This is a genomic window from Pseudomonas sp. BN411 (genome assembly GCF_029871235.1).
In the GTDB taxonomy this organism is placed as follows: Bacteria; Pseudomonadota; Gammaproteobacteria; order Pseudomonadales; family Pseudomonadaceae; genus Metapseudomonas.
The window spans coordinates 63998-119321 of sequence record NZ_SSOM01000084.1 but is presented as its reverse complement, the minus strand read 5'-3'; the positions used below and the strand labels follow the sequence as shown (position 1 = coordinate 119321).

53 protein-coding genes and 1 tRNA gene (1 of these 54 only partly in view) are annotated in these 55324 nt (G+C 64.6%); 24 read left to right on the top strand and 30 right to left on the bottom strand.

All coding sequences use genetic code 11. The annotated features are described in order from the left end of the window. Positions 1-293, top strand: partial view of an SCO family protein gene (locus E8F06_RS26880; protein ID WP_280372218.1) — the final stretch only. It extends 376 nt beyond the left edge of the window; only the last 293 of its 669 coding nucleotides appear in the window; the start codon falls outside the window, past its left edge; its stop codon occupies positions 291-293. Between the two features lie 156 nt (positions 294-449). Here E8F06_RS26880 and E8F06_RS26875 read toward each other — a convergent pair whose 3' ends face one another. The 8 genes from E8F06_RS26875 to E8F06_RS26840 all read right to left on the bottom strand — a co-directional run bounded on the left by E8F06_RS26875 (position 450) and on the right by E8F06_RS26840 (position 12197). Then, on the bottom strand, positions 450-1199 hold the full coding sequence (locus E8F06_RS26875) for a class I SAM-dependent methyltransferase (protein ID WP_280372217.1): 750 nt from the start codon (positions 1197-1199) through the stop codon (positions 450-452). Between the two features lie 232 nt (positions 1200-1431). Then, on the bottom strand, positions 1432-2589 hold the full coding sequence (locus E8F06_RS26870; RefSeq protein ID WP_280372216.1) for a MalM family protein: 1158 nt from the start codon (positions 2587-2589) through the stop codon (positions 1432-1434). After that, on the bottom strand, positions 2589-4181 hold the full coding sequence (locus E8F06_RS26865) for an outer membrane protein transport protein (RefSeq protein ID WP_280372215.1): 1593 nt from the start codon (positions 4179-4181) through the stop codon (positions 2589-2591). The genes E8F06_RS26870 and E8F06_RS26865 overlap by 1 nt, the downstream gene beginning before the upstream one ends. Positions 4182-4199: 18 nt before the next feature. Beyond that, positions 4200-5174, bottom strand: coding sequence for a transporter (locus tag E8F06_RS26860; protein ID WP_280372257.1), 975 nt, complete (start codon positions 5172-5174; stop codon positions 4200-4202). A gap of 67 nt (positions 5175-5241) precedes the next feature. Then, positions 5242-6003, bottom strand: coding sequence for a C39 family peptidase (locus tag E8F06_RS26855; protein ID WP_190828061.1), 762 nt, complete (start codon positions 6001-6003; stop codon positions 5242-5244). Between the two features lie 89 nt (positions 6004-6092). Further along, on the bottom strand, positions 6093-6545 hold the full coding sequence (locus tag E8F06_RS26850; RefSeq protein ID WP_280372214.1) for a DUF6160 family protein: 453 nt from the start codon (positions 6543-6545) through the stop codon (positions 6093-6095). A 229-nt stretch (positions 6546-6774) separates the two neighbouring features. Beyond that, positions 6775-9486: a LuxR C-terminal-related transcriptional regulator gene (locus E8F06_RS26845; protein ID WP_280372213.1), complete on the bottom strand. Its 2712-nt coding sequence runs from the start codon at positions 9484-9486 to the stop codon at positions 6775-6777. Next, positions 9483-12197, bottom strand: coding sequence for a LuxR C-terminal-related transcriptional regulator (locus tag E8F06_RS26840; protein ID WP_280372212.1), 2715 nt, complete (start codon positions 12195-12197; stop codon positions 9483-9485). The genes E8F06_RS26845 and E8F06_RS26840 overlap by 4 nt, the downstream gene beginning before the upstream one ends. A 165-nt stretch (positions 12198-12362) precedes the next feature. On the opposite strand from E8F06_RS26840, the gene pabB reads away from it, so the two are divergent. Next, the gene (pabB, locus tag E8F06_RS26835) at positions 12363-13712 is read left to right on the top strand and encodes an aminodeoxychorismate synthase component I (protein WP_280372211.1); all 1350 of its coding nucleotides are present in this window, start codon (positions 12363-12365) and stop codon (positions 13710-13712) included. A 180-nt stretch (positions 13713-13892) separates the two neighbouring features. On the opposite strand, the gene thrH is transcribed toward pabB, so the two are convergent. Further along, on the bottom strand, positions 13893-14510 hold the full coding sequence (thrH, locus tag E8F06_RS26830; protein ID WP_280372210.1) for a bifunctional phosphoserine phosphatase/homoserine phosphotransferase ThrH: 618 nt from the start codon (positions 14508-14510) through the stop codon (positions 13893-13895). A 194-nt stretch (positions 14511-14704) separates the two neighbouring features. Here thrH and E8F06_RS26825 point away from each other — a divergent pair, with 194 nt between their 5' ends. Next, positions 14705-15439: a phosphoadenylyl-sulfate reductase gene (locus E8F06_RS26825; RefSeq protein ID WP_280372209.1), complete on the top strand. Its 735-nt coding sequence runs from the start codon at positions 14705-14707 to the stop codon at positions 15437-15439. A gap of 3 nt (positions 15440-15442) precedes the next feature. Beyond that, a complete protein-coding gene (locus tag E8F06_RS26820) occupies positions 15443-15736 on the top strand; it encodes a hypothetical protein (protein ID WP_280372208.1) in 294 nt (97 codons plus the stop codon). A 146-nt stretch (positions 15737-15882) separates the two neighbouring features. Here E8F06_RS26820 and cysB read toward each other — a convergent pair whose 3' ends face one another. The 5 genes from cysB to E8F06_RS26795 form a co-directional block, all read right to left on the bottom strand. After that, positions 15883-16857: an HTH-type transcriptional regulator CysB gene (gene cysB / locus E8F06_RS26815; RefSeq protein ID WP_280372207.1), complete on the bottom strand. Its 975-nt coding sequence runs from the start codon at positions 16855-16857 to the stop codon at positions 15883-15885. Positions 16858-16976: 119 nt separating this feature from the next. Continuing rightward, positions 16977-17477 carry a universal stress protein gene (locus E8F06_RS26810; RefSeq protein ID WP_151134420.1) on the bottom strand — a complete coding sequence of 167 codons (501 nt, stop codon included), beginning with the start codon at positions 17475-17477 and terminating at the stop codon, positions 16977-16979. Positions 17478-17521: 44 nt separating this feature from the next. Next, complete coding sequence (locus E8F06_RS26805) at positions 17522-18427, bottom strand: 5'-nucleotidase (RefSeq protein ID WP_280372206.1); 906 nt, start codon at positions 18425-18427, stop codon at positions 17522-17524. A gap of 13 nt (positions 18428-18440) precedes the next feature. Then, the gene (locus tag E8F06_RS26800) at positions 18441-19394 is read right to left on the bottom strand and encodes a putative 2-dehydropantoate 2-reductase (protein WP_280372205.1); all 954 of its coding nucleotides are present in this window, start codon (positions 19392-19394) and stop codon (positions 18441-18443) included. Then, positions 19395-19781, bottom strand: a complete 387-nt coding sequence (locus E8F06_RS26795; RefSeq protein ID WP_280372204.1) for a thioredoxin family protein — start codon at positions 19779-19781, stop codon at positions 19395-19397. On the opposite strand from E8F06_RS26795, the gene E8F06_RS26790 reads away from it, so the two are divergent. Next, positions 19780-20190: a PilZ domain-containing protein gene (locus E8F06_RS26790; protein WP_280372203.1), complete on the top strand. Its 411-nt coding sequence runs from the start codon at positions 19780-19782 to the stop codon at positions 20188-20190. The genes E8F06_RS26795 and E8F06_RS26790 overlap by 2 nt on opposite strands. 168 nt (positions 20191-20358) lie before the next feature. Then, entirely contained in the window at positions 20359-21432 is a 1074-nt protein-coding gene (locus E8F06_RS26785; RefSeq protein ID WP_280372202.1) for a 3-deoxy-7-phosphoheptulonate synthase, read from the top strand. Positions 21433-21491: 59 nt separating this feature from the next. Here E8F06_RS26785 and E8F06_RS26780 read toward each other — a convergent pair whose 3' ends face one another. Then, positions 21492-21776: a GNAT family N-acetyltransferase gene (locus E8F06_RS26780; RefSeq protein WP_190828087.1), complete on the bottom strand. Its 285-nt coding sequence runs from the start codon at positions 21774-21776 to the stop codon at positions 21492-21494. Positions 21777-21796: 20 nt separating this feature from the next. Beyond that, positions 21797-23071 carry a hypothetical protein gene (locus tag E8F06_RS26775; RefSeq protein WP_280372201.1) on the bottom strand — a complete coding sequence of 425 codons (1275 nt, stop codon included), beginning with the start codon at positions 23069-23071 and terminating at the stop codon, positions 21797-21799. 453 nt (positions 23072-23524) lie between these two features. Between E8F06_RS26775 and oprI the strand changes: the two genes are divergently transcribed. Further along, positions 23525-23776, top strand: coding sequence for an outer membrane lipoprotei OprI (gene oprI, locus E8F06_RS26770; protein WP_003448337.1), 252 nt, complete (start codon positions 23525-23527; stop codon positions 23774-23776). Positions 23777-23961: 185 nt separating this feature from the next. Here oprI and E8F06_RS26765 read toward each other — a convergent pair whose 3' ends face one another. The 3 genes from E8F06_RS26765 to E8F06_RS26755 all read right to left on the bottom strand — a co-directional run bounded on the left by E8F06_RS26765 (position 23962) and on the right by E8F06_RS26755 (position 25941). After that, the gene (locus E8F06_RS26765; protein WP_280372200.1) at positions 23962-24924 is read right to left on the bottom strand and encodes a L,D-transpeptidase family protein; all 963 of its coding nucleotides are present in this window, start codon (positions 24922-24924) and stop codon (positions 23962-23964) included. A gap of 73 nt (positions 24925-24997) precedes the next feature. After that, positions 24998-25279: a hypothetical protein gene (locus E8F06_RS26760; RefSeq protein ID WP_280372199.1), complete on the bottom strand. Its 282-nt coding sequence runs from the start codon at positions 25277-25279 to the stop codon at positions 24998-25000. Positions 25280-25335: 56 nt separating this feature from the next. Continuing rightward, positions 25336-25941 (bottom strand): arylesterase, encoded by a 606-nt coding sequence (locus E8F06_RS26755; protein WP_280372198.1) that lies wholly within the window; start codon positions 25939-25941, stop codon positions 25336-25338. Positions 25942-25951: 10 nt separating this feature from the next. Between E8F06_RS26755 and E8F06_RS26750 the strand changes: the two genes are divergently transcribed. The 3 genes from E8F06_RS26750 to greB are packed head-to-tail and all read left to right on the top strand — an operon-like array spanning position 25952 to position 29671. After that, positions 25952-26635, top strand: a complete 684-nt coding sequence (locus E8F06_RS26750) for an ABC transporter ATP-binding protein (RefSeq protein WP_280372197.1) — start codon at positions 25952-25954, stop codon at positions 26633-26635. Beyond that, positions 26635-29139, top strand: coding sequence for an ABC transporter permease (locus tag E8F06_RS26745; protein ID WP_280372196.1), 2505 nt, complete (start codon positions 26635-26637; stop codon positions 29137-29139). Before E8F06_RS26750 ends, E8F06_RS26745 begins: the two co-directional genes overlap by 1 nt. 34 nt (positions 29140-29173) lie before the next feature. Continuing rightward, on the top strand, positions 29174-29671 hold the full coding sequence (greB, locus tag E8F06_RS26740; RefSeq protein ID WP_280372195.1) for a transcription elongation factor GreB: 498 nt from the start codon (positions 29174-29176) through the stop codon (positions 29669-29671). Positions 29672-29683: 12 nt separating this feature from the next. On the opposite strand, the gene E8F06_RS26735 is transcribed toward greB, so the two are convergent. Further along, positions 29684-29992, bottom strand: coding sequence for a class I SAM-dependent methyltransferase (locus E8F06_RS26735; protein ID WP_280372194.1), 309 nt, complete (start codon positions 29990-29992; stop codon positions 29684-29686). Between the two features lie 197 nt (positions 29993-30189). Here E8F06_RS26735 and thpR point away from each other — a divergent pair, with 197 nt between their 5' ends. The 3 genes from thpR to E8F06_RS26720 all read left to right on the top strand — a co-directional run bounded on the left by thpR (position 30190) and on the right by E8F06_RS26720 (position 32964). Then, complete coding sequence (gene thpR, locus E8F06_RS26730; protein ID WP_280372193.1) at positions 30190-30720, top strand: RNA 2',3'-cyclic phosphodiesterase; 531 nt, start codon at positions 30190-30192, stop codon at positions 30718-30720. Between the two features lie 210 nt (positions 30721-30930). Next, a complete protein-coding gene (locus E8F06_RS26725; RefSeq protein ID WP_280372192.1) occupies positions 30931-31872 on the top strand; it encodes a triacylglycerol lipase in 942 nt (313 codons plus the stop codon). A gap of 54 nt (positions 31873-31926) precedes the next feature. Beyond that, complete coding sequence (locus E8F06_RS26720) at positions 31927-32964, top strand: lipase secretion chaperone (protein ID WP_280372191.1); 1038 nt, start codon at positions 31927-31929, stop codon at positions 32962-32964. 45 nt (positions 32965-33009) lie between these two features. Here the strand turns inward: E8F06_RS26720 and E8F06_RS26715 are convergent, their stop codons facing one another. Together E8F06_RS26715 and E8F06_RS26710 are read right to left on the bottom strand one after the other, a co-directional pair. Then, the gene (locus E8F06_RS26715; RefSeq protein WP_226284071.1) at positions 33010-33444 is read right to left on the bottom strand and encodes a DoxX family protein; all 435 of its coding nucleotides are present in this window, start codon (positions 33442-33444) and stop codon (positions 33010-33012) included. A 101-nt stretch (positions 33445-33545) separates the two neighbouring features. Further along, complete coding sequence (locus E8F06_RS26710; protein WP_280372190.1) at positions 33546-34967, bottom strand: transglycosylase SLT domain-containing protein; 1422 nt, start codon at positions 34965-34967, stop codon at positions 33546-33548. Positions 34968-35198: 231 nt separating this feature from the next. On the opposite strand from E8F06_RS26710, the gene E8F06_RS26705 reads away from it, so the two are divergent. The 3 genes from E8F06_RS26705 to E8F06_RS26695 all read left to right on the top strand — a co-directional run bounded on the left by E8F06_RS26705 (position 35199) and on the right by E8F06_RS26695 (position 38048). Then, entirely contained in the window at positions 35199-36005 is an 807-nt protein-coding gene (locus tag E8F06_RS26705; RefSeq protein WP_280372189.1) for a TatD family hydrolase, read from the top strand. Between the two features lie 106 nt (positions 36006-36111). Next, the gene (locus E8F06_RS26700) at positions 36112-37593 is read left to right on the top strand and encodes a methyl-accepting chemotaxis protein (RefSeq protein WP_280372188.1); all 1482 of its coding nucleotides are present in this window, start codon (positions 36112-36114) and stop codon (positions 37591-37593) included. Positions 37594-37688: 95 nt separating this feature from the next. Beyond that, entirely contained in the window at positions 37689-38048 is a 360-nt protein-coding gene (locus E8F06_RS26695) for an Mpo1-like protein (protein WP_280372187.1), read from the top strand. Positions 38049-38227: 179 nt separating this feature from the next. On the opposite strand, the gene E8F06_RS26690 is transcribed toward E8F06_RS26695, so the two are convergent. The 6 genes from E8F06_RS26690 to E8F06_RS26665 form a co-directional block, all read right to left on the bottom strand. Further along, positions 38228-39025 carry a thioesterase family protein gene (locus E8F06_RS26690; RefSeq protein WP_280372186.1) on the bottom strand — a complete coding sequence of 266 codons (798 nt, stop codon included), beginning with the start codon at positions 39023-39025 and terminating at the stop codon, positions 38228-38230. A 116-nt stretch (positions 39026-39141) separates the two neighbouring features. Beyond that, on the bottom strand, positions 39142-39903 hold the full coding sequence (locus E8F06_RS26685; RefSeq protein ID WP_280372185.1) for a CHAD domain-containing protein: 762 nt from the start codon (positions 39901-39903) through the stop codon (positions 39142-39144). Between the two features lie 54 nt (positions 39904-39957). Further along, positions 39958-41946 carry a transglutaminaseTgpA domain-containing protein gene (locus E8F06_RS26680; RefSeq protein WP_280372184.1) on the bottom strand — a complete coding sequence of 663 codons (1989 nt, stop codon included), beginning with the start codon at positions 41944-41946 and terminating at the stop codon, positions 39958-39960. Further along, a complete protein-coding gene (locus tag E8F06_RS26675; RefSeq protein ID WP_280372183.1) occupies positions 41943-42890 on the bottom strand; it encodes a DUF58 domain-containing protein in 948 nt (315 codons plus the stop codon). Before E8F06_RS26675 ends, E8F06_RS26680 begins: the two co-directional genes overlap by 4 nt. After that, positions 42890-43807 carry a MoxR family ATPase gene (locus tag E8F06_RS26670; RefSeq protein ID WP_280372182.1) on the bottom strand — a complete coding sequence of 306 codons (918 nt, stop codon included), beginning with the start codon at positions 43805-43807 and terminating at the stop codon, positions 42890-42892. Before E8F06_RS26670 ends, E8F06_RS26675 begins: the two co-directional genes overlap by 1 nt. Positions 43808-43894: 87 nt before the next feature. Continuing rightward, positions 43895-44557 (bottom strand): transglutaminase family protein, encoded by a 663-nt coding sequence (locus tag E8F06_RS26665; protein ID WP_280372181.1) that lies wholly within the window; start codon positions 44555-44557, stop codon positions 43895-43897. A 150-nt stretch (positions 44558-44707) separates the two neighbouring features. On the opposite strand from E8F06_RS26665, the gene E8F06_RS26660 reads away from it, so the two are divergent. The 7 genes from E8F06_RS26660 (at position 44708) to E8F06_RS26630 (ending at position 53238) form a co-directional block, all read left to right on the top strand. Beyond that, positions 44708-47155, top strand: a complete 2448-nt coding sequence (locus tag E8F06_RS26660; RefSeq protein ID WP_280372180.1) for an acyl-CoA dehydrogenase — start codon at positions 44708-44710, stop codon at positions 47153-47155. A 72-nt stretch (positions 47156-47227) separates the two neighbouring features. Then, positions 47228-47638 (top strand): PA2817 family protein, encoded by a 411-nt coding sequence (locus E8F06_RS26655; protein WP_280372179.1) that lies wholly within the window; start codon positions 47228-47230, stop codon positions 47636-47638. Positions 47639-47799: 161 nt separating this feature from the next. Beyond that, entirely contained in the window at positions 47800-48318 is a 519-nt protein-coding gene (locus tag E8F06_RS26650; protein ID WP_280372178.1) for an RNA polymerase sigma factor, read from the top strand. After that, positions 48315-49274 carry a FecR family protein gene (locus E8F06_RS26645; RefSeq protein WP_280372177.1) on the top strand — a complete coding sequence of 320 codons (960 nt, stop codon included), beginning with the start codon at positions 48315-48317 and terminating at the stop codon, positions 49272-49274. The genes E8F06_RS26650 and E8F06_RS26645 overlap by 4 nt, the downstream gene beginning before the upstream one ends. Before the next feature lie 222 nt (positions 49275-49496). Next, positions 49497-51875 carry a TonB-dependent siderophore receptor gene (locus tag E8F06_RS26640; RefSeq protein ID WP_280372176.1) on the top strand — a complete coding sequence of 793 codons (2379 nt, stop codon included), beginning with the start codon at positions 49497-49499 and terminating at the stop codon, positions 51873-51875. Between the two features lie 62 nt (positions 51876-51937). Then, positions 51938-53068 carry a PepSY-associated TM helix domain-containing protein gene (locus tag E8F06_RS26635; RefSeq protein ID WP_280372175.1) on the top strand — a complete coding sequence of 377 codons (1131 nt, stop codon included), beginning with the start codon at positions 51938-51940 and terminating at the stop codon, positions 53066-53068. After that, complete coding sequence (locus E8F06_RS26630; RefSeq protein ID WP_280372174.1) at positions 53065-53238, top strand: hypothetical protein; 174 nt, start codon at positions 53065-53067, stop codon at positions 53236-53238. Before E8F06_RS26635 ends, E8F06_RS26630 begins: the two co-directional genes overlap by 4 nt. A 140-nt stretch (positions 53239-53378) precedes the next feature. Here the strand turns inward: E8F06_RS26630 and E8F06_RS26625 are convergent, their stop codons facing one another. Then, a complete protein-coding gene (locus E8F06_RS26625) occupies positions 53379-53570 on the bottom strand; it encodes a hypothetical protein (RefSeq protein WP_280372173.1) in 192 nt (63 codons plus the stop codon). A gap of 408 nt (positions 53571-53978) precedes the next feature. On the opposite strand from E8F06_RS26625, the gene E8F06_RS26620 reads away from it, so the two are divergent. Then, complete coding sequence (locus tag E8F06_RS26620; protein WP_280372172.1) at positions 53979-55118, top strand: SRPBCC family protein; 1140 nt, start codon at positions 53979-53981, stop codon at positions 55116-55118. Positions 55119-55172: 54 nt separating this feature from the next. Here E8F06_RS26620 and E8F06_RS26615 read toward each other — a convergent pair. After that, positions 55173-55248 (bottom strand) — tRNA-Gly (locus E8F06_RS26615). Positions 55249-55324 lie beyond the last annotated feature (76 nt).

The following is a 55324-nucleotide window of genomic DNA, read 5'->3' as shown; positions in this document are numbered from 1 at the left end:
GGGAATACGCTGAGTCCCACCACGTCGGCCCGGGCTGGCTGTTCCTCACCGGCGACCCCGCCGACCTGGAGAAGCTGCGGCGCAAGCTGGGCTTCTTCGACCCGGACCCGGTGGTCGACGCCGACCGCACCACGCACATCCGCATGGTGCGCATCGGCAATGACCGCTATGACCAGTGGACCATGGCCTCAGCCCGCTCGCAGCCCGAACAGTTGGTGGCTGCGATCAACATGGTGGACCGGTCGGTGGACTTCACCTCGCATAACGGGAGGGATGCGAGCTTGCCGGTTTGAGGATGAAGCTGACGGGGAATCCTTGTAGGGGCGAATTCATTCGCCAAGGGTGGCGAAGCCGCCCCTCTGGGAGTCCCCAGGGCAGACCTTCGGCCTGCTTGGCGAATGAATTCGCCCCTACAGAAGATCATGCCCCCACAAAGGAATGGCCCGACTTCAGGAAACCCTCCCCAGATTCACCGTCAGCGGCCAGCTCACCCGGCGGGTGCTGGCCGGGTCGCCCCAGGCCTGCTGGAAGCGTTCACGCAACGGGTCCAGGGGGTCGGTGCCATGGGCAGATTTGTAGGTCCCCAAGGCCGACCAGCTTTCCAGGTAACCCAGCAGGCGCGCCAGGTCCCAGTCGGCATCCAGGGTGAAGGGCGGCACCTCGATGCGCTCGAAGGGGAACGGCAGGGTGCGATAGCCCTGCTCCACGTGCTTGCGCTCCTCCGCCCAGTAGCTGCCAAGGATGTCGCTATAGAGGTGATCGACCAGCGCATCCACCTCCGGCGCGATGGTCGAGCGGTTGTAGGAGATCACCGCCAGCAATCCACCCGGCCGGCTCACGCGGCGCACTTCGGCATAGAAGCGATCCAGGTCGAACCAGTGCAGCGCCTGGGCCACCAGGGTCAGGGACACGCTGCCAGCGGCCAGCGAGGTCTGTTCCGCCGGCTCACAGCGGTAGTCGATGTTGGGTGCAGGCTCGGCCTGAGCCAGCTGCTGGGCGCTGACATCGGTGCCGACGACTTGCTGGAAGTGCCTGGCAAGATCAGTGGTGGCCTGACCGGTGCCGCAACCGCAATCCCAGGCCAGGGACTGGTCCGGCGCCTGCTGGCTGAGCCAGGCGATCAGGGCGGGATCGTAGGTGGGGCGATTGGCGCGGTAGGCGTCGGATTGGCGGGTGAAAAGCGCGCGGGTATCGGACATGGCAGGAATCCGCTTCGGGTCGCTGGGGCTGCCAGCATAGCGCGCGATCAAGACACCCTGCGAAGGTTTCACCGCCCTCCCTCACCCCCGGCCCCTCTCCCTGAGGGAGAGGGGCCGGGGGTGAGGGCGATTTCAATCGCTGAGCAGGCCGAAGGCCTGCCCGGAAGAGCTGGGGCAGCTGCGCTGCCCTTAGCGAATGAATTCGCCCCCACAAATGAAGGACATTGCATGGTCATTTCACAATGGCCAGTTCGAAGGAGCCCTGGTCGGCATGCTCGTGCACCTGCATCCCCGCCTCGCTCAGGGCGAGGTCCTGCAGGGGGCGCTTGAAGGGTTTGTTGTCCAGGGTCTGCAGGCTGCGGTCCTCATCGGTGGTCAGCAGCAGCACGTAGCGCTCGCCCTGGTTGGCGCGGACCTGCACCGTGCCTTCGATGAAGGCGTAGCGGTACCAGGTTTCGCCATGGAGCTGGTACACGGCGTCGCTCACCAGGCGTGTCGGGCGCTTGGCTTCGTCGAGGAACAGCAGCGACGGGTAGACCACCTGACGATTGGCGAAACTGCGGATGCGCAGGCCGTAGCTGTGTTGCGAGCGCGGCAGTTTGAGCGCGCTGTAGTAACTGCGGCCCATGGGGAAATCGAAACTGGGGGACAGGTTGTTCAGCTCCTCAAAGCGCGGCTCTTCGACCGAAACCTCGGTGAAGGCGTCATCCGGGAGCTGGCCGCAGCAGCGGTCCACCAGGCTCTGGTAGAGCGCCTCGCCCTGCTCTTCGCTGCCTTCCAGCAACGCCTTCATGGCGGCGCTGGGCTGGCCGTCCAGGGATGGCAACAGCGCCGCCTTGCGCTGGAACTCCATTTCACGCGCCTCGGTGTAGGCAATGGGGCCCGGCCGCTCTTCATCGTCGCCGTTGTCCTTGCCGCGCGCGGGCACTGGCGAGTTGTGTGTGCGGCCTTGTTCGTCGACCCAGGTGAAATAGGCCGGGCCCTGCTCCGGGCGCGAATAGCCACGGCCTTCGAGCACGTCGGAGTCGACGTACTCTTCCGAGCGCTGGCCGTTGGGCAGGACGAAATTGCGTTGCCCCGAGTCCACCTGCCCTGCCGCGTAGAAGCTGTTCTGCAGGTTGCCGCTGGCATCCACCCAGGTGAAGTAGCGCCGCTTGCTCTCGCCAGCCTTGGCATTGCCGGGCCAGAGCGTGCCATCGCCATCCTTGAGGCGCGCCTGGTCGCTCTGGACGATGCGCCTGGCGGCCTGGCGCTGCTGCTCGCTGTAGCGGCCATCGACGAAGGTGTTGTGCACCCGGCCCTGGTCGTCGATCCAGGTCAGGTAGCGGCCGCTGCTGGCATGGGCGGCGCCGGCGAGGGTCAGGGCGAGGAGCAGGATGGGTGCTTTCATCAGAAGGTCGTCTGGTAGGTCAGGGCCAGGATGTAAGCCTTTACCGAGGTCTCGACGTTCTGCCCGGCATAGGGGTTGTAGACCAGGTTGTCGATGCCGGTGCAGTTGAGGCTGCAACTGGTGTTGGCCTTGGTGCTCTGCTTGGTGGTGAAGTAGTTGAAGCCGATGTCGATGTTGGTGTCCTTGTCCCAGCGGTAACCCAGGCCAAGTCCGTACAGGTGCGCGTCGCCGATCGGTGCCAGCACGTCGGCCTTGTCGTCGGGGATGGCCGACGGGCGCCACTCGTAGCCGGCGCGCACGGCAAGGCGGTCGGTCCACTGGTACTGCATGCCCAGTGCCCAGCTCCAGGTATCGCGGTAGCCACGGTCGAGGATGATGCTGTTGCTGGTGGCCTTGCCGCCACCGAAGTTCTTGGCGATGCGCAGCAGGTCCAGTTCGCGGTCGAACTCGATCTCGAATTCGTTCCAGTCGCTGTAGCCGCTCCACTTCAGGTCGAGGTTGAACTGCCAGCGCTCGAAGGGCGTGAGCTTGATCCCGGTGGAGAAGTTGTCCGGGTAGGTCATGTCCAGGGACGCGTTGCCGACTTCCTCGTCGACGTTGCCGAGGGGGAACAGCGGGCTCAACACCTGACCGAACAGCGAAGACTGCATGCCGGACCAGAAGCCCTGCCATTGCTTGCTGTAGTCCACCCGGTACTTGCCCTGCAGGTGCATGCGCGCCTCGCTCTGGTAGGTGGCGCCCCAGGCGAACCAGTCGGTGGGTTCCCAGAGCACGCCAATGTTCCAGGTCGGCGACAGCGACTGCTGCAGGTCCAGGTCCATGTTGGCCAGGGTGTCGAAGGGGCCGATCTTGCCGCCGCAGACGTTGATGATCCCGGAGACGACCTCGCCCAGCCCCGGCAGGCAGAGGAACTCGTTGAACAGCCGCGTCAGGCCGGTGAGGAAGCCCGGGTTGCGGAAGTCCTGGTTGAGCGCCATGGCCTGGTGGGAGAAGCCGACGGACAGGCCCACGGCCAACTCATCGTTCACCTGGTAGCCCACCGAGGGCGAGAAGTAGGTGATGCGCTGCAAGGCGACTTCACGCCCCTGGTAGCGTGCCGGATCGCTGTCGGAATCCCGCGAGTAACCCAGGGCCATGGGCGCGTAGACGTTGGTGGCGAAGGTGAACTTGGAACCTGGCGGATTGATCGACAGGCCCGCCAGCGGTGCGAACAGCACCGGCACCTCGGTCATGCCGCCCATGCCGGGCAAGTACATGGCCGGGGTCAGGGTGCGGCTGCTGGAGTTGGCCACGGGGTCGTCGTCGAAGCCGAGGAAGCCGTAGTCCTCGGGAGCTTCGAACTTGGCGCGGATGTCCATCACCCCGGTGAGGAACTTCACCGTGGTCTGGCGGCCCTTGAGTTTGGTCAGGGCGGCCGGGTTGTAGTGCACGGCGTCGATCCCCGAGGAATCGGCGGTGATGGCGTTGGCCATGGCCATGGCCTTGGGGTTGCCGATGGTCAGGTCGTTGGCCAATTGGGCCTGGGCCAGCCCCGCCCAGCACAGACCGACCCCGGCGATCGCCCGCGCAAGCGGCGAAAGATGCATGCTCATGAGGTGTTCGCTCGTCGGTTACTGGGCCTTGAGGCCTTTGATGTCGAGGGGAACGGAAAGCCCCAGGAGTACGTCGGGCGAATCCTCGGTCATGCCGAAGCCGGCGTTGATGTTGACGATGTAGTCCGGCGACGTTCGCAGGCCGAGGGAGAAGTTCATGATCGAACTGGTCTGCTCGGTCCCTTCCAGGTTCACGTCGCCGAACTCGTAGGTCGGCTTGGTCGTGTAGGCCATCTGGTAGGAGGTGGCCAGGGACACGTCGTAGGACAGCGCGTAGGCGAAGCCCATGCTGAAGTTGAGGGTGTCGCCCGGCTCCACGTCCTGCAGGATGCGCCCGCCGCGCATCTGGTGGATGTCGTGCACCGGCATGTTGTAGGTGTAACCCACCGAGCCGAACAGCACGACCGGGTCGATCACGTAGGACATGTTGGCGCCCACGCCGAGGCTGTAATAGCCGTTGCCGGTGGAGAGGTCGTTCTCCGAGTTGATGTCGTAGGGACTCTCGCCGGTGGGCAGGCCGAGGGTGGCGAACAGTGTGGTGACCGGGCGGCCGCGGGTGGACGCCCAGGGTTGCCAGCGCAACGACGCGGAGATATCGCCCAGGCTGTAGACGTTCAGGTCGCGCTCGGTGTCGTACTTGGCCACGAACGGCAGACGCACACTGAAGGTCAGGTTGTCCCACACCCCGTAGTCGAAGGTGAAGGAGTTGGTGAAGGTGTGCTGGGCCTCGCTCTGGCTGAGCACGCTGTAGACGTTCTGGCCAGTACGGAAGGTTTCGATCTGGGTGTCGCGTACCAGCGAATAGTCGAAGCCGTAGGTGAGCGTACGCTCCCCTTTCTTCAGCAGGGTGTAGCTCTTCTCGGAGGCCTGGAACACCTCTTCCAGCGCCTTGGCGCTGTCGGCGTCGTCATCCTTCTTGCTCAGCGCGTCACGCGCGTCGTCCACCGAGGTCTCCTCGGCGTGCAGCGGCAGACTGGTACAAAGCACCAGCATGGCCAGCCATGCGTATTCCCTTGGTCCCATGGTGCAATCCCCAGGTCTTTCTTGTTATGAGCGGGTGTCACTTGCGGCGGATGTAGCGGATGTCGCCCCCCGAACCCAGTTCGTCGATTTCGTTCTGGGTGAATTTGGTGATCTGCGGAAACTCCTGGAACGCCAGCAGGCTGACGATGCGATCGTCCACCAGGCGCAGGTCGCGCTCGGTGAGGGCCATGGCGTTCTGTGGTTCATTGCCCGTGGGGAAGATCACGAAGAGGACGTTCTGGTCCCAGATCTCTTCGAAACGGGCACGGGTGAAACTGATGTTGCCCAGTGCGGGGTCCGCGACGAACACGTGGTCGTTGTAGACGTCGCGCACCACCACGAAATGCTTGAAGCCGCCGTAGTGGATCGGAACGATGGCCGGATGCTCCAGGGCGTCGAGGTCGGAGAATTCGGCACGGAAGCCGCCGCTCTTGTAGCCCAGGGCGCCGACGAAGCGCTTCATGTCCAGCAGCGAAAAGCCACGGCGCTCGACGATCTTGTCGGCTTCGCCATAGCGCAGCAGGCCCTCCATCACCTGGCGTTCTTCCAGGTTGCGGCCCAGGTAATAGTCCAGCAGCGAGGTCAGCGCGGCGGAACCGCAGCTGTAGTCGTAGGCCTGGCGAATGACGTTGCGGAACTGCAACTGGCTCATCGGCTCGACCACAGCCGTTTCGCGATACGGGCCGTTGGGCGAGAGGGGCTGGCTGATGTTCACCGCGCCTTGTGGTTGCGGTTTGGTGTCCACCGCCTGGGTGAAGCCGAACAGACCGAGCAAACTGCCAACCAGGATTTCGATCATTGCCGTTCCGACTACTCGACTCTTTTTCGGGGAAAGGCCCCGTCGACAGAGTCGGCGAGGCTTTCCGGCTTACAGGATGAACGCGTCTATCAGTGGCCCCAGACCTTGATGGTGGAGCCGGACATGTTCATGTTGTTGATGGCCAGGGAACCGATGCTGGCGGCGCTGGAGTCGCCGACGCGGATAGCGCCGACCGACAGCTGTCCGGTGATGGCCGGCAGGCTGATCTGCAGCTTGTCGTTGCCACCAGCGCCACCGTCGATCACGTCGATCTTCAGCGGGTCGCTGTCGAGAATGTCGAAGCCGGTGAAGGAGATGGTTTCCAGACGCAGCGTACCGTTGGTGGTGGTGCCACCGCTGGTTTCGGAGTCGGTGTAGACGACGCTGCCGATGCTGCCGTTGAAGCTACCGGAGATGCTGATGCCGTCCTGACCGGTCACACCGGACAGAGCGGAGTCGTCCATGGCCTTGAGGTCGGCCTGGGCCATGAACGGAGCGGCGAGTACAGCTGCGGCCAGAGCCAGTTGTTTGAAGCTTTTCATTCTTTTTATCTCCAAAGTTCACAGGTGGGTTGCCCCAGGGCCTGCCGTCGACTCCTGTCATCGGCAGTTGGACCGGCTCACGCCGATCTCCTGGCCGGACACTGCTTCCCTAAGTGCATCCGGCGAGGATTCGTGAAGCACCATGCTTCTCGACCTGGGAACAAAACTACTGAGCCCCTCCCCCGCTGCCAGCCCATCCAAGGGATGGAGGGCAGGTGGGCTCCCCACCTCAGGCCTCGCTCAGCAGGCCCATGCTCTTGCCTTTCAGTACCGCCTGGGTACGGCTACGCACCCCGAGCTTGGCGAACAGGTTGTGCAGGTGCCACTTGATGGTGGCCTCCGACAGGTGCACCGCCTGGGCAATATCGCGGTTGGAAAGACCGGCCGCGACGTAGCGCAGGATTTCCCGCTCACGGTGGCTAACATCTTGATTTTCATCGAAAGTTTCGGGATCAACGGAGAGCCGGCGGCACTGTTCGCGCAGGCTCTCGGCCACCCCTTGCCAGGCGCCGGCGCGCTTGGGTTCGGCGGTGCGCCAGGCATCCCAGAGCGGCAATAGCCACAGCGCATCGTCCTGGAACAGCCGGCGATAGCCGCGATTCCAGGCTTCCTCCAGGGTGTTCTGGAACAGGTTGAAGGCCTTCTCGCTGTTACCTTTGCGCCAGTACGCCACAGAAAGTAACAGCGACAGGCGCAGGCGACGGTCACGCTGGTGCTCGTCCTGCTGCCGCGCCAGGCAATTCTCCAGGCTGGCCTGTGCCCGTTCGGGGCGGCGCTCGGTCAGCGCCAGACGCGCTTCGGTGAGGGCCAGCGCAGTGTGAGCGTCGGAGTAACGCGCCAGGGGCAGCACGGACAGGTGCTGCTGCAGCTGCAGGCAGATGCGCTCGGCTTCGTTGGGCCGGCGCAACCAGAGCAGGAACTGCACCTTGCACGCCATGCCGTGGGCGAAGACCCGTTCATAGCCCGCGCCCTGCAGGCCGGCCAACCATTCGTCGAGCTGGACCAGCGCTTGCTCCGGTTCCCCGGCGAAAAAGCGTGCCCGCGCCATCACCAACTGGCCGCGGCTGATCAGTTCCACCGGGGTCGCCACATCACGCCAGGTCGTAGCGAGCGGCAGCTCGGCGAGGATCGCCGCGTGGCGGTCCTGCTCGTACAAGAGGTCGGCATAAGCCAGGGCCAGCGGTCCGCCTACCCGGCTGCGCCGGCCGAACACTCGCTCCACCCGCGCGCGGGCGGTCTCGGCGATGGCGCGGCCGCGTTCCAGCTCGCCGCTTTCCTTGCAGATCAGCGCCTCGATCAGGCTGGTCATGACGTGCAGGTATTCGCTGTCCACCAGTTTGAGGTTGTCGCGGGCAACGGCGATGGCCTTGGCGGCCTCGCCGAATTCGCCCATCAGCGCATAGGCCGCCGCCTGCACGCAGGCCAGGCTGGCGCGGAACACCGGCTGGTTGTCCGGCACCATGGCGAGCCACTGGCGCGCGACCTTCAGGCAGGCTTCGAGCTTGTCCTGGTAAAGCATCACCAGAGCCTTGAGCACCTGGGAGGCCGCCAGCAGTTCGCCGAGGCCGAAGTGGATCACCTTGCCGCGCCCTTGCAGCAGACGCGCGCTGACTTCCTCGATCAGCGCCTCGGACTCGGCGAAACGCTGCTCGAAAGCCAACTGCCAGGCATAGAAGATCTGGAACACCGGATGTTCGCGGATAACCTCGGCAGGCACTTCCTTGAGCATCGAAAGAATGCCGTACACGCGGTTGCCAGCAATCAGGCGCGCGCCCTGGCGCTCCAGCATTTGCGCGGCGAAGGCGAAGTCGCGGCCACGCAGGGCGTACTTGATGGCGCGGTCCGGCATGTCGTGGGCTTCGCACCAGCGGGCGGCGGCGTGCAGCAGGGTCGCCGTGTCGGTCTGGCGCGCCAGCCGACCCTGGAGGAATTCGGCGAACAGGTGGTGATAGCGGAACCACTCGCCCTGCTCGTCCAGGGGAATGATGAAGAGCTGCTCACGCTGCAACCGCATCAGCATGTCGAGGCCGTCGCGGCGCCCGGTCAGGGCGTTGCAGAGGTCGGCGCAGAAATCGTCGAGCACCGAGGTCTGTTCGAGGAATTGCTGCAGCGGCGGCGGCAGGCTGTCGAGCACATCCTCGGTCAGGTAGTCGGCGATATTGCGCTCGGTACCGCTCAGGCTGGCGAGGAAAGCCGCGCGGTCCGGGTGCCGGGCCAGCGCCAGGCTCGCCAGGTGCAGCGCGGTGATCCAGCCCTCGGTACGGGCGTGCAGCAGGCGTACCTCGCTGCCCGATAGCGGCAGCTGGCGTACTTCACGGAAGTACGCCTCGGTCTCTTCGAGGGTCAGGCGCAGGTCTTCCGCCTTCAGCAGCAGGGACTCCGATTCGCTGAACAGCATGCGCGGCGTGAAGCGGGTGCTGCTGACCAGGTGGACGTTGGCCGGCAGGTTCTCGATCAGGTAGCGCGCGCCCTGGTCCAGGGCGACGTGGCGGATGCGATGGAAGTCATCGAGCATCAGGTAGAGGTCGCGGTCGATGCGCTTGAGGTCGCCGACGAAGGCGTCGATCACCGCTTCGATTGGCCAGTTCACCTCGCCTTGCAGCAGCCCGACGGTGTTGCCACCGAAACCGGGCAAGGCGGCATCCACGGCGGCGACCAGGTATTGCAGCAGGCGCAGCGGCTCGCTGTCGGCCTCGTCGCAGGAGAGCCAGGCAACATGCGCGCCATCGGCTTGCAGCTGCTGGCGGAACAAGCTGAGCACGGTGCTTTTGCCGAACCCGGCCGGGGCGCTGAGGACCAGCACACGGCGCTGGCGGGCGAGCTTCAGGCGCTCGATCAGGGCACGACGCGGCAACACCGGACGGCCACCGGCGTCGGCCGGGAACAGCTTGGTGCGCAGCAGGGGAATCTGGTGCGGACGTGACAGGCAGAGGTCGGTCATGGTTCGAGCAGCCCCAGCTCGCGGGCACGCCGGATCGCCTGGGTCCGGTTACGCACCTTGAGCTTTTCGTAGATGTTGTGCAGGTGCCATTTGACGGTCCCCAGCGCCAGGGCCAGCTGCTGACCGATCTCTTCGTTGGAAAGCCCCTTGGCAGCCAGGCAGACGACTTCGCGCTCGCGGTCGGTGAGGCCCTCTTCGAGCACATCCAGGGATTTGCGCGCGTCTTGTCCCGGCCAGGAGGCCAGCAGGTCGCGGATGAATCCTTGCAGCGCGGGCTGGCGTTCGGCCGACTCTAGCAGCTGGAGCAATTGCCGAATCGCCTCGCCCTCCTCGATGAACAGGCTGCGCACACCTTCGCGCTCGGCGCTGAGCAGGCATTGCACCAACAGGCTGTGAGCCCGCTCCTGGTAGCCCAGGCGCTGGTAGCTGAGGGCTGCCAGCAGGTCCAGGCGCAGGCGCTGCAGGCCGTGCCAGTTGGGCTGGAGCTTGCTGCGCAGTTGAGTGATTTCGTGCAGGGCCTCGCTGAAGTGGCCACGGGCTTGCTGAAGTCGCACCCGAATCAGGCCCTGTACCCAGAGTGCCGAGTTGGCGCCTTGGTGGGTGCTACCACTGGCCAGCTTGTTCCAGTCCACGCCCTTGAAGCGCTGCTCGGCCCGCTTGACGCGGTCGGTGCCGGGTTCCTGGAGCATCAGCGAAATCTCGTCGGCCACCGCCCGGGCGTAGAAGCGCCAGGATTGGTTGCGCGCGGCGAGATTCTGCATCAGCACCAGGGTGGCCTGGGCTTCCTTGGGTTTGTCCTGCATGCGCTGGATGCGTGCGAGGAACAGCATGCCCTGGGCATAGATGTCGATCGGTCGGATGACGTCGATATGGGTCAGGGCCGCACCAAGGCGCTCTTCCAGTCCGTCGAGACGCCCTTGCTGATAGGCGATCAGGGCCTCGACTATGACCGGTAGCGCCATGGCGCGGGACTTGTCGGCCAGGTGCGGCATGACCTGGGAGCGCATCTGGTCGAAGAGCATCTGCGCCTGCTTCACCTGGCCCTGCTCCAGGGCGAGGAGGATTTCCACGTTGGCCAGTTGCATGTCCAGGTAGCGGCCTTCGAGGAAGTGGTTGCGCTGCTGCGCCAGGGCCAGCAGGCGCCGCGCCTGATCCGGCTGGGCAAGGGTCACCAGCGCCATGGCACCGATCACCAGGATGGCCACTTCGAGGAAGGCCTGGTTACGCCCGAGCTGGGCCTCGACCCTCCGCGCAATGGTCACGCAGAGTTCGAGGTCGTCCTTTTGCAGGGCAAGGGCGGCCTTCACCGCCAGGGTGGCCAGGTACTTGTCGCTGAGCTGGGTCTCGGCACGGGCGCCGCCCCAGCGCGCCAGCACCTCGTCGAGCATCTGGTTGGCTTCGGGCAAGGCCATCTCGGTGGCACGGTTCCAGACATCGGCCAGGACGAGGGTCGGATAACGCTCGGCGATTTCGTCCGGCACCTTCTGCCGCCAGCGATAGATCTTGTTCAGCTGACCACGGTTGATCAGTTCCAGGCCGCAGCCGTCCACCAGCGCCGCCAGCATCTCGGGGTCCTCGGCGAGGCTGGCGTGCTCGATGGCGAGGTTCTGCATGTGGTGGTTGGTGAACCAGAGGCTGGCGTTGAAGTGCAGCTGCTTCAGGCGCTCCGGATCACGGGCCTTGAGCCGGCTGCGCAGGAAGTCCGCGAACAGATGGTGGAAGCGGTACCACTGGCGCTCGCGATCCAGCGGCACGAGGAACAGTTGCATGGTTTCCAGCCGTTCCAGCAGCGCCTGGCCGTCGTGGCGACCGGTCAGGGCGTTGGCCAGGTCGCCGCTGAGCTGGCTGGCGATGCCCAGGGCCAACAGGGCGTCCTGCAGATCGGCCGGCAGGTGTTCGAAGACGCTGGCCAGCAAGTACTGGCCCACGGTGGCCTGGTCGCTGCCCAGGCATTCCATCTGCTCGCTGGCCTGGGGCTGGTGGCGCAGCCAGAGGCTCGCCAGCTGCACGCCAATCGCCCACCCTTCGGTATGGCTGTGAAGTGCCGTCAGCACGGCATCATCCAGTTGCAGGCCGGTGCGGGCCATATAGTCGCGGGTTTCCTCGACCGACAGGCGCAGCTCGTCGAGGCCGACTTCCAGCAGCCAGCCCTTGGCACGCAGGGTGGCCAGGTTCAGCGGCGGCAGGGAGCGGCTGCCGACCGCCAGGGTGAAGCTGGCCGGAGCCAGGCGCACCAGGCGGCCGAGGGCGGAAAAGAGTTCCGCGTCTTTCAGCAGGTGCAGGTCGTCCAGCACCAGCAGAAGCGGAGCGTTGTGCTGGGCAAGGTCCACCAGCAGGCTTTCCAGCACGGCGTTGACCGGCACCTGCATGGTGTTCTGCAGATAGCCACGGGCGTAATTGCCGAGGCCGGGCACGGCTTCGCCGAGGGTCTTGAGCAGTTGCAGGAAAAAACGCGCGGGGTCGTCGTCCTCGGCCTCCAGGGAGAACCAGGCCACTGCGCTCCCGGTAGTGCGGCGCTGCTCGGCCAGGGCCGCGAGGGCGGTGGTCTTGCCAAACCCGGCGGGGGCCGAGAACAGCAACAGGCGAGCATGGGGATGGGCGGCCAAGGCGGCTTGAACCTGGGACCTGGGCAGGTAATCGGCGGATGCCTGGGGTGTTACGAGCTTGGAGCGCTGGCGGCTACCGGCTGCGGGGTTGAGAACTGCGTCCACTGCCTGAATCCCTGTGTCGTTATCGTTGTGGTTCGGAGGTACATCTCCGTGGGATTGGTACATAAGTATCAGAATGTTTTTCCTACGTAAACGTCAGAAAAGGCTCTAGGATCGCCACTACAGGCAGACTAGAATCCGCTCCTGCATTCAGCCCCTGCCGCCCCCATGCCTGACTGTCATTTACACGCACTTCCCTATCAGGAATCTCCCTGCGAACGCTTCGTCCGCATCCGCCAGGCGCCTGGCGCCGTGCTGCTGGACGCTGGCCGCCCGGTGGCCGAGCGTGGACGCTATGACCTATTCAGCGCCTGGCCATTGGCAGCATTTGCAGCAACACCGGGCGAATCGGCCAACGACTTCGCCCAGCGCCTGCGGAAGGCTCTGGCCAGCCTCGGCGAAGCCGGTCTTCCTGCGGGAATCGAGCTGCCGTTCGTCGGCGGACTGATCGGTTACCTGGCCTATGACTTCGGCCGCCGGGTGGAACAGTTGCCGGAACAGGCCATCGACGACCTGCAACTGCCGGATGCTCGACTGGGCCTCTATGCCTGGGCGCTGGTCAGCGACCACCAATTGCGCACCAGCCAACTGGTGTTCCACCCCAGCCTCGGAGAAGCCGAGCGCGCACGCCTGATCGCCCTGTTCAGCGAGCCGGCGCAGCCTTCGTCCGCCCCCTTCCGCCTGCGGGCACCGTTCAGCGCCAACTTGACGGAAGAGCGCTACCGCAGCGCCATCGAGCGGGTGCAGGCGTACATCCAGGCGGGCGATTGCTACCAGGTGAATTTCACCCAGCGCTTCCAGGCGCCCTGCGAGGGAGACCCCTGGACCGCTTACCAGGCCCTGCGCACGGCCTGCCCGACCCCCTTCGCCGGCTACCAGGCACTGGATGACGGTGGCGCCATTCTCAGTCTGTCGCCGGAACGCTTCATCAAGGTCAGCCAGGGCCAGGTGGAAACCCGCCCGATCAAGGGCACCCGCCCACGCGGCCGCACGCCCGAAGAAGATCGCGCCCAGGCCGATGAGCTGCTGGCCAGCCGCAAGGACCGCGCCGAGAACCTGATGATCGTGGACCTGCTGCGCAATGACCTGGGGCGCAGCTGCGCCATTGGCTCGGTGCGGGTGCCCGAGCTGTTCGCGCTGGAAAGCTACCCCAACGTGCATCACCTGGTGAGCGCCATCACCGGCCGCCTGGCCGACGACAAGGACGCGCTGGACCTGATTACCGGCAGCTTTCCGGGCGGCTCCATTACCGGCGCGCCGAAGATCCGCGCCATGCAGATCATCGACGAACTGGAGCCCAACCGCCGCTCGATCTACTGCGGCTCCCTCCTCTACCTGGACGTGCGTGGTGAGCTCGACAGTTCGATCGCGATCCGCACGGTGCTGGTGAAGGACGGCCAGGCCAGTTGCTGGGGCGGCGGCGGCATAGTCGCCGACTCCGACTGGCAGGAGGAGTACCGGGAGTCCATCACCAAGGTGAAGGTGCTGATGCAGGCGCTGGAGGGGATGGGGAAGTGAACCGTTCACCTGTGGGGGCGATTTCAATCGCTATGCAGGCCGAAGGTCTGCCCCTTTAACAACCTGGGGCAGCTTCGCTGCCCTTAGCGAATGAATTCGCCCCCACAAGGATTCATAGATCCCTTCTGCCAACAAAAATGAAAATGCCCGCTTTCGCGGGCTTTTTCATGGGCGGGAGGCTCAGAGGCTCAGCTGGCGGCTGGAGGCCTTGATGAACTCGCGCTTGAGGTCTTCGTAGGTATGCACCGCCGGGAACTGCGGGAATTCGCGGATCACGTTTTCCGGGGCATGGAACAGGATGCCGGCATGGGCCTCGCTGAGCATGGTGGTGTCGTTGTAGGAGTCGCCAGCGGCGATCACGCGGTAGTAGAGGCTCTTGAAGGCGAGCACGGACTGGCGCTTCGGGTCCTTCTGGCGCAGTTGGTAGTCCACCACACGATCGGTGTCGTCGGTGATCAGACGGTGGCAAAGCAGCGTCGGGAAGCCCAGTTGGCGCATCAGCGGCTGGGAGAATTCGTAGAAGGTGTCGGAAAGGATGACGACCTGGAAGCGCTCACGCAGCCAGTCGACGAACTCGACCGCGCCGTCCAGGGGCTTCAGGGTGGCGATTACTTCCTGGATGTCGGACAGCTTCAGGCCATGCTCGTCGAGGATGCGAAGACGCTGTTTCATCAGCACGTCGTAGTCCGGGATGTCCCGGGTGGTCGCCTTCAGCGCTTCGATTCCGGTTTTTTCCGCGAAGGCGATCCAGATTTCCGGAACCAGTACACCTTCAAGGTCGAGACAGGCGATTTCCACGAGCAAATTCCCCGCATGGCTTTTTTGATTGGAGGCGGCACTCTAGCGGCTCGCCCGGGACCACGCAACGCGAGGCTTATACCCAAACGCAGCAGTGGTACTTCCTCATGGTTATTTAGGGGCATATCCGCCCTTTGTTAAGATGCGCGCCATAGAGCGCGCCCAGCGCCAACTCCTATAAGGAAGCCTGCCTGATGAGCCAACCCTTCGACGTCGCCGAACTGGCGGCGAGCTATGCCAGCAAGTCCCCCCAGGACATCCTCAAGCTCGCCTTCGAGCATTTCGGCGACGAACTGTGGATTTCCTTCAGCGGCGCCGAAGACGTGGTGCTGGTGGACATAGCCTGGAAACTGAACAAGAACGTCAAGGTGTTCAGCCTGGATACCGGCCGCCTGCACCCGGAAACCTACCGCTTCATCGAGCAGGTGCGCGAACACTACGGCATCGCCATCGAGGTGCTGTCGCCGGACCCGCGTCTGCTGGAACCCTTCGTCAAGGAAAAGGGCCTGTTCAGCTTCTTCAAGGACGGTCACGGCGAATGCTGCGGCATCCGCAAGATCGAACCGCTCCGTCGCAAGCTCTCCACCGTGACTGCCTGGGCCACCGGCCAGCGCCGCGACCAGAGCCCGGGCACCCGTTCCCAGGTGGCGGTATTGGAAGTGGACGGCGCCTTCTCCACCCCGGACAAGCCGCTGTACAAGTTCAACCCGCTGGCGCAGATGACCAGCGAGGAAGTCTGGGCCTATATCCGCATGCTGGAGATTCCCTACAACCCGCTGCACGAGCGCGGCTTCATCAGCATCGGCTGCGAACCCTGCACCCGCCCGGTGCTGCCGAACCAGCACGAACGCGAAGGCCGCTGGTGGTGGGAAGAAGCCACCCAGAAGGAATGCGGCCTGCACGCCGGCAACCTGATCAGCAAGGCTTGAGCCATGCGCATCACCCTGGTGAAGAAAGTCCTGGCCGATGGCCAGGACTGCCGCAAATGCCGGGATGTGATGGAACGCCTGGAGCGCGACGGCAACCTGGGGCGGATCGACCGCATCCTCGTGGCCGACGAGCGCAACCCGGGCAGCGCTGGCTGGATGGCAGCACAGCATTACGGCGTGGATACCGCGCCCTTCTTCGTGGTGCGTCACGACGACGGACGCGAGCAGGTCTACACCGTGTTCCTCGCCTTCGTCCGTGATGTGCTGCAAGCCTCCGCCCCCGATCAATCGTCGTAGCTTGCAGCCCAACCTACGAGAGCTCTCGGCGTGCCGGTAGGTTGTGGTAGAGCGCAGCGAAACCCAACAGCGCAAGCCTCATGATTGATTGGCACCGCCCATAAAAAAGCCCGGCATCCGCCGGGCTTTTTTCGTTGCCAAATGAATTAGTAAGTCGGCAGTTCCACGTCATGGAACAGCTCATCCAGCTCGGCCTTGTTGTGGCACTGCACGGCCTTGGCCTGGACGTCGCGGGTCAGGTGCGGGGCAAACTTCTCGATGAAGTCGCACATGAATCCGCGCAGGAAAGTGCCACGGCGGAAACCGATCTTGGTCACGCTGGCTTCGAACAGTTCGCTGGCATCCAGTACCACCAGGTCGCTGTCGAGCTTGGCGTCCACCGCCATCTTGGCCACGATGCCCACGCCCAGCCCCAGGCGAACGTAAGTCTTGATAACGTCGGCGTCGGCCGCGGTGAAGACCACCTTGGGCGTCAGGCCGCGATGGCTGAAGGCCTCGTCCAATTTGGAGCGCCCGGTGAAGCCGAACACGTAGGTCACGATTGGATGTTCAGCCAGCGCTTCGAGGGTCAGCTTGGGCAGCTTGGCCAGCGGGTGGCTCTGGGGAACGATAACGCAGCGGTTCCAGCGATAGCACGGCATCATCACCAGATCGCCGAAGAGCTCCAGCGCTTCGGTAGCGATAGCGAAGTCGACAGTGCCGTCAGCGGCCATTTCCGCGATCTGCATCGGGGTGCCCTGGTGCATGTGCAGAGAGACATCGGGGTATTGCTTGATGAAGCCACCGATCACCGGCGGCAGCGCATAGCGCGCCTGGGTGTGGGTGGTGGCGATGGACAGGGTGCCCTTCTTCTCGTTGGAGAACTCCTGGGCGATCTGCTTGATGCTCTCGACCTTGCGCAGGATTTCGCCAGCGGTGGTGATGATGCGCTCACCAGCCGGTGTGACGCGGGTGAGGTGCTTGCCGCTGCGGGCGAAGACCTCGACGCCCAACTCGTCTTCCAGCAGGCGAATCTGCTTGCTGATGCCCGGCTGCGACGTATAGAGACTTTGCGCAGTGGCGGACACGTTGAGGTCGTGGTGCGCCACTTCCCAGATGTAGCGCAATTGCTGGAGCTTCATAGGCAATCCTCAAAGCGATTACGCCGCAGGATGTCGACGGCGTTTATAACCATATTAATGGTTTGCTGAATAAAACTAGACGTTTTTTTCTGCTTTGCACAACGAGCGACCAGCGGCGGTCAGAAGTCGTTGCGTCCACGATGCTGGAGCATCGGCACCAGATACACCGGCACCTCGGATAACTGGACAAGTCGAGCCGCGGTACGGCCCAGCGGCGTCTCCAGCGGCGTCCCGTGGCTGTGGCTCCCCACCACGAGCAGGTCCACCGAAAGCTTCTGCACTTCTTCGAGGATGACCAGCGGCGGATCGCCCTGGACCACCCGTACGGCGCGGATCATGTCGAGGTCCTGGACGGCTTCACCCATTTCGTCGCGAAAGCCCTCCAGCACCCTTTGCTCGATGCTCGACATGACGGTGCCAAGCCCCTTGGCCCGCAGTTCTTTCAGGGTGTCGTCATCGAGATAGGTCTGCAGCACGGACTCGGCGAACAGACCCAGAGGTTCGACCGCGTGCACTACATAGAGTTGGGCGTTGTAGGCCCTGGCGAGGGACAAAGCGTGTTGTAGAACGTAGGGAGCATAGAGACCGAGGTCCGTGGCATAGAGAATGGAGCGAATCATGAGGCCTCCTACCGCCTTGCTTGGCTGGCCTCACCAGAGCTTAGTCACAACTGCGATTCGTTGCTCACGCCATGGGGCACGTGCCCGGTAGCCACTACGTCGCGGGCTTTTTCGCAGTGCCCGGCCTGATCATCGAAGAACACATCCGCGCCGAAGGTTTCGAGGATAGAGGCCTTTTCAAGCCCACCGAGGAAGAAGGATTCGTCCAGGCGGATATCCCACTCGCGCAGGGTGCGAATGACCCGCTCGTGGGCCGGCGCCGAGCGCGCGGTCACCAGCGCCGTTCGAATCGGACAGGCATCCGGCGGGAACTCCTGTTGCAGCCGGTTCAGCGCCGAGAGGAAGGGTTTGAAGGGGCCGCCATCCAGCGGTTCGCGGGCCGAGTCGCGCTCGTGGGCCTGGAAGGCCTCGAGGCCACCGGCCTGGTAGATGCGCTCGGAATGATCGGAAAAGAGCACCGCATCGCCGTCGAAGGCGATGCGCAACTCATTGCTCGCCGCCCGGCGCGGGCCGCCGGAAAGGATGGTCGCGGAGGCAAAGCCGCTCTGCAGTGCCCGGCGAACGTCGTCGGCGTGGGTGGACAGGAACAGGTGGCAACCGAACGCGCGCAGGTATGGCTCCGGGCTGCGCCCGCCAACGAAGGCCGCGCGGGAGATGCCAAGACCATAATGCTGGATGGAATTGAACGCGCGCAGGCCGGTGTCGGCACTGTTGCGCGACACCAGGATGACCTCCACCCGCTGCTGGCCGAGCTGTTCGTTCAGCCCGAGCAGTTTTTCCACCAGCGGATAGGCATCACCGGGTTCCAGCACCTCGTCCTCGTGCTCGATCTGGTACTGACGGTAGGCTTCTATGCCTTCCGCCTCGTAGACCCGGTGGCTTTCGTCGAGGTCGAACAGTGCCCGCGACGAAATCGCCAGTACCAGCTTGTCACCCAGTCCCTTGCCCATGGAGGTCCGCCTCTCAGCCCTGGTTGCGTGCGTCGATGAAGCGTAGCGCCTGGTACAGCGCGCGGATGCGTGGCATCTCGAAGCCTGCCGCAGCGGCGGCGGCCAGCGGGGCTTCGTAGATGGCACCGAGCTCCAGCGGGCGCTTCTGTACGAAGTCGTGGTACATGCTCGGCAGGTAATCAGGCATGCGGTCGGTGGAAGCCAGCAGCTTGGCGGCGAAGTTGTCGGGAATGCGGTGGCCGACGGCGGTGGCGGCATCCACCACTTCCTGCATGATCGCCTGGATCAACTCGCGGATGTCGGCGTTCCCCATAAGCGCGGTGGTGCCGGCATTCAGCAGCACCGACAGGCCGTTATAAGGCACGTTCCACACCAGCTTCTGCCAGCGCGCCTGATCCAGGTTGGCGACAGCGGCTGAATCGATGCCGGCCGTCTTGAACATGGCCGAGCCCTCCTCCGTCAGCGCTTGCCGCTCCGCGTCATCACGGGCCGGGCCGGAGTGATAGCCGAGGTTCACCGCTCCCAGGGACTGATGCTCGATCACCCCTGGCGCCGAGCGGTGCACGCAGATGTAGCAGAGTCCACCAATCAGATGCAGGGACTCGGGCAGCAGCGGACGCAGCTCATCCTCCACGGCCAGGCCGTTCTGCAGCAGGACCACCTTGGCACCAGGCGCGGCGGCCTTTGCAATCACCGGCGCCAGCGCGGCGTTGCTGGTGGTCTTGGCGCCCACCAGCAGCCAATCGCAGGGCGGCATGTCGGCAACGTTGCGATAGGCCTGGGCGGGGAACAGCGCCTGGGCACCATGCACCACGCTGTTCAGCTGCAGGCCGCGCGCGGCCACGGCGTCGTACTCGCTGCGCAGCAGGAAATGCACGTCGAAGCCGGCACGGGCCAGCATCACGCCATAAAAGCCGCCGATGGCGCCGGTACCGATGATGCCGATGCGCGGTTTGCTTGAACTCATCTAGGGAAGCTCCTCTGCCGGCCGGGTCAGCGCCCGGTCCAGGGCTTGAATCAGATCGTCGCGCCGCAGGCTGGAGTGCAGCGCGCCATGGAAATCGCCATTTCGGACCACGAACAGCGCAGGGAGGTGGAATACCTCATAGCGCTGCACCAGCCCACCATTATTGCCGGCATCTATCCAGCACAATCGCTCGACCGGCAGGCCTGCGCGCGGCAGATGCTCCCGTGCCCAACGACAGCTGGCGCAACCCGTGCTCGTGAAGATCACCAGGGAAGTGCCGGGAAGATCGAGCAGTCGGTGGTCGGCGTCCAGGTCGGACAATTCCAACTCGGGCACTATAGTGTCTTGGGCAATGCCGGATTCGAGGCTCCGGGAGTTCGCGGTCATGCGTCAGTTCCTGCGTCACCCCACGGAAATGCCCGTGGAGCTGGTTCCGCGCAAGGGCAGGCACCTGCCCCTGCAGCGGCTGCACGATATCAGCCTGGGTGGGGTGGCGTGCAACTCCGCCCGCGCGTTTCGGCGCGGCACCGCCATAGAACTGTGCATCCCGCTGCTGGGCGAGCTGGCGCGTTTTTCAGGAACCGTAGCCTGGTGCCGCAAGGAGACGCAGGACTACATGATCGGCGTCGCCTTCACTGACGAAGAGAACATGTTCCGCGCGCGCATGGTCGAGCAGATCTGCCTGATCGAGCAGTACCGCAAGCAGCAAGAGAATGTCGTCGGCCATGCCTTGGCACCGGAAGAGGTGGCGCAGGAATGGATCGCCCTTCATGCGGCGGACTTCGCCCCGGTCTGAAATCGTGCAAATTCCACGTTCTACGCATGCATTCGCCATTGTCGAGGTTGCGTGGAAAGCGTTAAGGTTCCCGTCCCCGCTGCGTTTTTACTGCTGTGCTCTCCGCCAAACGGGGATCGCTGGCGGCCCGCACCCGTGACCTGACGACCCTGACCGATGAAAAGCACGATGGCTGATTTACAGATCGACGACCTTAACGTTGCCTCCAACGAGACCCTGATCACGCCGGAGCAGTTGAAGCGCGAAATTCCCCTGACCGATGAAGCCCTGGGCACCGTCGCCAACGGTCGCCAGGTGGTCCGCAATATCCTCGATGGCAAGGACCATCGTCTGTTCGTGGTCGTGGGCCCCTGCTCCATCCACGACATCAAGGCCGCTCACGAGTACGCCGATCGCCTCAAGGGCCTGGCTGCCGAAGTGTCCGACACCCTCTTCCTGGTGATGCGCGTGTACTTCGAGAAGCCACGCACCACCGTCGGCTGGAAAGGCCTGATCAACGACCCCTACCTGGATGACTCCTTCAAGATCCAGGACGGCCTGCACATCGGTCGCCAGCTGCTGCGCGACCTGGCCGAGAAAGGCCTGCCCACCGCCACCGAGGCCCTGGACCCGATCTCCCCGCAGTACCTGCAGGACCTGATCAGCTGGTCGGCCATCGGCGCCCGTACCACCGAGTCCCAGACCCACCGCGAAATGGCTTCCGGCCTGTCTTCCGCAGTCGGCTTCAAGAACGGCACCGACGGTAGCCTGACCGTGGCGATCAACGCCCTGCAGTCGGTTTCCAGCCCGCACCGCTTCCTCGGCATCAACCAGGAAGGCGGCGTGTCCATCGTCACCACCAAGGGCAACGCCTACGGCCACGTGGTGCTGCGCGGTGGCAACGGCAAGCCGAACTACGACTCGGTCAGCGTCGCCATCTGCGAGCAGGAACTGACCAAGGCCGGCATTCGCCCGAACATCATGGTCGACTGCAGCCACGCCAACTCCAACAAGGACCCGGCCCTGCAACCCCTGGTCATGGACAACGTCGCCAACCAGATCCTGGAAGGCAACAACTCCATCGTCGGTCTTATGGTGGAAAGCCACCTGGGCTGGGGCAGCCAGTCGATTCCGAAAGATCTCGACCAGCTCAAGTACGGCGTTTCCATCACCGACGCCTGCATCGACTGGGATACCACCGAGAAAGCCCTGCGCAGCATGCACGCCAAGCTCAAGGACGTGCTGCCCAAGCGCCAGCGCTGATCGGCAGATAGAAACGAAAACGCCGGGCAATTGCCCGGCGTTTTTCATTGTGCGTCGGCTCAGGCGTTATGTTGCGACTGGCGCTGGCGACGCTCGATGTAGCGTTCTACGTAGGAGCAGGACGGGATCACGGTGTAACCATTGTCCTCGGCATATTCCAGGGCGGATTCAGTCAGTGCTGCCGCGATCCCGCGACCACGCAGGACGTTCGGCACGAAAGTGCGATAGATGTCCAACGTCTGTTTACCCAGGTCCATATAGGCCAGGTATGCACGATGACCGTCCACGGTGGTCTCGAACTGATGACCTGCCTGGTCATGGTGGATGGACAATGCCTCGCTCATCACTACTCCTCTGAGGGGGTCTAAAACCGTACCCGTACCTTATCTATCTTTTCTAGCCGAAGGAACATCTCTGCCGTGCCGGAACCGAATTGCACGCTGAGATATGCCTTTCCGTTCTCCACCTTGTGTAATACACCCTGGTAATAGGCGCCATCGAAGGTGATGAACTGCAGACGCTTGCCGGCATATCCCGACAGATCGGCAACATTGACGAACTCATACTGCTGCACGGCACGTCCGTCTTCTTCGTTTTCCTGGGTTGCCGTGATTTTTTCGAGGCCGACAGGCTCGTTTCGCGCCACCGTCGGATCGACCCAGGCAAATTCGACCGACTGTACCAGCTCCTGGTTCACCAGCACCGCAGGACGCAACATGGACACCACGTCCTTGGGCTCGAAGAACTGCAAGCCATCCCACGCCATGCCTTCGCTTGGCGTCAACTCCACCCGCAGCGACTGCGGGTCCTTCAGGTAGCGGCCGTAGGCATCGAGCATCGGCTGCCCCAGTGCGATCTTCTGGCTGCGCAGCACGGTATCGAACTTCTGCACTGCGGTTTTCAGGTATTCCTCGGGCGACTGACCCAGCTTGCCCGCACAGAACTGCTGGATCTTGCGCTGGTACTGGTTGTCGTTCAGTTCGAAGACCACGCTGGACATGTGCGGCGGATTCACCCGCAGATCGCCCGGGGTCTCTGGCATGTTAGACAAGGAGAGGCTGAGACGCACTTCACCCATGTCGCGGGTATCGGAGGTCAGGTTCAGATTGAGTTTCTGTGCGCCCGGCTGGAACAGGTAGGAGAACTCCGCATCCGTTTCCAGGGTGCGATAACCCATCTCCAGAAGTTCATCGGTGCCAATGTTACGCACGGTGCCGCAGGCGACTTCGCTCATTGCGGTGAACAGGCTGCGCTCGGGCGGCGTGTTGTACAGCTGCTGCATGAATGGTCCGTGCACTTCCAGGGCAATGCCCTTCAGGCTCAGTGCCATCTGCTCGGGAAACTTGCCCTCGGCAAGGCGCTCCTTGAAGCTGAGGAGTTCACCGAGGCTCTTGAACTTCAGCTCGGCTCGTTGCACTCCCAGGCTATCGCCAATGGCGGGAATACGAATCTGGAGGTTCTCCAGGCCGACTCGACCATCGAAAGAAGAAGTAATACCGCCATAGGTGACATCCATCACCGGCGACAACTTGCTGATAGCGTCATCCATGATCGATCTGACCGACCACCAGAGCGACAACTTGATGATCAACCCGACGGCCAGAACCGCGAGCACTCCCCACTTGAGAATCTTCGACATAGTGACGTCCTTGAAGTCTGCGCTTCGCCTTGGATATCGGAAGCAGCGCAAGCTTATCAGTGGGCAGCAATCACAACCACGCGGACACTTTGAATGGGCGAAGATATTTTACGAATTCCTGAAAAAGTTCCCTTTCCAAAGCAAATTTTTAACGCGGGCAACATCCGTACCCGGGTCGGAGTAACGTCTGTCTGAAGATTGGGAGGATTCCGCGCACACGGCTGGCTTGGGCCTACACTTGCCTACTCGACTGATCAAAGAACAATCAGTCTGGCCATTTTTTGATCAGCGACCTCGTTATTTGCTCGTGAACTAGCCGGCAAGCTGAAAAAAATGTGCCTGCCTTGCACAAGGTCAGTTTACTTACTACAAGTTATGGGTAGTATGTACGCCGGCTAATTTCCCAAGCTCGGGGAATTGCTTTATGGAAATGTCCACCTTAAGGGGAACACGATGAACAACGTTCTGAAATTCTCTGCTCTGGCTCTGGCCGCAGTTCTGGCCACCGGTTGCAGCAGCGTATCCAAAGAAACCGAAGCTCGTCTGACTGCTACTGAAGACGCAGCTGCTCGCGCTCAGGCTCGTGCTGACGAAGCCTACCGCAAAGCTGACGAAGCTCTGGCCGCCGCTCAGAAAGCCCAGCAGACCGCTGACGAGGCTAACGAGCGCGCCCTGCGCATGCTGGAAAAAGCCAGCCGCAAGTAATAGCCTTCTGGGCTATGTGAAGCCGACCCGGTCAAACGGGTCGGCTTTTTTATTGCCCGCGTTTTTCTACCGCCCTCTTCCATCCCCTTGTCTCTCTACCCGGAGTTTCATGAACGCCAAGTTGCAGGCAAAAGAAAAGCCCGCTGGCGATTCGCTCAGCGGGCTTTCTTAACGCGGGAGTTCGCTCAGAGCTCGGTGTTGGGCACAGTTGCCGCAACTGCAGAGTTGGGCTCGGCAATTTCCACCGGCAGACCGTCTTCGGCCGCAACTACTTCACGCACCACGTCCCAGTCCAGGCGAATGGTGTTGACCAGATCCTCACGCTTTAGCAGCGCGTTGATCACGGCGGTGTGCTTGTCTACCACCGACGGATCGCCATTGTCATCCAGCGGTGCGTGGGCTTCGAGGTAGACCTTGCCGCCGCTGACGCCGAACTTGTAGGGCTCGTTGACGATGCGCACCGGAGTACCCACCGGCGCCATGGCCGCCAGGGCCAGGACGTTGTTGTTCAGCATGCGGAAGCAGCCGTGGCTGACGCGCATGCCGATGCCGAACTTCTTGTTCGAGCCGTGGATCAGGTAACCCGGCACGCCCAGGTTGAACTTGAACGGACCAAGGGGATTGTCCGGACCCGGCGGCACTACGGTGGGCAGCGGATCGCCGTCGGCAGCATGCTCTTCGCGGATCGACTTCGGCGGATACCAGGCCGGATTGTTGGTCTTGGCAGTGATGGTGGTGTGCGCAATAGGCGAACCCCAACCTTCACGGCCGATACCCAGCGGGTAGGTATGAACCACATTCTGCCCTTTCGGGAAGTAGTACATCCGGTACTCGGCGAGGTTGATCACGATACCCTCGCGCGGACCCGGCGGCAGGATGTACCGGGTCGGCAGGATGATCTCGGTACCAACGCCCGGCAGCCAGGGATCGACGCCGGGGTTGGCGGCGACCATCTCCAGGTAGCCCAGGTCATTGGCGACACCGATATCGGCGAAGGTGTCTTCGTACTTGGCCTTGATCACCTGGACCTGGCCGACGATGTCTTCGCCGGGCGGGGGCAGGGGCAGCTCGAGGGCTGCGACGGGCCCCGCCACCAGCAGGGATGCTAATGACAGGGAACGGGCGACGGCTGTAAAGCGCGGCAACATCCGGGAATCCTTGACAAACTGACTGATTAAAAGACTCGGAATTCTACACTGGCGCGAGCCGCGCCGGGAGTCCTCAGACTCCCGACCAGACCGAGTGCTGCCCCTGCCGTTGGGCCTCGAGGGTCGAGCGGCAGTTGGTGCACAGGCGTCGGTCACGCAGCAGGCCCTGCTCCAGATTACTCCAGCGGGGCTGGGCTGGCAGCAGGCCCCCGCAGAGGGTCCGGTCGGCGAATCCACCCAATTCCAGCTGGCGGGCCACCAGGTGCAGGCGCACTTCGCGGCAAGCGAACAGGTCGAGTTGCTCGTCGGGCTCTATCACTTTGTAGCCAAACAGGGACCAGACGGTGCGCGGCATGGAGGACTCCAGGGAGGGTGCGCAACATTAGCCGAAAGCGAGCCTCGGGAAAAGCGTCAGAGCATGGGTTCCAGGGTCGGCCAGACATTGTCCAGCAACCTCGGCTGGGCCTGCAGCGCCGGATGCAGGCCATCGGACTGCATCATCCGCGGCACGCCACCCACGCCTTCGAGGAAGAACGGCACCAGCGGCACCTGTTTCTCGGCAGCCAGGGTGCTGAAGACATTGGCGAAAGCCGTGGTGTAGCGCACGCCGTAATTGGGTGGCAGACGCATGCCGAGCAACAGGACGGACGCCCCTTGCGCCTTGGAACTGTCGATCATGCTGGCAAGATTCTGTTGCAATTGCGCAGGCGGCTGGCCACGCAACCCATCATTGCCGCCGAGTTCGATGATCACCAGTTCCGGCTTGTGTTCGGCGAGCAGGCCCGGAAGCCTGGAGACCCCGCCAGCACTGGTGTCGCCACTGATCGAAGCATTCACTACGCGCTGCTTGTAACCCTTCTCGTCGAGGCGTTTTTGCAGCAGGGAGACCCAGCCTTGGCTTGATTCCAGCCCGAAAGCGGCGCTGATACTATCGCCGATGACCAGCACGGTCCCCGCCATGGCCTCCTGCGCCAGAATCAGCAGTGACAGGCAGCCACCCAACAACCAGGCACGCATTGGATTCTCCATGAGCGCAAGCATTCTCGATGCGCGGAACCTTAGCAAAGTGGTTCCCAGCGCGGAAGGCGAGCTGATCATCCTTCACGACCTCTCCCTCAACCTCGGCAAAGGCGACAGCCTGGCCATCGTCGGCAGCTCCGGATCAGGCAAATCCACCCTCCTCGGCTTGCTCGCAGGTCTCGACCTGCCCAGCGCCGGCGAAGTGCACCTGGCCGGCCGCGCCCTGTCGACCCTGGATGAAGACCAGCGCGCCCGGGTCCGCGCCGAACACGTCGGGTTCGTCTTCCAGTCATTCCAGTTGCTGGACAACCTCAATGCCCTGGAAAACGTCATGCTCCCCCTGGAACTGGAGGGACATCGCGACGCACGCGCCCGCGCCCGCCAACTGCTGGATCGGGTCGGCCTGGGCCAACGCCTCAGCCACTATCCGCGCCAACTCTCCGGTGGCGAGCAGCAACGCGTCGCCATTGCCCGCGCCTTTGCTGCCGAACCCGACGTACTGTTCGCCGACGAGCCAACCGGTAACCTCGACAGCCACACCGGTGAACGCATCAGCGACCTGCTCTTCCAGCTCAACCAGGAACGCGGCACCACCCTGGTTCTGGTGACCCACGACGAGCGCCTGGCCCATCGCTGCCGGCGCCTGATCCGCCTTGAAGGCGGCCGTCTGGTCGATCAGGTGGAACCCTGATGCGACGTCTCCCCCTCGCCCGCCTGCTGGCCATGGCTGCCCGCCAACTGTGGCGCGACACCCACAGCGGCGAGTTGCGAGTGCTGTTCTTCTCCCTGCTGGTCGCCGTCGCCGCCAGCAGTGCAATCGGCTATTTCAGTGCCCGTCTCAACGCCGCCATGTTGCTGCGCGCCACCGAATTCCTTGGCGCAGACCTGCTGCTGAGCGGGTCGTCGCCAGCCAGCGCGGAACAGGTCGATCACGGACTGCAACTCGGCCTGAAGCACTCCAGTGCCGTGGAGTTCTCCAGCGTGATCGCCGCCGACAACGGCATCCAGCTCTCCAGCGTCAAGGCGGTCGACCCCGCCTACCCACTGCGTGGCGAACTGAAGAGTGCCGCCCAGCCCTATGGCGAGGAAGCCGTTGGTAGCGGCCCGAAACCGGGCGAAGCCTGGGCCGAAGCCCGACTGTTCGCGACACTGGACCTCAAGCCCGGCGACAGCATCGACGTTGGGCAGAAAACCTTGCGCCTGACCCGCGTGCTCACTTACGAACCGGACCGCGCCGGTGATTTCTACAGCCTTACCCCGCGAGTGCTGATCAGCCGGGATGACCTCGAGGCGACTGGCGTGGTGCAGCCCGGCAGCCGTGTGCGCTATCGCGAGCTCTGGAGTGGCCCGAACGAAGCCCTGAGCCAGTACCGGGCAGCAATAGAGCCCGGACTGGAAGCCAATCAGCGCCTGGAAGACGCCCGTCAGGGCAATCGCCAGATCGGCGGCGCCCTCGGTCGCGCCGAACGCTACCTGAACCTGGCCAGCCTCGCCGCCGTACTGCTCGCGGGCGTCGCGGTCGCCCTCTCCGCCGCGCGCTTCGCCGCACGCCGCTATGACGCCAGCGCTCTGCTGCGCTGCCTCGGCCTGTCTCGTCGCGAAGCCCTCTTTCTATTTGGCATGCAGCTGGCGCTACTCGGGTTGTTGGCCAGCGCCCTGGGCGCGCTCCTCGGCTGGCTCGCACAAGCGGTCCTGTTCAAGCTGCTGGGAGGATTGCTCCCGGCGGTGATTCCGTCCGGCGGACTGGTACCGGCGCTGGCGGGTGTCGCCACCGGCCTGCTGGCCCTGGCGGGATTCGCCCTGCCGCCGCTGGCTGCGCTGGGCCGGGTGCCGCCACTGCGAGTCCTTCGCCGCGACCTGCTGCCACTGCCGCCCAGCGCCTGGCTTATATATGGAGCCGCGCTGCTGGCCCTCGGGCTGATCATGTGGCGCCTGAGCCTGGACCTGAAGCTGACCCTCGCCCTGCTCGGCGGCGGCCTGATCGCAGCACTGCTGCTGGGCGGCGTGCTGCTGGCGGGACTGAAGGGCCTGCGCCGACTCCTGGCCAGTGCCGCCCTACCCTGGCGCCTCGGCCTCGGCCAACTGCTGCGCCACCCACTGGCGGCGGCCGGACAATCCCTTGCCTTCGGCCTGATCCTCCTGGCCATGGCGCTGATCGCGCTGCTGCGCGGGGAACTGCTGGACACCTGGCAGAACCAGTTGCCGGAGAACGCTCCCAACCATTTCGCCCTCAATGTCCTACCCGCCGAGAAGGACGCTTTCGCCGGCCGCCTCGCCAGCCTGTCGCCCCATCCCGCACCGCTCTATCCGGTGGTGCCCGGCCGCCTCACCGCCATCAATGGCGAGGCCGTCCGCCAACTGGTGAGCAAGGACTCCCAGGGCGAACGCGCGGTTCAACGCGACCTCAGCCTGACGTGGTCCGCCCAGTTGCCCAGCGACAATCGCCTGGTGGCGGGCCATTGGTGGAGCGATCTCCACGGCGGCGGACTGCCCGGTGTATCGGTAGAGGCCAAGCTCGCCGAAAGCCTTGGCCTCAAGCTGGGCGATCGGCTCACGTTCAGCGTTGGCGGCCTGCAACGTGATGCCCAGGTGACCAGCCTGCGCGAGGTGGACTGGGACAACTTCCAACCGAACTTCTACATGATCTTCGCCCCAGATACCCTGGCCGACCTCCCCGTGACCTACCTCACCAGCTTCTACCTGCCACCACGCCACGACCGCGAGCTCGTAGAGCTGTCCCGCGCCTTCCCGGCGGTCACGCTGCTGCAGGTAGAGGCGATCCTGGCGCAACTGCGCAGCATCCTCGCCCAGGTCACGCTGGCCGTGGAGTTCGTACTGCTCTTCGTGCTTGCAGCAGGCCTGGCGGTGTTGTTCGCCGGCTTGCAGTCCACCCTGGACGAACGTATTCGCCAGGGCGCGCTGCTCCGAGCCCTTGGTGCCGAACGCCAGCTGCTGATGAAGGCGCGGCGCGCCGAGTTCGCGCTGTTGGGCGCCTGCAGCGGCCTGCTTGCAGCGCTCGGCTGCGAACTGGTCAGCGCCCTGCTCTACCGCTTTGCTTTCGACCTCAGCTGGCAGCCCCATCCCTGGCTGTTCCTCCTGCCGCTGGTGGGAGCCTTGCTGGTGGGTACCGCTGGCGTGATGGGCACTCGCCGCGCGCTCAACGCCAGCCCACTGACGGTCTTGCGCGAAGCTTGATAGGCTTTGTCTCCCGAAATTCCGCAGGACCGCCATGAGCCGTTATCGTCCGCCCCGCACCGCCGGCACCCCCCTGATCACCCCGGAAGGCGAAGCCCGTCTGCGCGCCGAACTCCACGAGCTGTGGCACGTGCGCCGGCCCAAGGTCACCCAGGCCGTGAGCGAAGCGGCTGCCCAGGGTGATCGATCGGAGAATGCCGAGTACACCTACGGCAAGAAGATGCTGCGGGAAATCGACAGCCGCGTGCGCTTCCTGACCAAGCGGCTGGAGAACCTCAAGGTGGTGCGCGAACGTCCGAGCGACCCCGACAAGGTCTACTTCGGCGCCTGGGTGACGCTGGAAGACGACGATGGCGAGCAGGCCCGCTACCGCATCGTCGGGCCTGACGAATTCGATCTGAAGCAGAACCTGATCAGCATCGACTCCCCTCTCGCTCGCGCCCTGGTGGGCAAGGCGCTGGATGCTGAAGTACGGGTCAACACGCCTACCGGGGAAAAGACCTGGTACGTGGTCGAGATCGACTACCCGTAACGCCGTCCGATATCAGCGGCGGGTGATGAGTCCCTGCCGCGCCACCCGCACCAGCTGACCCAGCACTTCCGGTAGCTCTGCAGCCGAAGGCGCCTGGATCACAGCCATGTCGAAACTGTCGCTGGCAAAACGGGCAAGTGATTCACCGTCACGGGCGAACTGGATGAGGAAGTTGCGTGGACGGCCCCAACGCTTGGGCCAGCCTTCGAGATAACGCAGGAGTGTCGGCTGGTGGGAACCGCCGAGCAGGATTCGCGGATTGCGTAATGCCAGCCCGGTGGTGATCGGGGCTAGTCGGAGCAGGGGTTGGGGACAGGTCATGGTGTCATGTCTCCGCCTCGTTGGGTCCCGCTGGGCAGCGGTGAGAGGCGACACCGAACCAGCGTTTTAGCGGTATTTAGAAGCCTCTGATGACTTCCGCGCCCCGCAAGTAGCTGACTAAATCGGCGCATGGGGCGACATCCTAGAGAAGCCCGCGCAATACTGTCAAGGCGACTCATTCGCCTTGGGAGACGCCCATGAGCACCCCGCCGCTGCGCCTGTTTTTCGCCATTCCCTGCTGCCCCCAACTGGCCCGTGACATCGTTGATTGGCGCGCCCGGAATCCGGTCGAAGGCAAGCCGGTTGCGCCGGAAAACCTGCACCTCACCCTCGCCTTCCTCGGCTCGCAACCTCGTGGCCAGGTGGAAGCCCTGGCGGCACTGGCCGCCAGCCTGACGCCCACGACATTCACCCTGCACCTGGACCAACTGGCACGCTGGAAGAACGGCTTGCTGCACCTGGCGCCGAGCAAAGTCCCACCGGCCCTGACCGACCTTGAGCGCAGCCTCCGCGAGCAGTTGCTGATCTTGGGCTTCACCCTGGAGACACGCCATTTCAAACCCCACCTGACCCTGGCCCGGCACTGCCCACGGCTGCCCTCCATCCCCACCCCAACCTTTGATTGGCCAGCGACCGAATTTGCCCTCTTCGCCTCGGAAAACACCGCCAAAGGCACGCGCTACCACGCCCTCGGACACTGGCCATTGCGGCCTCCGACCCCAGCCTGACGTTTCGCCGCGTAACAGCGAACTGGCGGCCATCTTCGGGTGAACGGATGTAAACATCCGCGAAAAGCCCAATCCAGAGCGCTCATACTCGACGTGCGATGAATGGCATGGTTCCTGCCCTCGGCCCTGCTTGAAGTGCACGCCCAGGAAGGGCGTGGCCATGCCAGGGAATGCAGTCAGGCCCTCCCACGCACAACATCGAGAGCGCACATGAAGAACAAGACTCTGCTCGCCCTTTGCCTTGCCGCCGGGCTCGCCGCCACGGAACAGGCCCAGGCACTCTGGTTCGGCTCCAGCGGTTATACCCAGACCCGCTATCCCATCGTCCTCACCCACGGCATGCTCGGCTTCGACAGCATCCTCGGCGTCGACTACTGGTACGGCGTTCCCTCGGCGCTACGCCGCGATGGCGCGCGCGTCTACGTCACCGAAGTCAGCCAACTGAACACCACCGAAGCCCGCGGCGAAGAGCTGCTGGAACAGGTGGAAGAAATCGTCGCGATCAGCGGCAGCCCCAAGGTCAACCTGATCGGCCACAGCCACGGCGGTCCGACCATTCGCTACGTGGCGGCGGTGAGACCGGACCTGGTCGCATCGGCCACCAGCGTCGGCGCTCCGCACAAGGGTTCGGCCGCCGCCGACTTCATCCGCAATGTGCCGCCGGGCTCAGCCGGCGAGGTCGTACTCGCGGGCATCGTCAACGGCCTCGGCGCACTGATCAACTTCCTCTCAGGCAGCAGCAGCGACCTGGAGCAGAACGCCCTCGGCTCCCTGGAATCGCTGAACAGCCAGGGCGCGGCAGCCTTCAACGCACGCTTCCCGCAGGGCCTGCCCACCACGGCCTGCGGCGAAGGCGCCTACCAGGTCAACGGCGTGCGCTACTACTCCTGGAGCGGCACCAGTCCGCTGACCAACGTGCTGGATGTCAGCGATGCCATGCTCGGTGCCAGCTCCCTGACCTTCGGTAGCGAAGCCAATGACGGACTGGTGGGGCGCTGCAGCTCGCACATGGGCAAGGTGATCCGCGACGACTACCGGATGAACCACCTGGACGAGGTCAACCAGACCCTGGGGCTCACCAGCCTGTTCGAAACCGATCCGGTCACCGTCTATCGTCAACAGGCCAACCGGCTGAAGAACGACGGGCTCTGAGCCCTGCCCGCGGGGCCTTCGGGCTCCGCACTCCCCTGCCTGCCGAGAGCCCCCGTGAGAAGAAGACTCCTCCTGCTGTTCCCGATTGCCTTCGCCGGCGCCCTGGCCATCCTGCTGCAATGGGGCGGTGAACCCGCCCCGGCGGCGTCCAGTGTGGCTCCAGCGATCATGACAATCGTCACGCCCGCTCCCCCTGCGCCGGCACCTCCCAGCCAGAGCGAACCGCACGCACCATCAACGGGAGAGGCCGGGACAAGGGCGATGCCGGCCTCACTGTCAGGAACGGCGGTGGACGGCCGTTTCCATCTCGATTCCAGTGGCAATCTGCTGATCACCGAGGACATTCGGCGGATCTTCGACTACTTCCTCAGCACCCAGGGTGAAGAACCACTGGCTGGCAGCATCCAGCGGCTGCGCGGCCACATAGCGGAACAACTGGACGCCCCGGCGGAAGGCCAGGCCCTGGCGTTGCTCGACCAGTACCTCGATTACAAGCGCCAGCTGGTGCAACTGGAGCGCGACATGCCGCTGCTCGCCGACCTGAACGCCCTGCGCCAGCGCGAAGCAGCCGTGCAGGCATTGCGGGCACGGATCTTCAGCACCGATGCCCACCAGGCGTTCTTCGCCAGCGAGGAGGCCTACAACTCGTTCACCCTGCAACGCATGGCCATCCAGCGGACCAGCCTGGACCCGGCAGCCAAGGCCGCCGCCATCGACCAACTGCGCAGCGCCCTGCCCGATGAGTTGCAAGCCCTGGTAGCAAGCCAGCTACAGGCGGAACTCCGGGTCCAGGTCGGCGCGCTCAGAGAATCGGGCGGTACCCCGGAACAGGTTCGCCAACTCCGCCAGCAGCTAGTCGGCGCCGAAGCCACTATTCGACTGGAAGCCCTCGACCAGCAACGCCTGCAATGGCAACAGCGCCTGCAGTCCTATCTGAAGGAGAGGTCTCGCATCGAAGCCAGCGAGGGGCTGAGCCAGAGCGACAAGGCAGCGGCCATCGCCCAATTGGAGGAAGAAGGATTCAATCCGCAGGAGCGCTTGCGCCTGCAGGCCGCTGCCGAACTCGCGGCAGCCAGGAAAAAGCAGCCCTGAGAACGCAGAAAGGCCCGCCGAAGCGGGCCTTTCTCTTTACCGGGTTCAGTTGCCCAGGTTGCGGTCCAGGGACATCTTGCCGGCGCCTTCCACCAGCAGGGTGGCGCTGATCAGGCCGAGAATCATCGCGTACTCGAAACCGCCGTTGGTGATGAAGAAACCGCTGGCCCAGTGCACGCTGAAGATCGCCACCACCATCGCAACGATCAGCGCCGCCGCGGCCGGACGAACCAGCAAGCCGATTACCAGGGCAAGGCCGCCGAAGAACTCGGCGCTGCCGGCCATCAGGGCCATCAGGTAACCCGGGGTCAGACCGATGCTTTCCATCCACTGACCGGTGCCCGCCAGACCGTAACCACCAAACATGCCGAAGAGTTTCTGCGAACCGTGGGCCATGAAAGTGAGGCCGGTGATGACGCGCAGCAGGGTGATGCCGTAGCCAGCGTTGGTGGCGAGGATGGATTTGATCGGGTTGCTCATCGAGGTGTTCCTTGTGTTGTGGGAGTCGATGAGCACAAGCTTAGTAGAATTTTTTGATATTAAAACCGGAAAATTCTCAGCCACATCATCGATTAATTCGATTATTTGCGTGCCTTGGTGGCCTTTTTCGAAGGCTCCAATAGATAACGCTCGCGATCGAAGGCCAGGTAGTACTTGTTCACGCTGTTGACGTAGCTGACAACGCCCATACCGGCTTGCTCAGCGGCGATGCGTTCCACCTGGAAAAACCACTGGTTGGGGTTCAGGCCGCGTCGCCGGGCTTCCGCGCGCATGCCCTGGACTCGCTGCGGCCCCAGGTTGTACGCGGCGAGCACGAAGGCCATGCGTTCGCGCTCCTCAAGCTGGGCGCTAGCGAAGAAGTTGCGCCGCAACATCGCCAGGTACTTGGCCGAAGCCTGCACGTTGTTATCGAGTTTCTGGATGTTCCCCACACCCACACTTCGCGCCGCCCCCGGAGTGATTTGCATCAGGCCGGTGGCACCGCTGGCGCCTCTGGCGGCCGGATTTAGGCTGGATTCCTTGTAGGCCAGCGCAGCCAGGTTCAGCCAGTCGAAATCGTGCTGGTCGGCGTAGCGCTGCAATACCGGGCGTACTCGCTCCAGGCGCTGGCGCTCGCGACGCGCGAGGGGGTTGTGGACCTTGTAGAGGCGCCGATAGACGCGCTGGAAAGCCGCATCCTGGTCGTCCGGCGCGCGGTAGTCAGCCAGGAAGCGGTCGACGCTGGCCCGCAGGGTCGGTGCATCCCGGCGAACGAACCAGGTCATGTCGCCCTGCCTGTCCAGCACCAGATGCTTGTCGAGTCGCAGCTTGGGCATGACCTTGGCCCAGCGCTCGGCAATCGGCTGCTCCACCGCCGTCAGCGGAAAGATGCCGGCCTGGACCATCTCCAGCACATCCTCCACCGCCTGGGTCGGATCGACCCATTCGATGACGATGGGCGCCAGCTTGCGCCCGGCCAGTTTCTCATTGACCTGACGCAATGCCTCACCGGCGGCGCTGCCCGCCGGCAGCGCGATGCTACGGCCGGACAGCTGTTCCAGGCGCTGGTAGCGACGCAGTCCCTGGCGGCTGACCAGCACCAGCGGTACATCCTTGCGCAGCGGCGCACTGGCGCTGACGTTGGCGCCCACGCTCTGGTAAATCAGCTCGCCGGGTGCAACCAGATCGCCCTCGCCGCGCTGCAGCGCTGGCAGTAGCTGGTCTTTCGCCTTGGGGATGAGCTTCAGTTTGATTTCACGCCCGTCGCGGGCGTTGCGATTGAGGTACTGCTCGAAGGCGCGGACGCGATGATATTCCACGCCTACCTGTTCGCCCTTGACCTCACCCGAGCTGTTGCGGCTCTGGTTCACCAGCACCTTGAGCACGCCACTGCGACGGATTTGCGCCAGGTCCCGGGCTTCGGCCGGTTGCTGCCAGACCTCCGGCGGCCCTGCAAGGCGCGCGCTTGCCATGCTGGGCAGCAACGCCAGCAGGCAGAGCAGGATCAGCAGCGGTCGCGTCATCGAATCTCCAGGGACAGGGCGTGGCGTCAGCGCGCGCATGAGCGTGTAGAGCTGCGCCGCGAATCCTTGGCTGGTAAGCGAGGGGCGCGGAGAGTGTCACAGCTTCGCCCCCGATGCCAGTCAAAGCGTGGCATTGACTTCAACATATGCCGCCAAGTTCCTGTAAATACTGATTTTTTTGAATTATTTCGAGCTTTGTTATGCTGCCCTGCTCCAATCCGAGGTAGCACCATGCAACTCATCGACATCGGCGTCAATCTGACCCACCCCAGTCTCGCCCGCGATGTCCGCGCCTTGCTGGAGCGCGCCCACGCAGCCGGCGTCTGCCAACTGGTGCTGACCGGCACCAATCTGGAAGACAGCGAAAAAGCCCTCCTGGCAGCCGAGCAGCTGGACGAAAGCGGCCTGCGACTGTTCAGCACCGCCGGTGTCCACCCCCACGAGGCAAGCGATTGGAACAGCGATTGCGAGCGCCAACTGCGTGTGCTCCTGGGTGAGACGCGGGTACGTGCGGTGGGCGAATGCGGGCTGGACTTCAATCGCGATTTTTCGCCGCGCCCGCAGCAGGAAAAGGCGCTGGAAGAGCAACTCGCGCTGGCCGCCGAATTAGGCAAGCCGGTGTTCCTCCATGAACGCGACGCCGACGAACGCCTGCTGGCCATCGTGCGGGAACACCGCGATCAACTCCCCGCGGCCGTGGTGCATTGTTTCACCGGCGAGAAGCGCGCCCTCTACGGCTACCTGGACCTCGACCTGCACATCGGCATCACTGGCTGGATCTGCGACGAGCGCCGTGGCACTCACCTGCACGACCTGGTGCGCGACATTCCCCGCGGCCGCCTGATGCTGGAGAGCGACGCCCCCTATCTGCTGCCGCGCAGCCTGCGGCCCAAACCCAAGCACGGCCACAACGAGCCGGCCTTCCTCACCGAGGTGCTGCGGGAGGTGGCCCTGCATCGCGGCGAGAGCCAGGAAGAGCTGGCGCGCCACACCACCGCCTGCGCCCGCGCCTTCTTCGGTCTGCCAGCCGTCGACTGAAGAAGGCTTTCCAGTGACCTCTTGATTCGGGTCAACTTTGGTAGGAAATTTCCGTCAGAGAATGCTGGCACCTTGCCAATACTGTCCGAGTCATAAGAAGAAGATCATGGGTACCTGGATTCGCGATATTTCCCTCAGATACAAGTTCTGGGCCGTCAACGCGGTGGCCTTCTTCACCACCCTCCTGCTGGTCCTGCATGCCCTCTTCCTGGAGCAGCAGGGCCGCGCCGAGGATGCCCGCGCAGCCGCTGCTGACCAGGCGCAACTGCTGCGTTCCTGGCCTGCCGACCAGGACCTGCCCTCCTCGCCCCGAATCCTCACCTTCGACGCCGGCAGCGCACCGCAGCTGCCCGGTGGCCAGGTACTGGCCAAGGCCAGCGGCTGGGTTGCGCTTGAGCACGACGGCCTGTTGGGCAACGACCCCATCACCGGTGCCCAGGTTTTCGATCGCGCTGATGGCAAGCGCGTCGCCGTCCTCGCCAGCAGCCCAAGCCTGATCCAGCTATTCGGTGCCCGTCTCGTGGAATACGCGATCTCGGTATTCCTGCTGATGATCGCCCTGCTGGCGGCGTCGCAATTGCTGATCCGCTTCCTGCTCAGCCACCTCAACACCCTCAAGGACGTGATGCTCCACGTGGAGCGCAGCGGCGACCTTTCCGCCCGCGTCCCGCTGGACAGCCGGGATGAAGTGGGCCAGATGGCCAGCGCCTTCAACGCCATGCAGGCTGGATATGAGCGCGTGGTAAGCACAGTCGCCCAGGCCGTCGCCCGTCTCGATGAAGGCGCCGCACGGCTGGCCACCAGCATGGGTGAAGTGCGTCAGGGAATGCTCGGGCAACAGAGCGAGACCGACCAGGCCGCCACCGCCATCAACGAGATGTCGGCCACTGTCCACCACATCGCCCAGCACGCGGCGGACACCCGCGACCAGTCGCAGAATGCCGACCAATTGGCGGGTGCCGGCCAGCTCGTGGTTGAGCGTGTCGAACAGTCCATTTCCGGGCTTTCCTCCGGCGTGCAGCAGACCGCGGAAATGATCCAGCGGCTGGCCGAGGACAGCCAGAAGATCAGCGGCGTGGTCAACGTCATCCATGGCATTGCCGAACAGACCAACCTGCTGGCGCTGAACGCCGCAATCGAGGCCGCCCGCGCCGGGGAAATGGGTCGCGGCTTCGCCGTGGTGGCCGATGAAGTGCGCAACCTGGCCAAGCGCGTGCAGGACTCCACCGACGAAATCACCAGCATGATCACTGCGCTGCAGTCCGGCACCCGCGACGCGGTGGACTTCATGCGGGAGAGCTCGATCAAGGCCGACGACTGCGTACAGGCCGCCCATGAGGCCGGCGCTGCCCTGGTCGCCATTACCGGGGCCGTGGCGCAGATGCGCGAGAGCAATACCCAGATCGCCGTGGCAGCCGAGCAGCAAAGCCAGGTGGCCGAAGAAATGACCCGCGCCGTGGTGGGTATTCGCGACGTCACCGAACTCACCGTCGGCCAGACCGTGGAATCCGCCTCCACCAGTAATGAACTGGCGGGGCTGGCCAGCGAGTTGTCGCAAGCCATTCGCAAGCTCAAGCTGCGCGCCTGACCCGCCGCAGCAGGCTATCCCCGCCATAGGAAGAAGGCATTCGCCGACCCGCAAGGGCCGGACTATGCTGCCGTCATTCCCTTGAGGAGACGGTCATGGGCAAGCGACTTCCCAATCTGCATGCGTGGCAATGGCGGACTTATGCCGACAACCACCAGCACCCCGCCAACCTGATCCTGCACATCATCGCGGTGCCGATCTTCATCGTTGCAGCGCTGAGTCTGGCGAACGGCCTGTTCACCTTCAGCTTCCGCGCGCTGGTGCTGGGGGTGATCGGCATTCTCGCCTCGCTGGCGCTGCAGGCGCGCGGCCACAAACTGGAAGCCGTGCAGCCGGAACCCTTCAGCGGTCGCAAGGACGCCATCGGCAGGCTGTTGGTGGAGCAGTTCGTCACCTTCCCGCGCTTCCTGCTCAGCGGCCAGTGGTGGCGCAACTGGCGCAACAAGAAGCGCTGACCCACCTGTCTGCACAATGCGCCTTTCCGGAGGTTGGGCCGGGCGGCGTTCCGCGAGCGCAGCGAAGCCCAACGCGGCGCGGTATCAGGTCCGCACCGTTGGGCTTCGCGTTGCTCTGCCGCAACCTACAGTTGTAAAACGATGTCCACCCCGCGAGTTGGCATGCCCTGCGCTGACAATCAGCCGAACACCACCACCGTCTGCCGGCTCATGGCGACCAGTTCGCCGTCGGGGGTCCACAGAGCCGCCGCCGCATGGCCATAGCCGTCACGGGCATGCTCGATGCGCGCGCGGTACTTGCACCAGTCGTGGGTATCCAGTTGCGGCAGCGGCTGCACGAACTCGATGGTCCAGGTCAGGGTGCTGCCCGGCGCGGGGGAAGACAGATGCGGCACGGTTGCCGGCGGCCAGGCATCCACCAGGGCCAGCAGATGGGATTCGGTAACCGTCTCTTTAACCACGTCGCCACGGAAGCGTACCCAACCCCCCATGTCGCGCTCGCGGCTGTTGGAGAATGGCAGGCCACCAATGGACCAGCGCATGGCCAGGTGGCGGGTGAACTCCGGGGTAACGCCGGGGATGAAAGGCAGTTCGAAGCAGTCGGCGACCGGCTTCATCTCGGGGGCGGGCTCGGCTTCCAGCTGCACAACCGACTGGCGCGAACCACCGAAACTGCCCTGCACCAGCGCCACCACCTGGCCCTTCTGCACCACACGGCAGAACACCTGGCTCACTGCCTTGCCTTCACGCAGCAGCTCAGCCTCGAAGCTGGCCGGCACCTCCGGCTCCAATGGGCCGACGAAGGTCATGGCCAGGGAGCGCACTGGCCGGCCTTGCTCGACCTTCGCACGCATGGCTTCGAAAGCCAGTGCAGCGACCACGCCGCCGAAGGCCGCCCGACCCTGCCCCCAGGTGGCGGGCACCACAATTTCGCTCGGATTGCTGCGAGCCGCCTGGATCAATTCGGAAAAAATCATCTGAAATCCCTGTAGTCAAACGCCCAGGCGGCGATCTTAGGGCATTGCCTCGCCGGCCCGAAAGGCGCGTCGCAGGGCTGCCACGCCAAGGCAAAGGGGAGAACAGCCAAAGCAGGTCAACGAAGGCGTCGCAGCAACTTCTCCAGCACCCGGTCCGAACGGACTTCGGCAGCATGCATGGCCACCTGCCAGGCGCGGACTCGGGGGCGCAGGTCCGGCTCGTTTTCCGCGCGGGCCAGCCATTGGACGTGATCGTGCCAGATGCCCAGGGCGGTCTGCGCCCCCACCAGCAGCTGCCGGGTCCGAGGGGACAGTTCGACCAGATTCGGGTAAGCATCCAGGCCATAGCGCAGGCGCTTGATCAGCAGGCGCAGGCGATGGCGGTCATGGGCTGGGGCGCGCAGGGCCTGCCCGACCTGACGGAGACTCTTGCCAAGGAATTTCTCGGATTTCTTGCGTAGCCCCGTCACCAGGCCTTCGCGATCACACACCCGAATCAGGTGTGGCCAGGCTTCGAGCACCAGCAACAGGCGCGTCAACTCCGGCGCCAGCAGGAACTGCGCATAGCCGCTGCGCAGCGCCCGCTCGCGATCCGGGACCAGTCGCTCCAGGCGTTGGCTGCGCAGTTCGGTGATCAGCACTTCCAGATCCCGCAACGGGCTGCTCAACCTCGCCAGGTCGGCCGCCGCCTGGTCCAGCACGTCCACCGCTGCCAGGCCGCGCAGCGGGTGCAACAGACTACGCAATCGCCTGGTCGCCACCCGCAGGTCATGCAGGGCCTCGTCATCGGTATGCGCCACCAGACGCTCAATACAAGCGCGCAGACGAATCTCGAGGGCAATGACCTGAGCGATCAGGTCGTCCAGCAATGCGGCCATCTAGCGTCTCTCCAGCGATCAGGCCCGGACGGGCAGCGTATTACTCAGCATGGATCATCCGCGTACGCCCCGCAGGCGCCAGGGCAATGACTTGCGCAACTCGCTCAGCAACCGCTGCGGGTCGGCCCCCTGGTGGGCGGCGTAGCGACTGGCTTCGAATGCAGCTGCGAAGGCACGGATCTGCGCGGCCTGCCGGGGCAGCTCGCGACTGGCGCGCTCGGCGAAGGCGCGCGGCCCCTCCCCCGTTCCGCGCGACACGCCATGGCGTGCCAGCAAGCGCTCGAACGTCTGGAACTGGCGCAATTGCGGGTCGCGCTCACGGCGCCAGGGCGCGAACAGGAACAGCGCCAGTACTGACATCAGTACTGCCCCGGCGCCCACCAGCCCGACGCCCAGGACGCGGCCGTCCTGGGCACCGAACCAGCGCTGCACCAGCTCCACCTGGGCCTCCCCCTGGTAGCCCAGCACCCAGCGCTGCCAGCCGTAGTTGAGGTTGTCCCAGGCCAGGCGCACCTGGTTCAGCCAGGACACCTGTCGATAGCGCAAGGGGGACAAGGGCGAGCCTTCGAGAAAGCTCTGCTCGCCGGATAGGGCCTCTTCCAGGCCACGCTCGATGCGGCTCGGCGCCACCTGAAAGGTGGGATCGACGCTGATCCAGCCGCGCTCCGGGAGCCAGTACTCCACCCAGGCATGGGCGTCGAACTGGTGCACCAGCACATAGTTGCCGGCGGGGTTGAGTTCGCCGCCCTGGTAGCCAGCCACCACACGCGCCGGGATACCGGCCGCGCGCAGGACGAAGGTCATGGCGCCGGCGTAGTGCGCACAGAAGCCCCGTCGCGTATCGAAGAGGAAGGCATCGATATTGTCCTCCCCCAGGGGCAGCGGCTTCAGGGTGTAGACGTAGGGCTCACGATTGAAATGCGCCAACAGCGCGTCCACCAGTCGTTGCGGGTCCGCATGCTGCCGCTTGAGCTCGACGGCCCAGGCCCGAGCGCGGGGTTCACCCTGCTCCGGCAATTGCAGGGACCGACGCAATGCCTCCGGGTTTCCCGCCGGTTCGCGCACAGCCCCAGGCCAGGACGTGACCTGGTAGAGCAATGTGCGGTCCACGGGCTTGCGGCGCTCCAGACGGAAGTCGGCCCGGCTGCGCACGTCCTGGTCGCGGGTTTCGGCTACATCCAGCCCGAACAGCCACGGCCGCCCACTGGGCTGCATGACGATGCTGTAGCGCAGCGGCTCGCCTTCCTTGCGCCAGTCCGCCGCCGGACCGAACTGGGAGCCTAACGATTGCGACCAGCGGCGGCCGTCGAAGCGCTCCAGGGTGAGCGCACGCCAGTAGAGCTGGCTCATGGGCGGTACCGTGCCTTCGAAGCTGGCGCGGAAGGCCAGTTCACCGGAACGGCTGAGTTCGGCGACGTCCGCCGGGCTCATGGCGTCTGCCAGACCAGTGACGCCCTTGTCGTTGGGCAGCGGCAAAGACCAGAGCGGGCCCAGGCGCGGGAAAAACAGGAACAGCAGCAGCATCAACGGCGCGGCCTGCAAGAGCAGGCTGCCGGCGGCCTTCAACGGCACCAGTGGATGCTCCGCGAAGCGGCTCTGTTGCAACCCCACCAGGGCGGCCAGCAAGGCGCAGAGAGGAAGCAGGCTGTAGAGGGCCGCGAGCATGCCGTCGTTGAACAGGTACGCGGTCACCTGGGTGAAGAACCCCAGCAGGACCAGCACCAGCGCATCACGCTGGCTGCGCAACTCCACCAGTTTGAGGATGAACACCGCCACCAGCAGCACGACGGCCGCCTCCAGCCCCACCAGGGTGCCCCGGGACAGGAACACCCCCAGTGCCACGGCGAGGATGAGCCCGGCCTTGACCAGGCCACTGGGGTACCGGGCGCGCATGCGGAAGATCTGGATGCGCCAGCCGGCGCACCCCAGCCACATGGCGATGATCCACAGCGGCAGGTGCGGCAGCAGTGGCAGGATCACCAGCACCTGGGCCACCAGCAGCCAGGTGAGGCCGATGCGGGTGATGGGCAGGCTGGCCTTCATCGCGGCGTCCCGAACAGGGCCAGGGCACGGAGGCAGGCTTCGCGGTGGGCGTCCCCGGTCTCCGGTGCCAACTCCTGCCCGCCCAGCCGCAGGCCGAAAGGCTGGCCACGGGAGGAGAACTGCAACACCCAATGGCACAACAGGCTGAGGCGCTCTTCGAGGTCACCGTTCATCTGGTCCAGGTCGAGCCAGAGATCACGTCCGGCCAGTGCGGCGAAATCCTTCACGAACAGGCCCTGCCCTCGCGAATACGCCTTCCAGTGCAAGCGCCGGCGCGAATCGCCCGGCTGATAGGCACGCAAACCCTGGTAGTCGTCCGCTCCGGCGCCGAGCACGTGCTGGCCGTCTTCGCCGTCATCTTCGCCGCGTCCCGGTATCAACGGCAGGTCGCCCTCCAGCGGACGCGGGTAGACCAGCAGCGCCTGGTCCAGGTCCACCCAGCTCCAGGCCACCAGCAACCCGAGGGGATAGCGACTCTCGACCCGCAAGCGTCTGGGCCGCAGCCAGCCACGACGTTCGGTGGGAAGGTGCAGCTCCACGTCGCAGGCGCCCTTGGCCGCCACGTCCTGGACCTGCAAGGACAAGGGTGGCCAGCCAATCGCGATGGCCTGGTGTTCACGGCGGGTACTTTCCAGGGTGACGTGGAAGTGCGCCTGTTCGCCGAGGAATACCGGGGCACCACCCGCCGCCTTGAGGTTCAGCCCCGACAGGTTGCGGAACGTATGCAGGATGGCCACCAGGAAAACCGACAGCAGCAGGAAGGTCAGCCCGTAGGCCAGGCTGTTCTGGTAATTGATCGCCACCAGCAGCATGGGCACCAGCGCCACTCCGAAGGCGGCGCCGGCACGGGTCGGCAGAATGAAGATGCGCCGCTGGTCGAGGCGCACCTGGTTGGCCCGCGGGATGCGCCGGGTCAGCCAGCGATCGACCTGGACTTCCAGCATCAGAGGGCCGGCACTTCGCGCAGCAACCACTGCACCAGCGCGCCGCCGCCATGGCCGGAGGGATCTGCGCGCTCGCGCAGCCGGTGCCCCACGACCGAGGGCAGCACCGCCTGGACGTCTTCAGGGATCACATAATCGCGCCCCGCCAGCAGCGCCCAGGCACGGGCGGCAGACAGCAGCGCCAAACTTGCGCGCGGCGACAACCCCCAGGCGAACTGCGGCTGGCTGCGGGTGGCATCCACCAAGCGCAGCACATAGTCCAGTACGGCATCACGGGCTATCACCTTGGGCACTTCGGCCTGGATCAGCCCCAGTTCGGCATGGGTGAAGACGGGCTCCAGGCGCGGCAGCAGTTCGCGGCGCGACGCGCCTTGCAGCAACGCCTTCTCCGCCGCCTTGGCCGGATAGCCGAGGGACAGGCGCATGAGGAAGCGGTCCAGCTGCGACTCCGGCAAGGCGAAGGTGCCGCCCTGGCTCGCCGGGTTCTGGGTGGCGATGACGAAGAAGGGCTCCGGCAATGGCCGGGTCGCGCCCTCGATGGTCACCTGCCCTTCTTCCATGGCCTCCAGCAACGCGCTCTGGCTCTTGGGCGTGGCGCGGTTGATCTCGTCGGCCAATACCAGCTCGGCGAACACCGGGCCGGGATGAAAGACGAACTGGCCACTGTCCTTGTCGAAAACCGAGGTACCGAGGATGTCGCCGGGCAACAGGTCGGAGGTGAACTGGATACGCTGGAAGCTCAGCCCCAGCACCTTGGCCAGGGCATGGCCCAGGGTGGTCTTGCCCATGCCGGGCAGGTCTTCGATCAAGAGGTGTCCACGGGCCAGCAGGCAGGTCAGGGCCAGGCGTACCTGTGCCTCCTTGCCCAACAGCACCTGATTGACCGCGTGCAGGCAGGCATCCAGTTTGGTTCGCATTCGTCGCTCCCTGTGCAATGCGACGATGCTACTGGCAGGCCGGGCGATGGCAAAGCGCCCGGCAAACTTTACTTATGAAACTGTGCGTCAGCTCGCTGCGGCGGCCTCGGCGTGCAGGTCGCCGGAGAGGAACAACGAGCCTTCCTGGAACAGGTGCGGATAGACAGTCGCCAGGTGGTCGAAGAACAGCGCCTCAGGCAGATCGGCGAACTGGCCGTGGTCCGCCAGGTACTCCATGTAGCGCTCACCCTGGCTATTGAAGGGGTGGAAGATGCTGTCGCTGTACCCGTCGAATTCCAGCGGGGCCACGTTGAACATCCGGCACAGCGCCAGGTTGAAGGCCGGCGTGGCCTTGACCCAGCGACCGTCGAGGTACAGCTCGGTGTAACCGTGCATGGCGAACACCTCGCTGCGCAGCAGTTCCAGCAGCCGGGGCGTGGCCAGGTGATTGCGCACATCGGCCAGGCCGATGCGCGCGGGAATGCCGCAATGCCGCGCGCAAGCAGCCAGCAGGATCGCCTTGGGCACGCAGTAGGATTCGCCCGCTGCCAAGGCATGGCTGGCCTTCAGGGTCTCGGGATCGCGGCTGAACACGTAGGGGTTGTAGCGAACCTCGTCACGCGCCGCGAGGTACAGGCTGACGGCCGTATCGACGGGGTCGCGGCTGGCGCCCCGGTGTCTTTCCGCGAACTCGACCACCAGGGGGTGGTCACTATCAACGAAGCGGCCGGATTCCAGATAGTGCTGCATGGGGGATCTCCTGCGGACATGGCGCCCAGTCTATCCAGCCCGTTTTCCCTGCGGACACGACATTCCGGCCAAGTTTGGCTCTCCTGTCGCCATGGTCCTGGGTGGTGACTAAGCTCGTGGCGCGCTCGCCACCATCAAGGAGGATCGCTCATGTTGTTCTTCTGGTTGCTCACCCTGGCCCTGGGCATCGCCTGCCTCGCCCATCGCCGTACCGCGCCGTTTCCCGCCCTGGGCCTGGTGGCCGGTTTCCTGCTGCTGATGGGTTTCTTCAGCCACGCCCCGGGCTGGCTGTTGCTCCTTTTCTGGCTGGGCTGGCTCGCCACCGCCCTGCCCCTGGCAATGCCGGAACTGCGCCGCCGCTGGCTCAGCGCCCCCCTGTTCGCCTGGTTCCAGCGGGTGTTGCCGCCCATGTCGGAGACCGAGCGCGATGCCATCGAGGCCGGCACCGTCTGGTGGGATGGCGAGCTGTTCAGCGGCCGGCCGGACTGGCGCAAGCTGCTGGATTCGCCCCGCCCGCAATTGACGGAAGAGGAACAGGCCTTCCTCGATGGCCCCACCGAGGAACTCTGCGCCATGGTCAGCGACTGGGAGATCGGCCAGCAGATGGACCTCCCAGCCAAGGCCTGGGCGCACATCAAGCAGCACGGTTTCTTCGCCCTGATCATCCCGAAGGAATATGGCGGCAAGGGCTTCTCCGCTTATGCCCATTCCCAGGTGGCAATGAAACTGGCCACCCGCAGTGCCGACCTCGCGTCCACCGTGATGGTGCCCGACTCCCTCGGCCCCGCCGAGCTGCTGCTGCACTACGGCACCGACCAACAGCGCCAGCGTTACCTGCCGCGCCTGGCGAGCGGCGAGGACATCCCCTGCTTCGCCCTGACCGGTCCGCTGGCCGGATCGGATGCCGGCGCCATGCCGGACCTGGGCATCGTCTGCAAGGGCCAGTGGCAGGGCGAGGAAGTCATCGGCCTGCGCCTGACCTGGGAGAAGCGCTACATCACCCTCGGCCCGGTGGCCACGCTCCTCGGCTTAGCCTTCAAGGCCTACGACCCGGAGCACCTTCTGGGGGACGTGGAAGACCTCGGCATCAGCCTGGCGCTGGTCCCCACCGACACCCCCGGCGTGGAGATCGGCCGGCGCCACCTGCCCCTCGGCGCCGCCTTCATGAACGGCCCCAACTCCGGCAAGGATGTGTTCGTGCCGCTGGACTTCGTCATCGGTGGCCAGGCCATGCTCGGTAAAGCCTGGATGATGCTGATGAACTGCCTCTCCGTGGGCCGTTCGATTTCCCTGCCGGCGGCGGCCACCGGCGCGGCCAAGTTCACCGGCCTGGTGACCGGCCAGTACGCCCGCATCCGCGAGCAGTTCAATGTGCCCCTGGCAGCATTCGAAGGCGTTCAGGAAGCCCTGGCGCGTATCGCCGGCAACGCCTGGCTGATGGACAGCGCGCGAATCCTCACCGCCAGTGCAGTCGACCTGGGGGAAAAGCCCTCGGTGCTTTCGGCCATCCTCAAGTACCACCTCACCGAGCGCGGCCGCGAATGCATCGGCCATGCCATGGACGTGCACGGCGGCAAGGGCATCATCCTCGGCCCGAACAACTACCTCGGTCGCGCCTGGCAGGGCGCCCCCATTTCCATCACGGTGGAAGGCGCCAACATCCTCTCGCGCAACCTGATGATCTTTGGCCAGGGGGCCATCCGCTGCCATCCGTTCGTGCTCAGGGAAATGGCCCTGGCCAGCCGTGAAGATCACCACCAGGCCCTGGAAGAATTCGACCAGCTGTTGCTCAAGCACACCGGATTCGCCGTGAGCAATGCCGCCAGCAGCCAGCTGCTGGGCCTGAGCCTGGGGCGGATTGGCGATGCTCCCGGCGACAACCTCAGCCGCCCTTACTTCCGCGCCCTCGACCGTCTGGCTGCGGCCTTCGCCCTGCTCGCCGACAGCAGCATGCTGTTGCTCGGCGGCGAGCTGAAACGCCGGGAGAGGCTGTCCGCGCGCCTCGGCGACGCTCTCAGCCATCTTTATCTGGCCTCGGCGGCACTCAAGCGCTACCACGACCGCGACTATCCCGAGCACCTGCAAGCCCTGGTGCGCTGGGCCCTGGAGGAAAGCCTGGGCAAGGCCGAATCGGCCCTGGACGGACTGCTGGACAACTTCCCCAACGCCATCGCGGGCGGCCTGTTGCGGGTGCTGGTGTTCCCCCTCGACCGTCGCCATCCAGGCCCATCGGACGCATTGGACGCCGAGGTCGCCGGGGTGATCGGTCGCGACCGAGGCGACCCGGCGCTCGAGGAACTGCTGACCGGCTGCTACCGCCCGCAATCCGCCGACGACCCGGTAGGCGCCCTGCAAGTCGCCATCGACCAGATCGGCCGCAGCCGCCCCCTGCTGCACAAGCTTCAAGCGGCGCTGAAATCCGGCCAGTTGCGACCTGCACCGGGTGAGCCGCTGGTGGACGCAGCCCTGGCGGCAGACCTGCTGGATGCGGAGGACGCGCAACAGGTCCGTGCCGTCGAAGCGGCCCGGCGGCGGGTGATCGATGTCGACGATTTCGCCAAGGAGGAATTGCACCTCCGCGAGGGCGGCATCCGCTGATTCCCGCGGGCACGACAGCGGGCGCGCGGGGCCTTATACTCCCGCGCCCGATTCAGCTTCAGGACATCCGCCATGGCCAATCCCTACCTCGACCACCACATCGCCCTGCTCGCCCACCTGCGCAGCATCCTGGTCGCCCTGGGCGAGGCCGAACAGGTTCCCGAGGAGAACCACGCCCTCTTCGTCGAGCGCTTCGACGAACTGATGAGCGAGCTGCCGCGTGACCCGGAAGGCAGCCTGTACCTGGGCCAGGACCTGATCAGCCAGGTATTCCATCGCTATCCGCAGATCGCCCACCTGGTGCCGCGCGACCTGCTCTGGTTCTTCGGTGGCGACTGCCTGCACTTCATGCCCGATGAAGAAATCGACCTCTACCAACGTCTCGATGAGCGCCGCTACGAGGCCGAACAGAACGACGAACCCTTCGACTGGAACCAGGAAAAGCAATTGCTCGCCCTGCCGGCAGACGGCAACAAGCACTGAGCCCTCCGGGGCGGCGCCTGTGCCGCCCCTCCCCGCCTTTCTCCCCCCGCACCGCCATCCATCGCCCACTGCTCTGCGCCAATTGCGGCACGGTGCCAGCCTCTGTCATCATTGCGAATCATTCTTAAACACTCTTCCCAGTTATTCTCAATGAGGTCAGCGTGTCGGCCGGTGATCCCGCGAACCCGCATCTGGTAGGGCTGCTTTACCGAGACCATCGTGATTGGCTGTTGAGCTGGCTGCGCAAGACGGTGCAATGCCCCCACCGCGCTGAAGACGTCAGCCAGGACACCTTCCTGCGCCTGCTCGCCCGCGCCGACCTGCAACCGCCCCGCGAACCTCGCGCCCTGCTGGCGACCATCGCCCGCGGCCTGCTGGTGGACCAGTTCCGCCGCAACGACCTGGAACGCGCCTACCTGGAAGAACTGGCCCAGGCGCCCCAGGACCTGCACCCGAGCCCCGAGGAACAGGCGCTGATCCTGGAAAGCCTGCGGGAGATCGATCGCCTGCTGGGCCAGTTGTCCAGCAAGGCGCGCGCCGCCTTCCTCTACAACCGCCTGGACGGCCTCGGCCACGCCGAGATCGCCGAGCGCCTGGGGGTTTCCACCTCGCGCGTGCGCCAGTACCTGGCCCAGGGCATGCGCCAGTGCTACATCGCCCTCTACGGAGAGCCGACATGAGCCGGGTATCCGCGCGGGCTCTGGACGAAGCCATCGCCTGGCAGCTGTGCCTGGATTCAGGCGAAGCCACCGAACAGGAACGCCACGAATTCCGCCGCTGGCTGGGAACGCACCCGGAACACGCGCAGGTCTGGCAGCAACTGGCGGGCATCGACCAGCACCTCTCGGCCGCCGCTCCCGGCCACGCCCGTCGCGCCTTGCTGCGCGGCGGCGGCGTGCGGCGACGCAGCCTGCATCGTGTCGCCGGCAACGCCCTTGCCCTGGTACTGGCGGTGGGCCTGGGGCTCGGCCTGCTGGCCCAGCAGCGCCCCCTCGGTGATTACCTGGCCGATGAAATGACCACCAGCGGCCAACATCGCGAACTGCGCCTGGCGGACAAGACCATCGTGCAGCTCAACAGCCGCACTGCGCTGGATATCGACTTCGATGGCCCGCAGCGCCGGCTCTACCTGCGCAGCGGCGAAATCCTGGTGAAGACCGGCCATGCCGATTCGCGCCCGTTCTTCGTCTATACCGACCAGGGTCGCCTGCAGCCGCTGGGTACCCGCTTCCTGGTGCGACGCGAGGGCGATTCGACCCGCCTGATCGTGCTCGAATCCGCGGTCGCCGCCGAGCCGCACAGCGCGTCCGGCGAGCGCATCATCCAGGCCGGCGAACAGGTACGCATCGACCGCCAGCACCTCGGCCCCACCCAAGCCGCGCCGGTCGGCGCCGAAGCCTGGAGCCACGGCATGCTGGTGGCCGACGACATGCCGCTGGCGGAGCTGATCGACAGCCTGGGTGAATACCGCAGCGGCTACCTGGGCCTGGACCCGGCCCTGGCCAACCTGCGCATCAGCGGCGTGTTCCCGCTGAACGACAGCGACAAGGCCCTGGCCGCCCTGCCCCCGAGCCTGCCGGTGCGCATCGAGCGCTTCAGCGACTGGTGGGTGCGCGTGGTACCGGCCAAGGACTAGACCCGAACGCAGCCCATCAGTCCATCGATGGGCTGCGTGCCTCGACCCACACCACGAAAACCTCCAAGCACAACGACGAAAACGACCGAAAGGGTCGATTCGCCCCACACAAGATGAGTCCAGGGACGGGCCAGAAAATTTTTTCTCCGTCCCCCTGTCACTTTTCGATTCTGGCTCGGCAAGAAGGCATTGAGACGATTTCTCACTTAGGAGATGTTCGCAATGCACCTTGCTTCCGCCCCGTTCCGACGCACCTTGCTGGCGCTGGCCGTCACCCTAGGCGGCCTGTCCACCCAGGCGCTGGCCGAGACCTACCAACTGCCATCCGCCTCGCTGGCCAGCACCCTGAATCGAATCGCAGCGGATGCGGGCATCGTCATCAGCATCGACCCGGCCCTGACCGCCGGCCGTACCGCGCCCGCCGTACAGGGTGAGCTCACCCCGCTGCAGGCGCTGTCCCAGGCCCTGCAGGGCAGCAACCTGCGTCTGGTGCAGAACGGCACCGACAGCTACAGCCTGGCGCCCGTGGCCGACGAGGTGATGAACCTGCCGGACGTGAACATCGACGGCAGCCGCAACTACGAAACCGCCTGGGGCCCCACCACCGGCATGGTCGCCAGCCGCACCGCCGCCGGCACCAAGACCGACACCGCGATCAACGAGATTCCCCGTTCCATCTCCGTGATCACCCGCGAACAACTGGATTCGCGCCCCACCCTCAACCTCAATGACTCGCTGCGCTACACCGCCGGCGTGATGAGCAGCGGCTACGGTTCCGATTCCCGCGCCGACTGGCTGAAGGTGCGTGGCTTCGTGCCGACCCAGTTCCTCGATGGCCTGCCGCTGCCGGTCGGTTCCTTCGCCAACCCGAAGATCGAGCCCTGGAACCTGGAACGCATCGCCGTGCTGCGTGGCCCGGCCTCTTCCGTCTACGGGCAGACCCCGCCCGGCGGCCTGCTGGACATGGTCAGCCGCCGCCCCCAGGAGGAACAGGCCAATGAAGTGGAGCTGCAGGCCGGCAACAACGAACACAAGCAGATCAACTTCGACAGTACCGGCAAGGTCGACGATGAGGGCCAGTTCCTCTACCGCGTCAGCGGCACCGTGCGCGACAGCAACACCCCCATCGATCACATCCCGGACAAGCGCTACAACATCGCGCCCAGCCTGACCTGGAAACTCAACGAAGACACCCGCCTGACCTTCCTCTCGCAGTACACCCGCGACGATACGGGTATCACCGGCCAGTTCCTGCCACTGCAGGGCACCAAGATCGATTCGCCCTTCGGTGATATCTCCCACCACAAGAACCTGGGCGAGCCGGACTGGGACTTCTACGACCGCACCTACTACGCGCTGGGCTACTCCTTCGAGCACCGCTTCAACGATGTCTGGCAGTTCCGCCAGAACCTGCGCTACACCAAGAGCGACCTGGAATTCCAGGCGGTGAACGTAGCCACCTTCAACAGCATCGATGCCGACGGCAACGTCAACCGCGAATCCGGCATCGTCGACGAAGACATCAGCCAGTTCGCCGTGGACAACAACTTCCAGGCCGATTTCAGCACCGGCGAGCTGGACCACACCGTGCTGCTGGGTCTCGATCACCAGCGCGCGAACACCAACTACCGCTGGCTCTACGGCATGGGTGTACCGCCGATCAACGTGAACAACCCGATCTACGGGGCGGACATGTCCGGTGTCACCTACTTCACCATGCAGGACTTCAACCAGAAGACCTACCAGACCGGCCTCTACATCCAAGACCAGATCGCCCTCGACAACTGGCGCCTGACCCTCGGCGGCCGTGAAGACTGGGTGCACACCGGCACCGAATTCTTCAACAAGAACGACGCCACCAATACCCAGCGGGACGCTGCCTTCAGCGGCAACGTGGGCCTGAGCTACCTGTTCGACAACGGCATCACCCCGTACTTTTCCTACGCCGAGTCCTTCCAGCCCGCCATCGGCGCCAACGTCGACAGCACCGTCTCCTTCGAACCCACCGAGGGCAAGCAGTACGAAGTCGGCATCAAGTACCAGCCGCCTGGCACCGACGCCATGCTGACCGCCGCGGTCTACGACCTGAACCAGACCAACGTCAGCGTCACCGAAGGCAGCGTGACCCGCCAGATCGGCGAGCTGGAGATTCGCGGCCTGGAGCTGGAAGCCACCGCCGACGTCACCGAAAACCTCAAGCTGGTGGCTTCCTACAGCTACACCGACAGCGAAATCCAGAAAGGTCCGGACAAGGGCAACCGCATGGCCCAGGTGCCGCGCAACCAGGCCACCGCCTGGGCCGATTACACCTGGCACAGCGGCATCCTCGACGGCTTCGGCGTGGCCGGTGGCGTGCGCTATGTCGGCGACAGCTACGGCAACACCGCCAACACCTGGCTGGGCCACACCGGTTCCTACACCGTCTACGACGCCTCCGTGCATTACGACCTGGGCCGCCTGGACAGCTCGCTGCGCGGTGTTTCCGTCGCGGTGGACGCGAAGAACGTGTTCAACAAGGAGTACCTGTCCACCTGTGACGGCTACTGGTGCTACTACGGTGACGAACGCACCGTGGTCGGCAGCGTGAACTACAGGTTCTGAGCCTCGCGCGATCGCGAACAAGGGCTGCCCCCAGTGGGCAGCCCACGCAACAGGGATTCGTCATGCAAAGCAGCACCATCCGTCGCTGGTCCAGTGTCCATACCTGGACCAGCCTGATCTGCACCCTCTTCCTGCTGATGCTCGCCCTTACCGGGCTGCCGCTGATCTTCCACCACGAGCTGGAACACCTGCTGGGTGAAGCGCCCGAGCTGCGCGAAATGGCACCGGAGACACCGCATCTGGGCCTGCAGCAACTGGTGGAGGCCGCCCAGCGCCACCGCCCCGGCGAGGTGGTGCAGTACCTGGGCTTTGAAAAGGACGAACCCAACGGCGTGGTCGCGATCACCGCCGCCACCGCCGGCACTGAACCCAACTCATCCCACACCTTCATGCTCGACGCCCGCATCGGCGAGCCAGTGGCCATGCCGGCTGCCAACGGCGGCGTGCTGATGTTCATCCTGCGCTTGCACGTCGACATGTTCGCCGGGTTACCCGGCAAGCTGCTGTTGGCCTTCATGGGCGTGCTCTTCGTGGTCGCCATCATTTCCGGCGTGGTGCTCTACTCGCCCTTCATGCGCCGCCTGAAGTTCGCCGAAGTGCGGCACCAGCGCGCCACTCGCACCCGCTGGCTGGACCTGCACAACCTGATCGGCATCGTCACCCTGACCTGGGCACTGGTGGTGGGCCTCACCGGCGTCATCAGCGCCTGCGCCGACCTGCTGATCAGCGCCTGGCGCCAGGACGCGCTCAGCGCCCTGGTGGAGCCCTACCGCGATGCGCCGCCGCTCACCGAGCGCGCCCCGGCAGACAACGTCCTGAAGATCGCTGCCGAGGCATTGCCCGGCATGCAGACGGATTTCATCGCCTTCCCCGGCACCCGCTTCTCCAGCGAGCATCATTACACGGTATTCATGGTCGGCAGCACGCACCTCACCGCCCACCTGTGGACGCCGGTGCTGATCGATGCCCGCACCCTGGCGGTCACCGCCGTGGCCCAGCGCCCCTGGTACATGGACGCCCTGGCAATGTCGCAGCCGCTGCACTTTGGCGACTACGGCGGCCGTCCCATGCAATTGCTGTGGGCCGCGCTGGATATCCTCACCATCATCGTGCTCGGCAGCGGCCTTTACCTCTGGTGGGTTCGCCAGCGCCGCAGCGCCGGGCAGCGCTCGACCGAGGAGGCAACGGCATGAACTGGCGGCAATCGACCTTCTTCCTGCCCACGATCATCGGCCTGCTCTGCACCCTGGGCCTGTTCAGCGCACTGCTGGGCGACGGCTGGTGGGACGCCCTGTCCTGGCTGGGTCTTGGCGTACCCGCCGCGCTCGGCACCTGGCCGCTGTTGCGCCGACTGCGCGAGTAGGCTTTCGCGCTCGCGCCACCCAGCCCGAGATGATTCGAGAGATGCAAAAAAGCCCGCCTGGCACTGCCGGGCGGGCTTTTTTGATGGGGTGCGAAATGCGCTGTGGGGCCGTGAAGAATGACGCCAGCCAGCGCCTCGAATCAGCCCTGCTTGGACAGTTCGGCGCGTTGTTTTGCAGCGACAGCTTCTTGCTGCTTCTGCTCTTTCAGCTGGACTTGCGCCAGGCGGGCCTGCCAGCGTGCCGTTGTACGATCGGCACCACCAGAAGCCATGGCCGCGGTGGCCGAAAGGGCGATGGTCAGGGCGGAAGCAAGGGCAATAACAGATTTCATAATCAAACTCCGGACAACAAAAAAGGCAAAACAGAAACGATCTGCGGGAGCCTCCTCGGCCAACTCGACTGACTGGACGGCTACGACCCAACGATCGATCTCGGAAAATAGGACCGGCCCAAATGCACTTCGTTCGCTAGCTAACGAAGTGCATCACGCCGTAGCCCCTGGAAAAATCCACTACCACCGGGGGCCTAGAGCGGCGCGAACCGCCCGTCGGGCAAGCCGCTGAAGACCCTCTGATCGGCAAGCTGGGAACGCTACTTCCAGCATGCGGACTCCGACCTCGCACGCACCACGCAAGGCCGGCACTTCTGCCAAAATTCACGAATAACCGGGAACCCCGCTTCAAAAGACGGGAACCATCACTAGACTGCGGGGCACACCAACAAGACTGCCGGAGCAGCCATGAGCCACGACACCCAGGCGTTTCGCGACCGCTATCGCGCGGGCATTCACCCCCTCTACAACGTCTGGCTGCATGGCGGCTTCGTGCTGCTCTACGGCGTCGCCTGCCTGGCTTTCTTCATTGGCCACCTGGAAGAGGTGAAACCCTGGGAGTGGCTGGTGGTGCCGGCGGCCCTGGTGTTCTTCAACTGGGGCGAGTACTCCATCCACAAGAACCTGGGCCACCACAAGACGCGTGTGGGCGGGATGTTCTACAAGCGCCACACCGGCGACCACCACAGCTTCTTCGTCGCCGGGCGAATGACCTGGGAATCGGCCCGGGATTGGCGGGTGATCCTCTTCCCCGCCTGGCTGATCGTGTTCTACAGCGTCGGCCTGTTCGCCTCCTGGTGGTTGCTGTCCCTGGTCAACGCCAACGTCGCCGCGCTGTTCTCCACCACCCTGCTGGCCGGGTACTTGAGCTACGAGGTCTTCCACGCCTGCGAGCACCTGCCACCCGACCACCCGATCTCGCGCCTGCCCTGGATCCGCCACATGCGCCGCCTACACGAGCTGCACCATCGCCGCGACCTGATGCAGACCCACAACTTCAACCTGGTTTTCCCGCTGATGGACTGGCTCAAGGGAAGCCTGCACTGGGAGCCAATGGAACAGGAGATCGCCATGACCCGACTGCAGCACGAAGTGGAAATCGACCGCGGCCCCGAGCGGGTTCTGGCCTATGCAGCCACCGTCACCCGCTGGCCGGAATGGCACCCCTCCTCACTGCGTGTGGATGGCACCGCCGGGCCTCTGCCGGCCGGCAGCCACTTCGAGGAAGACATACACGCAGGCGGGCGCGCCGGGCATTTGAGCTGGGCTGTGACCGAGTACAGCCCCGGCCGCCGCTGGCGCGCCACCGCGCGGGGTACCCACGGACTGAATCTGGTGCTGACCTATGAATGCGAAAGCACGGCGAGCGGAACCCGCTTCGTCCGCACCCTGGAGTACGGCTTTTCCGGACTGGCCATGCGGCTTGCGAACTGGTTGGTGATGCGCGGCAAGATCGACCGCGAATCGGCCGAATCCATGAAGCGACTGAAGGAGATGGCCGAGCGTGCCATCGAGAAAGGTCCGGTCCACCAGCTCAATCTGGTCTGAACCCGGAATGCAGAAACGAAAACGCCGCTCATGTGAGCGGCGTTTTCGTTTATTTGGAGCGGGAAACGAGACTCGAACTCGCGACCCCGACCTTGGCAAGGTCGTGCTCTACCAACTGAGCTATTCCCGCGTACAGCATTTACAAAGTGGCGTCCCCTAGGGGACTCGAACCCCTGTTACCGCCGTGAAAGGGCGGTGTCCTAGGC

What these genes read in the sequence shown, in the direction of transcription:
- E8F06_RS26875 (WP_280372217.1), bottom strand. Translation starts at nt 1,199, where the DNA reads ATGTCCGATACCCGCGCGCTTTTCACCCGCCAATCCGACGCCTACCGC.
- E8F06_RS26870 (WP_280372216.1), bottom strand. Translation starts at nt 2,589, where the DNA reads ATGAAAGCACCCATCCTGCTCCTCGCCCTGACCCTCGCCGGCGCCGCC.
- E8F06_RS26865 (WP_280372215.1), bottom strand. Translation starts at nt 4,181, where the DNA reads ATGAGCATGCATCTTTCGCCGCTTGCGCGGGCGATCGCCGGGGTCGGT.
- E8F06_RS26860 (WP_280372257.1), bottom strand. Translation starts at nt 5,174, where the DNA reads ATGCTGGTGCTTTGTACCAGTCTGCCGCTGCACGCCGAGGAGACCTCG.
- E8F06_RS26855 (WP_190828061.1), bottom strand. Translation starts at nt 6,003, where the DNA reads ATGATCGAAATCCTGGTTGGCAGTTTGCTCGGTCTGTTCGGCTTCACC.
- E8F06_RS26850 (WP_280372214.1), bottom strand. Translation starts at nt 6,545, where the DNA reads ATGAAAAGCTTCAAACAACTGGCTCTGGCCGCAGCTGTACTCGCCGCT.
- E8F06_RS26845 (WP_280372213.1), bottom strand. Translation starts at nt 9,486, where the DNA reads ATGACCGACCTCTGCCTGTCACGTCCGCACCAGATTCCCCTGCTGCGC.
- pabB (WP_280372211.1), top strand. Translation starts at nt 12,363, where the DNA reads ATGCCTGACTGTCATTTACACGCACTTCCCTATCAGGAATCTCCCTGC.
- E8F06_RS26825 (WP_280372209.1), top strand. Translation starts at nt 14,705, where the DNA reads ATGAGCCAACCCTTCGACGTCGCCGAACTGGCGGCGAGCTATGCCAGC.
- E8F06_RS26820 (WP_280372208.1), top strand. Translation starts at nt 15,443, where the DNA reads ATGCGCATCACCCTGGTGAAGAAAGTCCTGGCCGATGGCCAGGACTGC.
- cysB (WP_280372207.1), bottom strand. Translation starts at nt 16,857, where the DNA reads ATGAAGCTCCAGCAATTGCGCTACATCTGGGAAGTGGCGCACCACGAC.
- E8F06_RS26810 (WP_151134420.1), bottom strand. Translation starts at nt 17,477, where the DNA reads ATGATTCGCTCCATTCTCTATGCCACGGACCTCGGTCTCTATGCTCCC.
- E8F06_RS26805 (WP_280372206.1), bottom strand. Translation starts at nt 18,427, where the DNA reads ATGGGCAAGGGACTGGGTGACAAGCTGGTACTGGCGATTTCGTCGCGG.
- E8F06_RS26800 (WP_280372205.1), bottom strand. Translation starts at nt 19,394, where the DNA reads ATGAGTTCAAGCAAACCGCGCATCGGCATCATCGGTACCGGCGCCATC.
- E8F06_RS26790 (WP_280372203.1), top strand. Translation starts at nt 19,780, where the DNA reads ATGCGTCAGTTCCTGCGTCACCCCACGGAAATGCCCGTGGAGCTGGTT.
- E8F06_RS26795 (WP_280372204.1), bottom strand. Translation starts at nt 19,781, where the DNA reads ATGACCGCGAACTCCCGGAGCCTCGAATCCGGCATTGCCCAAGACACT.
- E8F06_RS26785 (WP_280372202.1), top strand. Translation starts at nt 20,359, where the DNA reads ATGGCTGATTTACAGATCGACGACCTTAACGTTGCCTCCAACGAGACC.
- E8F06_RS26780 (WP_190828087.1), bottom strand. Translation starts at nt 21,776, where the DNA reads ATGAGCGAGGCATTGTCCATCCACCATGACCAGGCAGGTCATCAGTTC.
- E8F06_RS26775 (WP_280372201.1), bottom strand. Translation starts at nt 23,071, where the DNA reads ATGTCGAAGATTCTCAAGTGGGGAGTGCTCGCGGTTCTGGCCGTCGGG.
- oprI (WP_003448337.1), top strand. Translation starts at nt 23,525, where the DNA reads ATGAACAACGTTCTGAAATTCTCTGCTCTGGCTCTGGCCGCAGTTCTG.
- E8F06_RS26765 (WP_280372200.1), bottom strand. Translation starts at nt 24,924, where the DNA reads ATGTTGCCGCGCTTTACAGCCGTCGCCCGTTCCCTGTCATTAGCATCC.
- E8F06_RS26760 (WP_280372199.1), bottom strand. Translation starts at nt 25,279, where the DNA reads ATGCCGCGCACCGTCTGGTCCCTGTTTGGCTACAAAGTGATAGAGCCC.
- E8F06_RS26755 (WP_280372198.1), bottom strand. Translation starts at nt 25,941, where the DNA reads ATGCGTGCCTGGTTGTTGGGTGGCTGCCTGTCACTGCTGATTCTGGCG.
- E8F06_RS26750 (WP_280372197.1), top strand. Translation starts at nt 25,952, where the DNA reads ATGAGCGCAAGCATTCTCGATGCGCGGAACCTTAGCAAAGTGGTTCCC.
- E8F06_RS26745 (WP_280372196.1), top strand. Translation starts at nt 26,635, where the DNA reads ATGCGACGTCTCCCCCTCGCCCGCCTGCTGGCCATGGCTGCCCGCCAA.
- greB (WP_280372195.1), top strand. Translation starts at nt 29,174, where the DNA reads ATGAGCCGTTATCGTCCGCCCCGCACCGCCGGCACCCCCCTGATCACC.
- E8F06_RS26735 (WP_280372194.1), bottom strand. Translation starts at nt 29,992, where the DNA reads ATGACCTGTCCCCAACCCCTGCTCCGACTAGCCCCGATCACCACCGGG.
- thpR (WP_280372193.1), top strand. Translation starts at nt 30,190, where the DNA reads ATGAGCACCCCGCCGCTGCGCCTGTTTTTCGCCATTCCCTGCTGCCCC.
- E8F06_RS26725 (WP_280372192.1), top strand. Translation starts at nt 30,931, where the DNA reads ATGAAGAACAAGACTCTGCTCGCCCTTTGCCTTGCCGCCGGGCTCGCC.
- E8F06_RS26715 (WP_226284071.1), bottom strand. Translation starts at nt 33,444, where the DNA reads ATGAGCAACCCGATCAAATCCATCCTCGCCACCAACGCTGGCTACGGC.
- E8F06_RS26710 (WP_280372190.1), bottom strand. Translation starts at nt 34,967, where the DNA reads ATGACGCGACCGCTGCTGATCCTGCTCTGCCTGCTGGCGTTGCTGCCC.
- E8F06_RS26705 (WP_280372189.1), top strand. Translation starts at nt 35,199, where the DNA reads ATGCAACTCATCGACATCGGCGTCAATCTGACCCACCCCAGTCTCGCC.
- E8F06_RS26700 (WP_280372188.1), top strand. Translation starts at nt 36,112, where the DNA reads ATGGGTACCTGGATTCGCGATATTTCCCTCAGATACAAGTTCTGGGCC.
- E8F06_RS26695 (WP_280372187.1), top strand. Translation starts at nt 37,689, where the DNA reads ATGGGCAAGCGACTTCCCAATCTGCATGCGTGGCAATGGCGGACTTAT.
- E8F06_RS26690 (WP_280372186.1), bottom strand. Translation starts at nt 39,025, where the DNA reads ATGATTTTTTCCGAATTGATCCAGGCGGCTCGCAGCAATCCGAGCGAA.
- E8F06_RS26685 (WP_280372185.1), bottom strand. Translation starts at nt 39,903, where the DNA reads ATGGCCGCATTGCTGGACGACCTGATCGCTCAGGTCATTGCCCTCGAG.
- E8F06_RS26680 (WP_280372184.1), bottom strand. Translation starts at nt 41,946, where the DNA reads ATGAAGGCCAGCCTGCCCATCACCCGCATCGGCCTCACCTGGCTGCTG.
- E8F06_RS26675 (WP_280372183.1), bottom strand. Translation starts at nt 42,890, where the DNA reads ATGCTGGAAGTCCAGGTCGATCGCTGGCTGACCCGGCGCATCCCGCGG.
- E8F06_RS26670 (WP_280372182.1), bottom strand. Translation starts at nt 43,807, where the DNA reads ATGCGAACCAAACTGGATGCCTGCCTGCACGCGGTCAATCAGGTGCTG.
- E8F06_RS26665 (WP_280372181.1), bottom strand. Translation starts at nt 44,557, where the DNA reads ATGCAGCACTATCTGGAATCCGGCCGCTTCGTTGATAGTGACCACCCC.
- E8F06_RS26660 (WP_280372180.1), top strand. Translation starts at nt 44,708, where the DNA reads ATGTTGTTCTTCTGGTTGCTCACCCTGGCCCTGGGCATCGCCTGCCTC.
- E8F06_RS26655 (WP_280372179.1), top strand. Translation starts at nt 47,228, where the DNA reads ATGGCCAATCCCTACCTCGACCACCACATCGCCCTGCTCGCCCACCTG.
- E8F06_RS26645 (WP_280372177.1), top strand. Translation starts at nt 48,315, where the DNA reads ATGAGCCGGGTATCCGCGCGGGCTCTGGACGAAGCCATCGCCTGGCAG.
- E8F06_RS26640 (WP_280372176.1), top strand. Translation starts at nt 49,497, where the DNA reads ATGCACCTTGCTTCCGCCCCGTTCCGACGCACCTTGCTGGCGCTGGCC.
- E8F06_RS26635 (WP_280372175.1), top strand. Translation starts at nt 51,938, where the DNA reads ATGCAAAGCAGCACCATCCGTCGCTGGTCCAGTGTCCATACCTGGACC.
- E8F06_RS26630 (WP_280372174.1), top strand. Translation starts at nt 53,065, where the DNA reads ATGAACTGGCGGCAATCGACCTTCTTCCTGCCCACGATCATCGGCCTG.
- E8F06_RS26625 (WP_280372173.1), bottom strand. Translation starts at nt 53,570, where the DNA reads ATGAAATCTGTTATTGCCCTTGCTTCCGCCCTGACCATCGCCCTTTCG.
- E8F06_RS26620 (WP_280372172.1), top strand. Translation starts at nt 53,979, where the DNA reads ATGAGCCACGACACCCAGGCGTTTCGCGACCGCTATCGCGCGGGCATT.